Source organism: Cohnella cellulosilytica (assembly GCF_042431195.1).
GTDB classification, from domain to species: domain Bacteria; phylum Bacillota; class Bacilli; order Paenibacillales; family Paenibacillaceae; genus Cohnella; species Cohnella cellulosilytica.
In genome coordinates this window covers 1-57,671 of the sequence record NZ_JBHMDN010000012.1, presented here as the reverse complement: position 1 = coordinate 57,671, position 57,671 = coordinate 1, and the positions used below count along the sequence as shown (strand labels likewise).

Sequence of the window (57,671 nt, the reverse complement as noted above, 5' to 3'; positions counted from 1 at the left end):
GTGCTTGGACACGAGCTTGCGGGCATCGTCGAACAAGTCGGAGACAACGAGGCGGGTTTGGCCGTCGGAGACCGGGTCGGCATCATTCCTTACCTGCACTGCGGGCAATGCGTCGCCTGCCGCCGGGGCAAAACGAATTGCTGCGTCTCCATGAAGGTGCTCGGCGTCCACATCGACGGGGGGATGAGAGAGCGCATCGCCGTTCCGGTATCGCATCTGGTCCGCGCGAACGATTTGACGCTCGACCAGGCCGCCGTGCTGGAGCCGCTGAGCATCGGAGCGCACGCGGTAAGAAGATCCGGCTTGCAGGCGGGGGAGACGGCGCTCGTCATCGGAGGAGGCCCGATCGGCCTCGGCGCGATGGCGTTCGCCCGGCATGCCGGGGCGAAGGTGATCGCCATGGACGTGAACGAGGAGCGGCTGGCGTTCTGTCGGTCGTGGGCGGGCGTCGACGCGACGGTAAACGCGCTCGGGGACGCGCCCGCCGAGCTGGCGGCGCTGACCGGCGGCGAGCTGCCGACGGTCGTGTTCGACGCGACGGGCAACGCGAAGTCGATGGCCGGAGCGTTCGCCTTGACCGCACACGGCGGCACGCTTGTCTACGTCGGTCTGGTCAAGACGGACATCGCCTTCCACGACCCGCTCTTCCACAGCCGCGAGCTGACGCTGATGGGCAGCCGCAACGCCACGAAAGAGGATTTCGAGCGCGTCTATTCGGCGGTGAAGAGCGGCGCGATCGACGTCGGGCGGTACGTGACGCACCGGGCTTCCTTCGCGGACATGATCGACTCGTTCGGAAGCTGGCTGAATCCGGCGACAGGGGTCATTAAAGCGATGGTCGAGCTGTAATGCCGCGGCCGAATCTCCGATCCGCGCATTTTCTTCTTGAGGAACGGGCCGATAACCGATATAATGATTTGCATTGAGGAACAAAATAGCGCTGTGCCTGGAGGAGCCTGTCAAAGCGGGCTTCTTTTTGTCTTTTTTGGGCATCTCAAATAGAGAGGGAGGTCGACCGTTTGGATTTTATTTTTGAACTGATGTTGATCGTATTGTGTACGAAGCTGGCCGGCGACCTGTCCGTCCGTCTGGGGCAGCCGGCCGTTCTGGGCAAGCTGATCGCCGGAATCGTCCTTGGACCCGCCGTGCTCGGCTGGGTCGGTCAAGGCGCCTTTATCGACGAGGTCGCGGAGATCGGGGTGCTGCTGCTCATGTTTATCGCGGGGCTGGAGACCGATCTGGACCAGATGAGACGCAGCTGGCAGTCGGCTTTCGCGGTCGCGGTCGCCGGCATTATTCTTCCCTTCGTCGGAGGGTACGGCACCGGCATCGCTTTCGGATTAAGCGGGAATTTCTCGCTGTTCCTCGGGGTGGTGCTGTCGGCCACGTCGGTGAGCATCTCGGTGCAGGTGCTTAAGGATATGAACAAGCTGAACTCGCGCGAAGGGACGACGATTCTCGGGGCGGCCGTCCTCGACGACATACTCGTCGTCATTCTGCTGGCGTTCATGATGAGCATGCTCGGCGCGGGCGCGGAGGTTTCGATCGGCGCGCTGCTCGGCAAGAAGGCGCTGTTCTTCGCCGTGACGATCGCCGGCGGCTGGCTTGTCGTGCCGCGGGTCATGAAATGGCTCGCGCCGCTGAAGGTGACGGAGGCGGTCGTCAGCGCCGCCCTGGTCGTCTGCTTCGCCTTCGCTTATTTCGCGGAGTCGCTGCAAATGGCCGGCATTATCGGGGCGTTCGCCGCGGGCATTGCCATCGGCCAAACCGGGTTTAAGGCGACGGTGGAGGAGAAAATCGAGCCGATCGCCTACTCGCTGTTCGTGCCGGTGTTTTTCGTCAGCATCGGACTGAACGTCTCTTTTGCCGGCTTGGGCGAGCACTGGCTCCTGACGCTCGCGGTCACGGCTGTCGCCTGCGCGACGAAGCTGGCCGGCGGCTGGCTCGGCGCTCGCGCGACCGGCTTCGACAGCCGATCCTCGCTGATCGTCGGAGCGGGCATGGTGTCCCGGGGAGAAGTCGCGCTGATCATCGCTTCGACGGGCTTGCAGGCGGGACTTCTGATTCCCGAATATTTTACGCCGATCGTCATCGCGGTTATTTTCACCACGCTCGCCACGCCGCCGCTGCTCAAGCTGTTCATCAAGGACGAGCCTCGGCGGCAGCCGAACGCCTAGCTACAGGCCGAACAGCCGGTAGACGAGGAAGGTGATGCCCGCGGCCAGAGCCGCTCCCGCGAGCGCCTGCGAAGGCGTATGCGCGCCGACGCGCCATCTCGCCCATCCGACGAGAACGATGAGCGGGACAAGCCAATAGGCTAGCGGAGTAATGAGCAGCGCGAGCGTCAGCACGGTTCCGGTCATGCCGATCAGATGCAGGCTGATCTTCCAGCGTGCAAGCTGCGTGACGAGCAGCGCGGCGGCGACCGCGCAGACCATGCCGGCGAACGTCGCCAGCAGCTCGAGCGGCGCAGCCAGCAGGAGCAGGAACGCGAAGACGCAGACCATGCATCCGATCGTATACAGGAACGGAACGAGGCGCTGCTCGCGGCGGCTGATGTCGTGATCGCTCCAGCGTCCGCGCGCGACGCCGCGCCGAATCAGCGCGAACGGCGCGCCCGCGGATCCGGCGCTGACGACGGCGCCCAGCAGGACGCCCCGGGGGATGGTCGGCGCAAAGCGAAGCGAGACGATCATGAACAGCGCCACGATCAGCACGAAAGGATGCAGCAGGAAAGAGACGAGGGACGCGGTGCGATATGCGGCGGAAGATTGGGTTTTCATCCCTTGATTATAACATGCCGCCCGGGTGCTCCGCACAGCGAAAATCCGCCTCCGGAAACGCTCCGGAAGCGGATTTCAACACACCTGCGCGAGAAGGTTAGCGAACGTTGCGGCCGAAGAAAGACGAGGGATGCCGGTCCGTGAAACGGTCGCCTCGATCGCCGCCGTTATCGGACCAGCGGCCGTTGCCGGACTGGCCGCCGCTCTCATTGGACGTTTCCGTTCCGCCCGCCGAGCTGCCGTTATCGGTCTGAGACTGACCGCCTGTCTGAGATTGATCGCCCGTCCGGGATGGATTGTCCGTTTGGGATTGACCGCCGCCCGTCGAAGCGTTCGTCGGAATGACGCGGCGCGCCGTTACGTAGGTTTTGTCCCAGGTGCTGCCCTCGAAGTCGGAAATGGTGACGCCGATTCCGACCCTGTACGTGTGCAGAAGTTTGCCGTCTCCGATATAAAGGCTGACGTGATTAATTTCGCCGTCCCTGTTCGTGTCGGAGAAAATAAGGTCCCCGGGCTGGAGCTGGCTCCTCGCAACGTAAACGCCGGCTTGCGATTGCTGCTTCGAGGAACGGGGAAGCTCGATTCCGCTCTGCTTGAATATATACTGCGTAAACGAGGAGCAGTCGAACGCGTCGGTGCGATTCGATTCGGCTCCGTACAAATAGCGGACGCCCATAAATTTCTTCCCTGCGGCAATGACCTCGTCGGCAATCGAGCTCGCCGAGCTGTCCGCGGCTTGCGCCTGCACGACGCCGGCTGCGGCGTGCGCGCTGTGGCCTCCCGCGAGCAGCGTCCCCGCCGACAAGGCGATCGTCAGGCTGAGCGCCGCGCCCAGCACGGCTTTGTTCATTTTATACAGCGGATATTTCATGATGAAATGCCTCCTTATGCAAATAGGAATGAGAACCGTTCGGAGCACTGCGTTCGCCCCTTCTGAAATCCACTTTACCACATCGTTTATGCCCATCATTTTCTAATAATAGGAGATAAATAGGCTGTTCAAGGCTCTGACGGTTATTCTTATAAAAACATGAGAGATTTCACATGCGGAAGCGCTTGACAAGCGCGGAAAAAAGAATCCGACGGCAGAGGGCGCGCCGCGATCGGAAATCGAGGCAAAAGGGCGAGATAAGCCCGCGAAACCCGGTTTCCCTATTCGGGCTTTGCATTTGCGGAGCGGAAGTGTGATAATGTCTCGACAACGTTTGTAGTGGAGGCCTCATCCTTTGAATCGGTATCCTTTTATAGTAGAGCCCGGCAAGCCTTATGTGCAGCAGGTCGGCGAGTGGGTCGCGGACGTGTTTTACGACGCGCTGCCGGAAGCGGGCTTCGAAATTCGCGACGAGCAGATTTATATGGCGTTCCAACTGGAGAAGGCGTTCGCGGAGAAACAGACGATATTCGCCGAAGCGGGCGTCGGAACCGGCAAGACGCTGGCTTATTTGCTGTACGCCGTCAGCTATGCCCGCTATCATCGCAAGCCTGCGATTATCGCCTGCGCCGACGAATCGCTGATCGAGCAGCTCGTCAAGCCGGAAGGCGACATCGCCAAGCTGACCAAGCATCTGGGCCTGTCGATCGACGCCAGATTGGCCAAATCGCAGGATCGCTACCTCTGTCTGAACAAGCTCGATCAGGCGAGAACGGAGTACGAAGAGACGGAGCTGTACCGGGGAGTGTACGAAGCGCTTCCGGCGTTCGTAAGCAAGAGCGAGGGACTGCAGGCGTTCCATGCTTACGGGGACCGCAAGATGTACCCGCAGCTGAGCGATCGTCAATGGGACAGAATCAACTGGGACCCGTTCCAGGATTGCTTTGTCTGCGAGAAGCGGCATCGCTGCGGGCAGACGCTGTCCCGCGAGTTTTACCGCAAGTCGGCCGATCTGATTATCTGCTCCCACGATTTTTACATGGAGCACGTCTGGACGTACGACGGGAGAAGAAGAGAGGGACAGCTGCCGCTGCTGCCCGATCATTGCGCCGTCGTCTTCGACGAGGGCCATCTGCTGGAATCGGCGGCGCAGAAGGCGCTCACTTATCGCATCAAGCACGAGAATTTCGAGCAGCTCGTCACCCGACTGCTGAAGAACGATATTCGCGAGTCGCTGGCCGTGGGAATCGACGAAGCGATCGCAAGAAGCGAAGCGCTGTTCGAGCTGCTCGAACGTCACAGTCGCGTCATTCCCGGCTCGGATCGCCGCGAGGTTCGGCTGAACGGCGAGCTGTACGGGGCGGTCGCCCGGCTGCGCGGGACGTTGGACGCTATAGAAGAAGCGCTTGTGTTCGAGAGCGAACTATACAATCTCGACGGCTATCAGCTGCGAATCGTCGAGGAGCACCTCGAGATGATGCAGAAGGCGCTCGGATTGTTCCAGAGCTCGGGCTCGCTCATCTGCTGGGCGACCGACAGCCCGACGGGGCTGACGCTTGTCGTGATGCCCAAGGCGGTCAAGGAGGTGCTGCGCGAAGGCGTCTTCTCCCGCGCGATGCCGGTCGTCTTCTCCTCCGCGACGCTGTCCGTTAACGGCAGCTTCGACTACTTGGCCGACGCGCTCGGAATAGACCGCTACTTGTCGTTCAGCGTAGCTTCTCCTTATGAATACGAAGACAAGATGGAGGCGCTCTGTCCGCTCCGCGCCGGCGAAGCGGGGTTTTCCGGCAAGCTGGAGGCCGCCGCGCGCATGCTGCTCCGGACCGGGGGAAGGGCGCTGATGCTGTTTCCGTCCCGGGAGGAGTTGGCCGAGTTCCAGGCGGCCGTTCCTCAATGCGAAGCGATCTCGCATCTCGAGTTCGCTTTCGAGGGGGAAGGAGAGATCAGCCGGCTGATCGCCGAATTCGAGGCGAACGAGACCCGGGTGCTGTGCGCCGTCACGCTCTGGGAAGGGCTGGACGTCCCCGGACCGGCGTTGTCCAACGTTATCGTCTGGTCGCTGCCTTTTCCTCCGAACGATCCGGTATTTGCCGCCAAGCGCCAGGACGCTCTGTCGCCCTACGACGAGGTGGATCTGCCCTATATGCTGCTGCGTCTCAAGCAGGGCATCGGCAGGCTGATCCGCTCGCGGGACGATTCGGGCCTGGTCGCGATCGTCGACGAACGTCTGCGCGCAAACTCCGGACTGACCGCCCTCGTGAACGGATTGCTGCCCCCCGGCGTCGAGCTCGGTTTCGAGGAAGAGGAAGCGGAGTTCGGCGAAAATTAAGTTGTCTTTCGTGCCAGCGGTGCTAATATAAGGAAAGAGGAAGCAAAAATCCTAATTATGGGGGTGCGATCGGATGTTGAAAATTGCCGCACTAATCGGAAGTCTAAGACAGGGTTCCTACAACATGCAGTTGGCGCTCACGATGAAGGAACGCTACATTAACAAGTTGGATCTGGAAATCGCGGACATTCGGTCTCTTCCGTTTTTCGATCAGGACATCGAGTTGAATCCGCCGCAAGCGGTGCGCCCGTTCCTCCGGACAATCGCGGCCGCGGACGGCGTGCTGATCGTGACGCCGGAATACAACTGGTCCGTTCCCGGCGTGCTCAAGAACGCGATCGATTGGCTGTCGCGCGTCGACAAGGTGCTGATCGGCAAGCCGCTCATGATCGCCGGCGTCTCTCCCGGGATGATGGGAACGATTCGCGCCCAGCTCCATCTGCGCGAAATATTGGCCAGCCCCGGCCTGCAGGCCAAGCTGCTGCCGCCGGCGGGCAGCGAGATCATTATCAGCTCCGCCGCGCTGAAGTTCGATGAGACGACGAACCGGCTGGTCGACGAATCGACGCTGCGTCATATCGACCGCGTCGTGGACAAGTTTATCGAATTTGTCGGGTGAACCGAATTCAGGAATTCAAAAATTTAAGAAGCCTCTTCCGCATTGGCGGAGGCGGCTTTTTTGTTGTTTTCCGGCCGAAGCAGGGAATATTTTATGATCATTTTTACATATGTAAACATTGACATAGAGGCAAAAAGAGCGTATTTTATTTCGTATGCGAAATATTCCTTTGCGAACATTAACGGGGAAAGGAGCAGGCAGCGAGAGAAAGGAGTGGTTCCTTTGCATGAAGCCGAGAGGCTGCAAACGATCTTCAAATCGTTTCGCGAGGTCAACCAGGCGTTTCACCAATCGATGACGTTGGCGACGCAGCAGATGGGCGTCACCGCCATTCAATATTTCGTCATGAAAATCGTCGTCGAAAATCCGGGCATTGGACTGAACGAGCTCGCCGAGAAAATTTTCTCGGTCACGAGTACGACAAGCGGCATCGTGGAGAGAATGGTGCGGGCCGGCTGGCTGTCCCGCGAGCGTCCGCCCACGAATCGGCGATCGATTCGGCTTACGCTCACGCCCGAGGGAGAACGACTATGGGGCAAGGTCAGCAAGCTTCGCCAATCGCAGATGACGGCGGCGTTCTCGCAGCTTTCCGTCGAAGACGTCGCGCAGCTGCAGCGCATACACAAGCGAATTGTGAACATCATACAGAGACAGAGAGAAGGAGAGAATCATGAGTACAAGTAGTTTAAGGAGAGGTCCGATCGTTGCCGCGCTCATTATCGCCGCGTTCGTTGCGATTTTGTCGCAGACGCTGTTGAACGTAGCCTTGCCGGTTATGATGGAGGACCTCGGAATCAGCGCGAACACCGTTCAATGGCTGTCGACGGGGTATTTGCTCGTGAACGGGGTGCTCGTGCCCGTCAGCGCCTATTTGATCGAGCGGTTTACGACCAGGAAATTGTTTATGGCCGCCGTCGGATTGTTCACGCTGGGCACGATTATTTGCGCGGTAGCGCCAACCTTTGAATTCGTGCTTTCCGGTCGTCTGATCCAAGCCGCAGGAGCGGGCATTCTGATGCCGCTCATGACCGTTATCTTCCTGACGATCTTCCCGATCCAGGAACGCGGCAAAGCGATGGGGATGATGGGGCTGGCGATGATCTTCGCCCCTGCGGTCGGCCCGACGCTGTCCGGCTGGGTCGTCGAGCACTACGACTGGCGGGTGCTGTTCTACATCGTTCTGCCGATTTCGATCTTCTCGCTCATCTTCGGAGCGTTCTCGATGAAGAACGTCACCAAAAATTCGATGCCCAAGCTCGATATGCTGGGAATTATTTTCTCGACGCTTGGCTTCGGCGGCCTTCTGTACGGCTTCAGCGACGCGGGTCAAGACGGATGGGACAGCCCGCGGGTTATCGGCAGCCTGATCGTCGGCGCCGTCTCGCTCGCGCTGTTCTTCTGGAGAGAGTGGACGATCGACAAGCCGATTCTCGAATTCCGCGTATTCAAGTACAATATGTTTTCCTTGACGACGGTCATTAACGTGATTATTACGATGTCGATGTTTTCCGGCATGATTCTGCTTCCGATCTATTTGCAGACGATTCGCGGCTTCTCGCCGATGGACGCGGGCCTGCTGCTGCTTCCCGGCGCTATCCTGATGGGCATCATGTCCCCGATTACCGGCATTATTTTCGATAAAATCGGAGCCCGCTGGCTGGCCGTCGTCGGACTGCTCATTACAACGTTCACGACTTACGAATTCAGCCAGCTGACGGCGGATACAACCTATACGCATCTGATCGTCATGTACTCGCTGCGGATGTTCGGCATGTCGATGCTCATGATGCCGATCCAGACCGCCGGCTTGAACCAGCTGCCGCAAAGACTGAACGCGCACGGCTCGGCGATGTCGCAGACGCTGCGGAACGTCGCGGGCGCGCTCGGAACGGCGTTCCTCGTCACGGTCATGTCGAATTCCGCCTCCAGCCGCGTCAAGGAGCTGATCGTCCAGAACAACATCGATCCGGCGAACCAGGCGGCCATGCTCGAGGCGACCCAGCAAGGAACGATCTACGGCATCAATTACTCGTTCGTCATTGCGACCTGGATGACCGTAGCGGCGCTGGCGCTGGCCTTCTTCATCAAGAAGGTGAAGCCGCACCAGGAGCCGATCGCTTCGGCCCAGCTTCAGAAGCAAGCGAACTAATCCGGCGGCCCGTAAGCGGCAGTCGTCTTGTCAGGGCCGATTCCCGCGGGAATTGGCCCTGATCTCTTTTCAGCCGGCGGTTAAAAATGGTAGTATCAAGGGATACCGGACTTCGCAAGGACATCTCAGGGAGGCCTATATGGTCAAGAAGCCGCAGGAGCCTTTAACCATTCCCAAATGGTATTTTTACACGCTGCATTTGATGCTGTTAAGCGCTCTTGGCGGACTGGCTTATCTGCTGTCGGCCATCCCGCTCGACTTTCCGGGATTATTCCTGTCCGACGAGAAAATCGTTACGGTGGCCCATCGGGGAGCTTCCGGTTACGCGCCGGAAAGCACGCTCTCCTCGTATCGGCTCGGCGTCAAGATGAAGGCGGATTACATCGAGATCGACGTTCAGATGACGGCGGACGGGGAATTGATCGCGATGCACGACAAGACGGTCGATCGCACGACGAACGGCACGGGCTCCGTGAAGAAAATGACGCTGGCCCAGATCAAGGCGCTCGACGCGGGCTCCTGGTTTAACGAGAAGCATCCGATCTATGCCCGGGACGACTATGTGAATGAGCGGGTTCCGACGCTTCGCGAAATTTTCGAGGCGTTCGGCAAGGACACCCGCTACATGCTGGAGACGAAAGATCCGGAAGAGCACCCCGGCATGGAGGAGAAAATGTGGGCGCTCGTCGAGGAGTTCGATTTGCGCAAGCACGTGGCGGTTCAATCGTTCAGCCGGGACAGCCTGATGAAGATCAGAGAGTGGGACAAGGACGTTCCGCTGTTTCAGCTGCTGTGGTACAATCGGCCCGCGCGCATTTCCGAGCGGGCGTTGGACGAGATCGCGGCTTACGCGAACGGCATCGGAGCGAACTATTTGCGAATCGACGAAGGCTACGTGGATAGGGTCAAGCAGGCCGGCCTGCTGATCTATCCCTATACGGTCAATTATCAAGTCAATATGGAGAACGCGGTAAAATGGGGAGTCGACGGCGTCCATACGGACTTCCCCGACCGTTTTCTCGAGGTGATCGAAGAGTTGGACGACCCGGAGGTTTGACGAGGAGGGCGGTACGAATGAGCAAGCAGGAGGAGGCCCGCGTGGCGGTCGTGACGGGAGCGGGCTCCGGCATCGGGCGGGCCGTCGCGCTCGGGTATGCGGGCGTCGGCATCCGTACGGCGCTGATCGACCGCAATGAAGCGGCGCTGCGCGAGACGGGGGCGCTGATCCGGGAAGCCGGCGGCAGCTCCGGAGAATACGTGCTGGATTTAAGCGACGGCGGGGCGATCCCCGCCGTGATCGAACGAATCGCCGCAGATTTCGGACGCATCGACATTCTCGTCAACAACGCGGGGCTCGGCATCGGCAAATCCCCGTACGAGCTGGAGCTCGACGAGTGGGATTACGTGCTGAACACGAACCTGCGGGGCACCTTTCTCTGCTCGCGCGAATGCGCGAAAGCGATGAGAGCCGTCGGCGGAGGGGCGATCGTGAACATCGCCTCGACCCGCGCGTTCATGTCCGAGCCTCATTCGGAGGCGTACGCGGCTTCCAAGGGCGGCATCGTGTCGCTGACCCATGCGCTGGCCGCTTCGCTCGGTCCGGACGGGATTACGGTTAACGCGATCAGCCCGGGCTGGATCGAAACCGGCGATTACGGGAAGCTGACGGCGGCCGATCATGCCCAGCATTGGTCGGGAAGGGTCGGAAGGCCGGCGGATATTGTGCGGGCTTGCCTGTATTTGACCGAGCGCGGCAACGATTTTATAACGGGCACGAATATGACGATCGACGGCGGCATGACGAGGAAGATGATTTACGTCGAGTGACGGGCAAGGAGGAATGACGGATGGCGAAAGGGAAGAAGCGGCAGCCCGGACCTCAGGCTTCAAGGGCGCAGAGTTCGTCCCTGGAGCGGGAGCAGGGCGAGAAGCCGGTGACCCTGAAGGACATGCTCGGCGCGGATACGCTGGCCAAGCTGAAGCTGCAGGCGGAGACGCTGAAGCAGGAGGAAGTCCGGCAGAAGGAAGCAAAGCGGCAAGAGGCGGAGGCGGCCAGGGAGGCCGAGCGGAAAAGGCGCGAGCAGGATTTCGAATATTTGCTGAACGAGTCCTCTCTCGATTGGAAGAAATATAAATAGAAGAGCTAGCGGGGGTACGTCAAGCAAAAGTGACGAAGCAGGGGGCGAAAAGGCGGTGAAAGACGCCCTTGAGCGGGTTTGCATACACGCGCTAGGGACGGGTCTTGCCCGGCTTCGCCTCGAAGCTCATGCAGGGCTTGCCCGAAGAGGACTGAACGGCGAGGCTGGGCATCGCGGAGGTTTTGAAGCCGAACGAGCGGCAGCCTCGCGGGAAGTTCGGGTCCCAGGTAATATAGTAATGACGGCATTTCGTGCAATCGATGCGACGGGATTCGGACAACGGACTCCCTCCGTTTCTCTAGTTCTGCTTCGATTATAACCGCGATAGCGGCCGTCGGTCGAGAGAGGAGGGCCAGCTATGACGATTCGTTGGCTTCGCCGGAGCGGATGGATTGCCGTTCTCTGCCTGGCGATGGCGCTTGTCGCCGCCTGCGGCCGGGAGGAAGGCCAGGGCGGCGGGGAGAACGTGTCGGCTCTGTCTCCTTTGGCCGATATCCCCGCGGCTCAGGAGCCGGAGGGCTCTGGCGGTATCCCTGCGGATCAGGGAGAGGACGGGAGCTCTGACGGTATCCCGGTGGGTCAGGGAGAGTCGGGGAGCTTTGGCGGTATCCCCGCGGGTCAGGGAGAGCCGGAGGGCTCTGGTGGTATCCCTGTGGGTCAGGGAGAGTCGGGGAGCTCTGGCGGTATCCCCGCGGGTCAGGGAGAGTCGGGAGACTTTGCCGATATCCCCGCGGGTCAGGGAGAGGACGGAGGCTCTGGCGGTATCCCGAACGGTCAGGAGGCGGCAAGGGGAGAGACGTCCGGAGAGACTGGGGAGAACGGCGCGGTCGGGAGCGGCAATGGCAATGGAAGCGGGACTCCGCGGCCGACGTCTGTTTCCAAGCTGAGAAATTTGCCGGAAGGTTTCGTCTACCTCGACGAGGCGATTCCCGGAGCGCTGTTCGAGATTCGGTACGCGACGGAATACAATTTTGTCGGGGCGGTAATTGACGGTTACAACGCTCCGCTCGCGATCATGGCCGAACCGGCGGCCAAAGCGTTGAAGGCGGTGAACGAGGAGTTGGAGCAGTCCGGGTACGTTCTCCTGATCTACGACGCCTATCGGCCGGCGAAAGCGGTCGCGCATTTTAAGCGCTGGGCGCAGCAGCCGGAAGTGCCGGAAGAGCAAGCGATGAAAGACGTCTTTTATCCGGACGTCGACAAGTCGCAGCTGTTCAAGCTTGGATATATCGCTTCGAAGTCGGGCCATTCCCGCGGAAGCACCGTCGATCTGACCCTCGCGGACAGGGAGACCGGCATTCCCGCGGACATGGGGAGCCCGTTCGATTTTCTCGGGGACATATCCAGTCATGGAACAAAGAAGATCACGGCAGAGCAGACGGCCAATCGCGAGCTTCTCAAGAAGGCTATGGTGAAGCACGGCTTTAAGCCGTATAATAAAGAGTGGTGGCACTATACGTTGAAGGACGAGCCTTATCCCCAGAAGTATTTCGATTTTGACGTCGAATAAGGGAGTGCGGGTTTATCCTTCGGTAACGCGGGTATTCTAATTTTAGTTCAAGACGATCGGAGGCACGCTATGTCTTTTTTTACAAGCATTGAACGGGCGGAACCGGAAGATACTACCGATATTATGCGATTGCTGGTGAATACGGCGGAATGGCTGCTGCGCAAAGGCTCGACGCAGTGGAGCGCCCTGCTTCGGGGCGAAGATACCTATAATACGCCGGAAGCGGTCAACCGCGGCGAGGTGTACATTTTCAGAAACGACAGAGATATCGCGGGCATGGTGATTTTGATGGAGGAGCCCAACGCCTGGGACCGTCATCTATGGGCCGGGAAGGCCGAGGACGGCTCGGCGGTCTATTTGCACCGGCTTGCGGTTAACCGCAAATATGCGGGGCGCGACGTCGGCAAACAGATTATGCTGTGGGCCGAAAACGCCGCTCCGGAGCAGCTGGGCAAGAGACTCATCCGGCTGGACTGCATGGCGAGCATTCCGGCGCTTAACGAGTTTTATCGCAAATTAAACTACGATTACGTGGGCGACGGCGTCAACTCCACGGGAACCTACAGCATGTACGAGAAAAGAGTATAGAATTGAACCTCCCGACCGCGCCCGCAACGAAGCGCGGTCGGGACGTTTTTATAAGGAGGACGGGACGGGTGGCGAACAGTAATCCGAAGATTCCGTTTCACCCCGTGCTTTCCGGGTGGTTTGCCGAGACGTTCGGCGAGCCGACGGACGTGCAGAAGCAGGCGTGGCAGGCGATTGCGGAAGGCCGGCATACGCTGATCGCGGCGCCGACCGGGTCCGGGAAGACGCTGGCCGCGCTGCTGCCCTGCCTCGACCGGGTTGTGCGAGCCAAGTCGGATCCGTCGCGGCGCGAGGCGGCGGGCGTGCGCATTTTGTACATTACGCCGCTTAAGGCGCTGAACAACGACATTCATCATCACGCGCTCGGGTTTGTCGAACAGCTTCAGGCACGGGCGGAGGCGAGCGGCGCGGCGTGGCCCGGCATTCGCAGCGAGGTGCGCACGGGCGATACGAGCGCGAGCAAGCGGGCCGCGATTTTGCGGCGTCCGCCCGAGCTGCTCGTAACGACACCCGAATCTCTCTATCTGCTGCTCACGTCGGAGAAAGGCCGGGCGATTTTGGCCGCGGTCGAGCAGGTGATCGTCGACGAGATTCACGACGTCGCCGCGGACAAGCGCGGCGCCCATCTGTCGCTGTCGCTGGAACGGCTCGAGCGGCTTGGCGGGCGGCCCGTGCAGCGGATCGGCGTATCCGCCACGCAGAATCCGCTTGAACGGGTAGCGAGGTTTCTCGGGGGCTGGGAGCCCGGCAGCCGGGAGGAAGCAGGGGCCGGACACGGCACGAAGGCAACAGAAACCCAGCGTGATACGGTGGCAACTAAAACCGGGCGCAGTACGGAGGAAGCAGGAGCCGGGCGCGGAATGGAGACTGCGGGGCAACCGGAGATGAAGCCTCGTCCCGTTGCGATTGTGGAAAGCCGGATGAGCAAGAGCATGAGCGTGTCGATTACGATGCCCGATCAGAGCCAGCCCGCCGCGACGCGGGAGGCGGTATGGCTGCCCTTGCTCGATCGGATCATGAAGGAGATGGAGGGCTGCCGCTCGGTGCTGCTGTTCGTGAACAGCCGCAGGCTGTGCGAGCGGCTGTGCCTGCGGCTTAACGACCACGTCGGCTACGAGATGGCCCGCTCGCATCACGGCAGCATCTCGCGGGAGCGCCGGCTTGAGGTTGAGCGGATGCTCAAGGAAGGAAGCCTGTGCTGCATCGTCGCCACGTCTTCACTGGAGCTGGGCATCGACGTCGGCCACATCGACCTGGTCATCCAGCTCGATTCTCCGCTGGAGGCGTCCAGAGGCATTCAACGCATCGGACGGGCCGGGCATGCCGTCGGGGAGGCGAGCCGCGGCCTGCTGTTGGCGAGGCAGAAAGCGGTGCTGCCGGAGCTGGCCGTGCTCGGAAGATTGATCGCCCGCCGCGAGATCGAAGAGATTCGCATTCCCGAAGCTCCGCTTGACGTGCTCACGCAGCACATCGTCGCGATGGTCGCGGTGGAGGATTGGGAGCTTGGCGACCTGCTCCGGCTCGTTCGGCAGAGCGACAGCTACCGGGATTATCCGCAGCGCCGGCTGGAGAGCGCGCTGCAGGTGCTGTCCGGCTATTATCCGTTCGCCCGGCCGCTGCTCGACTGGGACCGCGCTGCGAATCGGCTGACGAAGAGAAGCAATACGGCCATGGCCGCGGTGACCGGCGTCGGAACGATCCCCCAGAGCGGCAACTATCCGGTGCACCATCTGGAGAGCCGGGCCCATCTCGGCGAGCTGGACGAGGAGTTTATTCAGGAAAGCCAGGTCGGCGACGTTTTTCAGCTCGGGACAAGCTCGTGGATGATCCGGGAAATTCGCAACGACCGCGTGTACGTGGCCGAAGCCGGCAATCGCTTCAGCGAAATCCCGTTCTGGCGCAACGAGGCGGGAAGCCGGCCCTACGAGCTGGGACTGAAGGTCGGCGTCTTCGTGCGGGAGCTGGCGGACGGACTGGGGCTGGAGGACGAGACGGACGAGCGGGAGAAGAAGGAGCGGGAGCTGGCGGACGAGCGGGAACAGGAGGAGGAGAAGAGGGAACGGGAGCTGACGGATGAGCGGGAACAGGGGCAGAAGAAGAAGGAGCGGGAGCAGGCGGACGAGCGGGAGCAGGAGAAGAAGGAGCGGGAGCTGGTGGACGCGGCGTGCGAATGGCTCGGCGGGCATTACGGGATGGATCGTATCGCCTCGGAGCAGCTGATCGAGCTTATCCGCTCGCAGAGCCGTGCCTGCGCGCTGCCTACCGACCGGCAGATCGTCATCGAGCATTACCGCGACGTCATGAACCAGACGCATGTTATCGTGCACAATCTGTGCGGAAGGACGGTCAACCGGGCTTGGCTGCTGGCGATCAAGCGGCAGTTCGAGCAGCTGCTGCCCTACCGTCTGTACGGCAACGCCAAGGACAACGGCATCGAATTCGTGCTGCCGGAATGGGACGCCTCCTGGCTGCAGGCGATTCGCCAGGTGACGCCGGGCAACCTGGAACTGCTGCTGACCGAAGCGATCTCCGATTCGCCGCTGCTCGGCATCGCCTTTCGCCGCATCGCCGAGAACAGCCTGCTGCTGTCCCGCAGTTTTACCCGCACGCCGCTATGGCAGAAGCGTCTGCGCAGCGAAGAGCTGCTCAGAAGCGCCCTCCCCTATGCGGAGAGCTTCCCGTACCTGCGCGAGGCGATGTCGGAATGCCTGCGCGACTATCTGGGCATCGATCAGCTCCGGGAATGGCTGACGAAGCTGGTTTCCGGCGAAGTTGCCGTCGTCGTGAAGGAGACGGCTTATCCGTCTCCGCTGGCCGCCCAGTTTATCGCCGACTACGTGAATATGCAGGTTTACGAAGGGGACGGATTCGACGAGTCGACGCGGCTTCGGCTGCTGGGCATCAGCAAAGAGATGGCGGCGCAAATTTTCGGCGGAGCCGACCTCGGACAAGCCGTCAGCCCGGAGGTCGTCGAATCCGAGAGCCGCAGAATGAGCGATCCGGAGCAGGTGCCGGCCAATGCGGCGGATCTCGCGTCCCTGCTTAAGCGGAGGGGGGACTTGACCTCGGCGGAAATCGTCCGCTTGGCGGGCGAACCCGGTCTTGTCTGGCTGGGACAATTGCAGGAGCAGGGCCGCGCATCGGCGATCGACTTGGCCGGAGACGGGGAGTTCCGCTGGATCGCGGCCGACGAAGCGGAGACGTACGCGGCATTCCCGGAGACGCCGGAATCGGTTTTGTTCGTGCTGGGAAGATACGCCGAGCACGTCGTTTCGTTCACCGAAGCGGAGCTGTGCGAGCGTTATCCCGCGCTGTCGCTCCCCAAGGCCAGGGAGGCCGTCGAGGAGCTGCTCGACAAGGGTGTGATCGAGCGCGCGCCGCATGCCGTCAGCGACGAGGAGCGGCTGTGGACGAGCGCGAAGGTCGCTTCCCTGCTCGTCCGGCTGTCGATCCGTCAGGCGCGGAGCAAGGCCGAGCCGATCGATCCGGCCAGATGGTGCGGCCAGATCGCGCTGCGGCAGCATGCGTGGCAGGGGGCGCAGCTGCAGGGCAGCGAAGGGCTGCTGACGGTGCTGGAGCGGCTGCAGGGCCTGTTCCTCCCGCTGTCGCACTGGGAGACGATCGTGCTGCCGACGCGGGTAACCGGTTACCGCAAGGAATATCTCGACCAGCTGTGCGCCTCGGGCGAGCTGGTCTGGATCGGCCGCAAGGAGGAAGGGGACAAGGAAGGGAAGGTCGCCTTCTTCCTGACGGAGTCGCGGCCGCTCTACGCCGCTTTTCTGGAGGAGGCGGCCGGCAAGCCGTCCAGGCATCCCGAGCTGCTGGGGCGCATCGAGGACGGCGGGGCGAGTTTCCTGACCCGGCTGAGCAGGGAGGAGGGCAAGACGCCTTCCGAATTGCTGCCCGATCTGCTGGACCTGGCATGGGAAGGACGCGTGTCCAACGACCAATTCGCTCCGCTGCGGCTGCAAGTCGGCGCGGCCAAGCCGAAGCAATGGGAGCGGGCCGGGTCCGGACAAGGCCGCTGGTACGCGACGAGCTCGCTGCTCGAGGGCGGCGGTCAAGCTGCCGAAGAAGGGCCCGGTCGTCCGGCCCCGCAGAAAGACTCGCCCGTGCTCGTATGGACGCATCATTTGCTTAACGTGTACGGATTGATCAACAAGGAGCTGGTCGCCAAGACGGCCCCGTATTCCTGGGAGCACTTTTACCCGACGCTCAAGAAGCTGGAGGAGTGGGGCGCGCTGACGCGCGGATCGTTCGTCAAGGGCGTATCGTCGCTGCAGTTCACGACGCGCGAGCTGAGCGAGTCGATTCGTCAGCCGCTGCCGGATACGGCGGAGCCTTCGCTGGCCGTGCTGGCCTCGGCCGATCCGGCGATTCCGTTCGGACTGCTGATGGATTGGCCGCGGGAGGAAGGGGGAGCGAGCTATGCGCGCAAGCCGGGCAACTTCCTCGTGATGCAGGGAGAACGGTGGCTGTTCTGGCTCGAGAACAACGGGAAGCGGGCGTTCGGGGCTCCGGGAGCGAGCGAGGGGCAGGAGGAGCCGGCGACCGAGCGGCAGGCGGCGATGCTGCTGCAGGCGTTCCAGGCAATTATCCGCAGCCGCAAGCTGGTGAAGATCAAGGTCGACAGCTGGAACGGCCGGCCGATTCTGGAGACCGATCTGGGCCGGAGGCTGCACGAGCTCGGAGGGGAGCGGGACATGCGCTCGCTCGTCTTCTGGTCGAAATAGGGGAAGCCAAGACGATCCGGATCGTGTACAATAAAATGAGCGTTCATCCAATTTCATGGGAGAGATGGCCTTGTTGAACGAGAACGTGCTTTGGGAAGGGAAGCCCTTTAACTTCGGGTTCCCCAGCTTTACGCATTACCGCATTACGGAGCGCAGGATCATTGTGGAGAAGGGGATTTTCACGAAGCGCCGCGAAGAAATCCAGCTGTATCGCATTCGCGACATTACCTTGAAGCGCAACCTGCTCGAGAGAATGCTGAAAATCGGGGATATCACCGTCCTCTCCACCGATTCGACGGCGCCCAGCTATTTGCTGCGCAATGTGCGGGACAGCGTCAACGTATCCGACCTGCTGGGCCAGGCTGCCGAGAGCGCCCGCTTGAAATACAGAGCGCAAGAGCTGACGGAAATTCAAATCCAGTAATACGAGCAGGGGCCGCGCCCAACGTCGTCGCAAGACGACGGGCGCGGCCCCTGCCGGTTGATTAGCGAAGCTTGAACGGTTTCTTGTACAGCGGATACAGCCATTTCACCCCGCTTGGGGTCATCGTATCCGCAAGCAAGTGCGAGGCGTACCCCGCGACCGCAACGGCGGCGACGCCCACAATCCCGGATTGCCGCTCGAGTCCCCACCCGATCGCTCCCCACCCGATCAAAGCCCACAAAGTATGCGTCATTCCCCGATGCTTCAACCACGGAGCCCAGACGACGAATCCGCCGAGCCCGCCGAGCCAGTCGTATCCGTGCAGCCAGCCGAAGGCGAGCAGACCGCCGCCGGTCAGGCTGACGATCGCGTTGCGGATGACGCCCCGCTTGGCGACAAGGCCGAGCAGGAAGACGGAGATTGCGCAGCCGGCGTATACCGGGTCGAATCGGCCGGGAACGAACAGCAGGCAGACGAGACCGGCCATAAGCGTCAGTCCCACCGCCAGCGTCGCGTTCCTCAGCCATTTCGACAGCTTGGCGGCCTTGCGGCTGAGAATGCTCGGTCCGTCGAGATCCGCGCTCAGGGCGGACAGCCCGGCGACGGAGAAGTACAGCGCGGCGTGGCTTGGGCTAAACGGATAATAAGCGCAGGCCAGCGCGCCGATCGCGCAGCCGATAGCCAGATGTGTCGTTCCTTTCATTCATTCCTCCGCTGACTGGTCTTGTAGTAAGGTATGCCGCGTTAGCCGGCCATACGCTCGGGCAAACATATGTTTGCCTGACTATTATACAAGCAGATCAAGCGCGAGGGCAAGCCGAAGAGGCGGCTGCGACCGAAGTCGAGCGCCGCCTCTCGCATTTGGCATATTCCCCGATTATCGGAACCTTCCCTTGTATTTGCCCGTGTTGCGGATATCGATCTTCACGACGATTTTGCGAATGCACTCGTCGCTCAGCAGCTCCTGGTTCGTTTTGCGGAGCGCATGCCACTGTTTTGGATAGTTCCGATAGAGCGTCTCTCCCAGCATCAGCACATCGACTTTTTTGGCCAGGCCGTTGCGGAAGCTCTTCATAATCTCGTCCCTTACGACTTCTTCGGCGAGGCGCTCCAGTTCATCAAGGCTTACGTTTTCATTCAATTCTTCTACGGTCGCATCCAGCTTCAGACTCAGATCGAATACGGCATGGCCGTTTCGTACCCCGCTTTTGACGTTGTAGATCGGCTTGATGAGCACGAGAGCCGCCTTCGGTTTGCCTTCCGCGGGCACCCGGATGAGAGAACGCTGCAATTTCCGCTGCGTCCACCTCGTGCCGGCGAGCTCGTCCTCCGACAGCCAGGCGATCGCTTTCTGCCCTTTGAAGAAGAACGCCCCGTCGATCATCAGCATGGACGACGGCTTCTTATCCTCGCTCCACGCCTTTCGATTGATCGAGATCGACGGAAGCATGCCGGCTTCGGCGGGCTCGGTAATATTCGCGATAATCCGGTTCCCCGTCTTGGGAACGATAAACGAGCGCTGCGAGTACGTCTGCTCCGGCGAGAACATGATCGTATCGAGCGGAGACAGATTGAAAATGGACTTCTGGACGAACAGATCGGGCAAGCTCTCCTTCGTGCCGAAGACGAGAATATTGTAGCGGATTTCTCCGAAGCGATTGGCCGCGTTATACACCTCTTCGATCCCTCTGCGCAGCAGCCTCTCCGTACAGACGATCGTTTTCACATGTCCCCAGAAAATCCGCATTTGCGAGGTGGCATAGATGGAGGACAGCGATTCGCTTAACGTCGCGCCCTCGCCTCTGCTGACCCACACCGGCAAACTTTTGCCGATCTCCATCGATTCATTCCGGCCGACATTGCCGAAATTCAGAAATTGCACGTAGGTGATGTATTTTCCGTTGTCGTAATCCAAGCCGATCGCGGTGGCGTAGTCCATCGTCTGGATGTCCTTGGAGTTCCAGCAGGCGGTCAGCGTCAGAAGCAAACAGGCTGCGACGGCGGACTTGCCCCATCTGCCGATCATTTCCGCTCACCGTGGTGGTCGGGATCGACCGGGTCGATGATTCCGGGGCGCGTGGAGATACGGCTCCAGGGCGGACGCAGGTAAGAGGTGAACCAATCCTTCAGATTAAGCGGCGACATCGGCGACAGATACGGCACGCCGAACGAATGCAGCCGGGACAAATAAGCGACGAACAGAATCAGGGACAAAATCAAGCCGTACATGCCGATGAACGACGACACGAGGAAGATGGCGAATCGGACGACGCTTACGATCGTGCTGAGCGACTGGTTGACGAGCGTGACCGACGTCACCGCGGTAATCGCGCCGACGACGACGACCGAAGGAGACACGAGTCCGGCCCGGATCGAAGCGTCCCCGATAATGAGCCCGCCGACGACCGTCAGCGTCTGTCCGATCGTGCTCGGAAGCCGAACTCCCGCTTCGCGGAAAATTTCGATCAGGGACAGCAGGATGAACATCTCGATCTGGGCCGACATCGGCAGCCCGAGCCGCGCGCCGGCAATCGTCGCCATCATGCGGAAGGGAATCTGATCCTGATGGAACGCAACGAGCGCGACCCATAAGCCGGGCAGCGAAATGGAAAGGAACAAGCTGATATACCGGACGATGCGCGCGAACGAAATATAGGTGTAATTGAAATGGACGTCCTCGGGCGATTTCATCAGCAGAGACAAGCCCGCAGGACCGATCATCACCATCGGAATGCCGTCCACGATCAGAACGAACCGTCCGGCCAGCAGGCTGCTGACGACGTAGTCCGGCCTGCCGGTTATTGCGAAGGAAGGGAACACCGAATATTTGGAATCGGCCATCGCCTCCTCCAATTGGTTGATGCTGTACAACCCGTCGATGTCGATTCTGCTTATTCTTTTGCGCACTTCCATCAATATTTTCGGAGACAAAATGTCGTTGAAATAAATCAGCCCGACCTTCGTCTTCGTTCTTCTGCCGATCGTATACGTCTCGTAGTTCAAGCTGGTGCTGCGGATGCGCTTGCGGATCAGCGCTACGTTGACGACCAGCTCTTCCGTGAATCCGTCCTTGGGCCCTTTGATGGAAATTTCGGTATTGGATTCCTCCGGCGTGCGCTGCGGGCGATTGCAGATGTTCATCTTGTACAAGCGTCCGCTGGCGATAAACAGCAGCAGCACGTCGCCCTGGAACAAATATTCGGCCATGCGGTCGGCCGATTCGTCGGACTTCACCTCGATCAGCGGCAGCGCGCCGGCATAGCCTTGCGACTGCATGGCCGAAGCGTCTCCCTGCGCGTAAAACTGCTTCAGGTCGGGAAGCACGACTTTCCCGAACTGCTCGGTATCGCACAGGCCTTCGGCATAAACGAGCAGCACTTCGGAATCCGGCCTCTCCGTAAGCTTGCAGGGCATTATCTGCACGTCCGCGGAATCCGCGAACAGATCCCGCAATTTGGCTTGATCCCACCCGGCGGGAGGGTTCGTCGATCTCCGTCTCATGCCGCTCCTCCTTTGACCGGTTTGGCGAACCAGGATATAGACATCCAACAGAAAGATACGGCAAACGCCGCGGCAAGCGAAATCGGGAAGTAAAGGCGGTACATCCACAAATAAAAGGCGTACGCGTCGATCGGAAAGACGGACAGCGCGACGTAACTGAGCGCAATCAGCATAATGATCCGATTCCGCATAGCGTTCCTGCGGATTCGCAGCAGATCCAGCACGAGGAAAATCGACAGACTGATCCGCACGCACGCGCCGGCCAGCCACTGGTAGATGGAGAAAAAGTCGACGTGCTCCACATAGGAGCCCAGCTTGACCAGCCGCCACTGCTCGTAAGGGGAGACCATCTGCTTCGCCGCTTCGCTGGGGCCGAATTCCGTAATCGCTCCGATTAACGGTCCCAGCATGATGTAGACCATCAATGACGCATAGAGTATGACGTGCCAGGGCTTGATCCTGGTCTTGATATGCTGCTGCATCGCAATCAGAACGACAATCTCGATGAAACCGCCGCCCGCGTAGACCATGCCCTGCACGACCGGGTCCAAGCCGAACTCCAAATAAGGCTGGAGCAGATGGAAATCCTTCTGCGGATAATTCGACACTCCCGCGAACGTACCGAGCAGGATGACGAGCGGCAGCAGCACGCCGGACATGATCGCAATGACGCGGATGCCCCAGCTTGCATAGAGGGCGCACAACCCGGTTAAGACGATGGCCAGAACCGTTTTCGGCGTTCCCGGCAAGTAGTTGGTGATCGTCCAGGTCGCCGAATGAATCACGGTCATCGCGCCGATCAGATAGATCTGAATGCACAGCGGAATCGCCAGCGCCCACGCGACATACCGGTTCGTCTTGGCGGCGAGCCACGACCGCAGCTCCATCTGATCCGTTTTCCTTATGAACAAGGCCAACAAAAAGCACCATGGCACGAACAGCAGCCCGGCGGCGATAACAGCGATCCAGGAATCTCGCCCGGAGGCATCCAGCAGCATCGGGTTGACGATGACATGGTTGGTGAGTCCGTTGGTCAGCATAAGGATCGTGCAGGCCTGGAAAAAGTTGATCGTTCCGTTCGAAGCTCTCAATTCGAGACCACCTATGCCGTTGGTAATGTTTGCAACAACGCTATTATGCGCGAAACGGCCTCTTTCTATGTTCGGGCGGAGAACGCTGCCGGCACGGCTTTTGCGCCCCAATTATGAAAATTTTTTAATCGACAAATTAACAATTAATCTTCGCTTAAAGAATGACAAGCTTTGCGCTTGCATATATGTACAATCAAACCAACAACTGCGGACAGCTATCCCCAACATTAACGGAAGAGGTGTATCCTGATGCGTAAGATAACCATTCGCAAGTGGGTCGCGTGTATCGTCAGCGCGGCGCTAACGTTGACTTTGGGAATCAGTTACCTAACCACGAACGCCTATAGCGCAAGCGAGAATACCGGCATAACGTCGCAGGCCCCGATATGGCCGATCGGCGGGAGCTCCGCGCTGGCGCTTCTCGCCGATGCGGAGCCGGATTCCTCCGATCCGGCGAGCGATCAGGCCGAGAGGGAGCGGTCGTCCGCTTCCGAGCCGCGATTATACGAATACGAGGCGGCTGCGGACATGGAGCGATTCCATTCCGCGGCGGCATCCGCCGCTCCCGTCGCCATCGCCAAAGATCCCGACAGGGAAGTACATATTGCAGCATCCGCCAAACCGCAAACGCAGTTCTACGAGGTGACCGCTTATTTTCTGAACGTCAGGGCGAACGCTTATTCCAAGTCGAAAATCATTGACGTGGTGGAGAAGGGCACTCGGCTGGAGATCGTCTCGAAGACGGAAGGAGGCTGGCTGAGAATCAAAGGCGGCGGTTACGTGCACGGGGATTATGCGGAGCCGGCGGAAGGAACGTCGGAAGGCCCGGCGCAGGGGCGCGCGGAGGAACCGGCGGACGGAACGGTTTTACGGGGAGGAATCGCCATGCTGCCGCAGCTGACGGGTCCGGCGAAAACTGGGGACGAGGCGGCGGAAGATAAACCGGCTGCGGAGAAGCGGGTGGAAGCGGAGCAGGAGAAGGCGCCGGTATCGCCGACGTCGGCGGTAGAGACGGACTCCGGACTGACGGAGGAGGACATCGCCGTCATGTTCAAAGGCACGGAGCTGGCCGGTCACGGACTGGAGGAGGCGGTGCTGGAGGTCGAAGAGACTTACGGCATCAACGCCTTGTTCACGATTGCCGTCATGAAGCTGGAGAGCGGCAACGGCAGCAGCAGATTGGCCAAAAACAAAAACAATCTGTTCGGCTTGAACGCAACGGGCTCCGATCCTCATCGCCAAGCGTTCTCGTTCGAGACGAAAGGGGACAGCGTGAAAAAATTCGGTCAGCTTCTGGCCGACAAATATGTGGATAAAGGCTATACGACGATCGAAAAAATCGCCACCAAATACTGTCCGGCCAACTCGAAATGGCCGAGTCTGGTGAAAAACATTATGAAAAAGGACTACAAGAAGCTGCACATTATTTGAACCAGCCTTTTTCGTTAAACCTTTTGATCGCCTCGACCCGGTTGCTGACGTTCAGCTTGTCGAGGATGACGGAAATATAGTTGCGGATCGTACCGGTCGTCAGATAAAGCTGCGTCGCGATTTCCTTCGTATTTTTGCCGTCGGCGATCAGCTCGAGCACTTCCTTCTCGCGATCGGTGAGCGGGCTGCCTTGATCCTCCCGGTAGGCTTCGTCGACCAGCTCGGGCGCGTAGACGCGCCGGCCGGCCAGTACGCTGCGAATCGTGCTCGCCAGTTCTTCGCTCGGGCTGTCCTTGAGCAGGTAGCCGCTTACGCCGGCTTTAATGGCGCGCTCGAAATAACCGGTTCGCGCGAACGTCGTCAGAATGATGACCTTGCAGCCCGATTCCTTCAACCGCTCGGCCGCTTCGAGTCCGCTGATGCCGGGCATCTCGATATCCATAATGCAGACGTCGGGGCCGAGCTGACGAACGAGCTCGACGGCCGTCGCGCCGTTGGACGCCTTGCCGACGACCTGCATGTCTTCCTCCAGATCGAGCAGGGAGCCGAGGGCGCCGAGCAGCATCCGTTGATCTTCCGCAATGACGATGCGAATCATGACGATTCCTCCTTCGTGGGGCGCTGCAAAATTTGCGGGATCGTCGCGACCAGGGTCGTGCCTTCGCCCGTGGAGATGTCCAGCGTTCCGTTAATGAATTCGAGCCTTTCCTTCATGCCCTGGAGCCCGTGTCCTTGCCGGAAGTTCAGCCGCTCGGGCCGGCTTGCGCCATTATCGCGAACCTTCATGACGATCGCGGTGTCGCTCTGGCTCAAGGTGACCGTGCAGGCGGTCGCGCCGCTGTGCCTGACTACATTATTCACGGCTTCCTTCAGACACATGCTCATCACGTTCTCGGTCAACAGGGAAACTCTGCGCAGCGCGGGACTGCCTTCCAGCGTGAACTCGATCTGCGCCGCCAGCAGAATTTGCTTGATATGCCCGAGCTCGTCTTCCAATCGCGTTCCCCTCATCTCGGAGACGAGCAGCCGGACTTCCTGCAGCGCGGTTCGGGCCGTATGCTGCACGTCCTTGATCTCCGCGCGGGCGCGTTCGGGATTGGCGGCGATCAGCTTATGGGCCAGATCGCTCTTGAGCCCGATTAGCGACAGCTTCTGCCCGAGCGTGTCGTGCAGGTCGCGGGCGATGCGCTGGCGCTCTTCCAGCTTGACCAGCTCGGCAATGCGCTGGTTGGCGTCCTTGAGCTGCTCCTGCAGCGCGCCTTGCTTGTTGCGGTTATAGCTGCCGAGCGGCAGCAGGATGACGCCGAGCAGGCTGATCAGAATAAACGGAGTCTGCGTGATGAAGAACTTGTCCTGCATAATGAAGCCGACGTTCACGGCGATCAGGCTGGTGGCGATGTGAATCGTGTACAGCGTGATGAAGCCGGCTTTATTTTGCACGTTGCCGATGAAGAACGCCAGGAAGAAGGCGAAATAGGCGTAGCTGAACAGCAGCGTCATCGCGATCGAGACGGCGATCTGGACGCCCGTGCCGACGTACACCGGCCAGCCTTTGGCGTTCAAGGTCAACCGGTAGCAGATGAAGAACAGCACGATCATCAGGATGCCCGAGGCGATCTCGACGTTCGACGAGGAGCGGAAAATAAAATAGAAGGGCAGGATGCAGAACATCAGCCATACATAAGGGCTGATGCCGGTCGTCTTGGGGAAAATCTGAAATCGCTTGAGTCTTTTGTACATCGTAACGCTCCCCGTTAAGATCAATGGCCTTCCTATGGTTATATTACCATAAGAAGGCCGCAGGCTGACGGTCGGTTATGCGACCTCGTCGTTCGGCGCGGCTTCCGCCTTCCGCTCCGCGGAGCGGGCGCGCCCGTTCGCAGAGGTCTTCTTGAGCAGAGGCTTGATCTGTCCGAATGTAACGAAATCTTTTTTGTGTTCGTCCCACAGCTTGAACTTCAGCGAGGCGAAGCTCGAGCGCAGCGTGACGGTTGTCGCGTGCTGCAGCGGAGGCACGGAATTGTGCGCTTCCTCCAGCATGTAATTCGGCACTCGCGGGCTGAGATGATGCACGTGATGGAACCCGATGTTGCCGGTCAACCACTGCAGCGCCTTGGGGAGCTTGTAGTACGAGCTGCCTTCGACGGCGGCTTTCACGTAGCTCCATTCCGAATCGTGCTCGTAGTAGGTTTCCTCGAACTGATGCTGCACGTAAAACAGCCAGATGCCGGCGGCTCCGGACAGCCAGAAGATCGGGAGCTGCACGAGCAGGAAGGCCTCCCAGCCGAGCGCCCAGATAAGCGCTCCGTACAGAACGACGATGCCGACGTTCGTGATCCGGGTATTCCAGCGTTCGGCGCGTCTTGCGCCCTTGCGGTTGAAACGATATTCGAACAGGAAAACCGCGAACGGACCGATGCCGAACATGACGAGCGGATTGCGATAGACGCGGTAGCGGATTTTCGTCCACAGGGACGCAGCGACGTATTCGTCGACCGTCATCAGCCACATGTCGCCGACTCCGCGCTTGTCCAGGTTGCCGCTTGTGGAGTGATGAATGGAATGGCTGTGTTTCCATTGATGGTACGGAAACATCGTCAATATTCCCGTGAACGTGCCCAGAAGTTCGTTCGCTTTGCGATTTTTGAAGAACGATTGGTGGCAGCAGTCGTGAAACACGATAAAGATGCGGATCAGGAAGCCGGCCGCCAGAACGATAAAAGGCAGCGCCAGCCAATAGGAAACGGACAGGCTCCAATAAGCCGCCGCCCAGAGAAGGATAAACGGAGGAATCGTGTTCAACAGCTGCGCGAGGCTCGCTTTGGCATTCGACTTTTCATAGGGAGAGACGCTCTTTTTTAAACGCAGGGTGTTCGGATCGGCCATGGGTTCCTCCTTAAATATGAGCTTGATAGCTTTATTGTAGGGGATGCCGCGGCCCGCCGTTAGTCATAAGTGTCAGTAGACGCATATGACAAATGTCATATCGGAGCCCGATTTTTTGCCGGGAGAAAGAGGAATCTGCCGAACGATGTCTAATAGGGTATAGCATCACCCAGAGCCGGAGGCAAGGTTCGTGTCCATTAAAGTCAAGCTGTCGTTGATGATTTCGCTTATCGCGACGACGATTTTGTCGCTTAACCTGTCGCTTTACTATTATTCGACCAAGAACGAGCTGGAGAACAGCCTGCGGCAGGAGATGCTGGCGATCGCCAAGCAGATCGGCGTCAACCTGGACGCCGCCGACAAGTCGAAGCGGCTGATGGAGGAGGCGATCGGCGAGAAGCTGCGGGCGGTCGCGATCGCAGCCGAGAACGAGCTCGATCCGCGGATCGAACGCGTGCGCAACGAGCAGCTGGCGGAGCTGAGCCGCAAGCTGGGCGTGGACCATATTTCGCTGTGGAAGCGGACGGAAGGCGACATCAAGGTGCTGCGCTCGTCCGATCCGCTGGAGCTGAACATGGGCTCCAATACGATGGATTACTGGTACAAGGCGTTTAATCAGCTGCTGGACGAGCGGCAGGTGACTATTCCCCAGGGGCAGAAGCTGGACCACTACTGGTCGGGACCGTACCAATACGCCACTTCGGATCCGGACCAGATCCACAAGTGGGGCTACTATTACGACGGGACGACCGACTACATCATTAACCCTTACGTGAACGCGCAGATGTTTCTGGATTACGAGAATAAGGTCGGGACGAACGCGCTCATCGGCAGCGTAATGGCGGGCAATCCCGATATTTTGGCGATTGCGGGATTCGATCCGGAATTTTTCGGCAAACCGCAGATTATCAAGGTGAAAAAGGGCAAGTCGGTCCGCAATCTCGACGTGCGGGACGTTTCCTTCGGCGTGTACGCTTATGCGGACGAGCAGGACGTCGCTTATGTTCAGCGCGCCGCGGAGACCGGGGAGGTGGCCACCGCGAGGTTTAAGACGGGCGGACGGGAAGTGTTCAAGAGCTTTATTCCGCTCATGAACGAGAAGCCCTGCGTCGTCAGCGTCATTTTCGATTACGGCTCGGTCCGGGAAGTGCTGAGCCATCGGCTGCTGCAGCTATCTCTGATCTCCGCGGGTTTGCTGGCGCTCGCGGCAGGGGCCAGCTATTTTCTCGCGGGAGCGATGATTCGTCCTTTTCGGTTGATCGTCGCTTACGTCAACGAAATCGCGGTCGGCCGGTTCGGCAGGAGGCTCGAGACGCGCAGCCAGGACGAGCTCGGCACGCTGATTATGCGCGTGAACGCGATGGCGGACAATCTGCAGACGTATATGGGCAGACTCCGGGATTCGGCGGAGGAGCTCAGAAGCACGAAGGAATATTTGGAATCCTTCGTCAACCATACTTCGGACGCCATTCACGTCTCCGATTTGCAGGGCGCGGTTACGCAGGCGAACAGAGCGTTCGGCACGATCTACGGCTGGCGGCCGGAGGAAGTGCTGGGACGGGAAGCGCCGATCGTTCCGGCCGAGCTGAAGCGGGAAGGCGAGGCGATTCGCGCGCGCGTGGCGGCCGGAGAATCGGTGACCGATTACGAGACGGTCCGTCTGACGAAGGACGGCGGCCGGATCGACGTCAGCATTACGGTGTCGCCGATTCGCGACGGACGCGAGGACGTTGTGGCGATCGCGGAAATCTCGCGGAACATTACGGCGAGGAAGCAGTCCGAGGAAGTGATCCGCCGCACCGAGAAGCTGTCGGTTATCGGCCAGCTGGCCGCCGGCGTGGCCCATGAAATCCGCAATCCGCTGACGACGCTGCGCGGCTTCGTCCAATTGGGGCGGAAGCAGGGGACGCTGTCCGCCGCTTACCTGGACATCATGCTTCCCGAGCTGGACCGGATCAACCTGATCGTCAGCGAGTTTCTCGTGCTGGCCAAGCCGCAGCTCAGCCAGTTCAGGCCGACCGATATCGCCGAGCTGCTGCGGGACATTCTCTCGCTTCTGGAATCGCAGGCGAGTCTCGTGAACGTCAAGTTCAACGCTCAGCTGTCGCAGGATATCCCCCCGGTGCCCTGCGACGGCAATCAATTAAAGCAGGTGTTCGTCAACGTCGTCAAAAACAGCCTGGAGGCGATGGAGGACGACGGCGGGGAAATCCGCGTCGAGCTGTTCCACGACAAGGGCGAGGGGGACGTCGTCGTCCGGGTTACCGACCAGGGCAGAGGCATCGCGGAGGAGCATATGGCCAAGCTCGGCGAGCCGTTCTTCACCAGCAAGCCTGCCGGCAACGGACTCGGCCTGATGGTCAGCCAGCGCATCATCGCCAACCATCGCGGCGCGATCGGCTTCAGCAGCAAGCCGGGCATCGGCACCCGCGTGGAGATCAGGCTTCCATTGTCCTGATCTCCGGGAGGTTCAACGCGTTGTGTTGCTCGGGGAAGGAGCGGTCGGATACAATAAGGGATAAAAACTGATCACGGGGGAGATTCGGGCATGCATACCGCGGGCGTTGCGCCGCTGCAATATTTAGGCTCCGCAGAGCTGCCGCTTGCGGGAGGGGAGAGGCTGGCTCTGCCGGCGGAATCCTGCGACCGCTTCGGCATCTGCCTGCATTCCGATCTGCGGGTGTCGCGCGGCGATTCCGGGGACCGCGGAATTCGCGTGCCGGCGGGAGAACTGTTCCATCTGCCGGCCGGCTGCGTGGTCTCGATCGTACCGCTCGCCTCGAGCCGCGTCTCGCTGCTGACCGTGTCTTTCAGCGGGCCTGGATTCTCGGTGGAGCAGGGCGGTTCGGCGGTTCGGGGCGGTCTGCAAAAGTTTCGGATGCCGCTGATGAAAAACTGGGTGTCCGAATTTGCCGAGAAGCCGGCGGAGGAGCTGCTCTTGCCGGACTATTATCTTGCGCAGGCCCGCTTGTACGCGCTTGCGGCCGCTTACGAGAACGCCCGCCGGAATCCGGTCCGCGACGAAGCGGATCTAAGCGATTATTTGGAACAGACGAGACAGCGAATCCGGGACAATTACGACGCCGCGCTGGATATGGAGGAGCTGGCCCGCAATTCGGGCGTGAGCGCCAGCCGCTTCTACAAGGCGTTCCGCCAAATGACGGGGTTAAGCCCGCTTAAATATTTGATTACGAGGAGGCTGGCGGCCTCGCTGCGGCTGCTGGCCGATCCCGGCGTCAGCGTGACGGAAGCGGCCCATTCGGTCGGCTATACGGACGAATATTATTTCAGCCGTCTGTTCAAGAAGCAGATGGGAATCGCGCCGACGGATTACGCCGCCCGGGCGCAGGCCTCGATCGCCGCGCTCTGCCCGATTTTCCGCGGCGACCTGGCCGTGCTCGGCATTACGCCGCGCGTCGTGCTGAAACGGGACTGGGATCTGGACGAGGCCAATCGGGAGAGCTATTTGCGAGAAGTCCGGGAGGCCAAGCCCGACCAGATTTTGTCCGGCCCGCTGGCCGACGATCTGATTGCCGAGCTGCGGACGATTGCGCCGCTGACCGTATATCCCTGGCACGACCGCCCGTGGAAAACGCGGCTGGCCGATTTCTCCCGCCTGCTCGGGCTGGAGACCGTCGCGCGGCGCTGGCTGACCGATTTCGACAGCAAGACGGACAACGCCAGGCAGCACGTCGAGGAGCAGCTGTCCGGGACGCCTTATCTGATCGTCGGCGTGCGCAGGGGCAACTTCCGGGCGTATGGCAAGCTGAAGCGCAAATTTACCGACCTGCTCTACGACGAGCTGCATTTTCGGGCTCCGCCGGCCGCCGACGCCATCGGATTTCTGGACATGCCGGACGTGCGGGACGTGATCGGGCTGGACAGCGACCATGTGCTGTTCCTGGTCGAGTTTCCGGCGGACGACGCTTTCTGCGACGAGTTGGAGCGGCGGTGGAAGACGGGGGCCGAACGCGGGGGAGAAGGGCGGCGCTGCTTGTTTATACGGCTGGGGGAGCCGTTCCTGTACAATGCCGAGATGCACGAGCGGCTCGTCGACCAGATCGTCGACTACCTGCTATCCGACGACAGAACCAAATAGAAATGTCCATGGAGAAATCGAAATATCCATTCCGGTTTCTTTTTTTTTATGTAAAATAATTAAGGTGCATGCAAATGAGAATCATTATCACGAAGAGAGAATCGCAATGAAAATCGGTTATTTGTGGGTCGCGCTTATCGTATTATCGTTCACCTCCTTGTTCGTCGGCGTATCCAGCCTGTCTCCGCTCGACTTGTTCCGCATGACGGAGTATCAGTGGGAGATTATGTGGATCAGCCGGATTCCGCGCTTGATCAGCATTCTGATCGCCGGGGTGGGAATGAGCGTCATCGGCTTGATCATGCAGCAGCTCGCGAGGAACAAGTTCGTCTCGCCGACGACGGCCGGGACGACGGACTCCGCCAGCCTGGGCGTGCTCGTCGCGATCTTGCTCGTGCCCGCGGCTTCTCCGCTGATCAAGATCGTCGTCGCATTCGCGTTCGCGCTGGGCGGCACGCTGCTGTTCATGCGGATTTTGAACCGGATTCAATTCCGCGATCCGATCCTGATCGCGCTCGTCGGCCTGATGTTCGGCGGCATCGTCGGCTCGGTCACGACTTTCCTGGCGCTGAAGTACAACCTGCTGCAGAGCGTGAACAGCTGGCTGTTCGGAGACTTCTCTTCGATTCTGAAAGGGAAATACGAGATGCTGTACGTCAGTCTGCCGTTGATCGCGCTCGCTTATTTGTACGCCAACCGCTTTACGATCGCCGGCATGGGCGAGGAATTCGCCGTGAATCTGGGGCTGAAATACCGTCAGGTCGTTCATCTCGGCCTTGGCATCGTTGCGCTCGTGGCCGCGGTCATTCTGCTGACGGTCGGCTCCCTGCCGTTCCTCGGGCTGATCATTCCGAACATCGTCTCGCTGTACAAGGGCGACAATCTGCGGAGCAGCCTTCCGCATACGGCGCTGCTCGGCGCGGTGTTCGTGCTTGCCTGCGACATTCTCGGAAGAATCATCATCTATCCGTACGAAATTTCGATCGGACTGATGGTCGGCGTCATCGGCAGCGGGATCTTCCTCTACTTGCTGTTAAGGAGGAAGAGCCATGCGTGATTCATGGAAGCTGATTGCGCTGGGCGCATTGGCGCTTGGGCTCATCGCCCTGTTCATGACGATAGACGGCAGCGGCAATTGGGATTACATCCTGCCTCGCCGTTCCAGGAAAATAGTGGCCATTCTGCTGACGGGAGCGGCCATCTCGCTCTCGACCGTCGTGTTCCAGACGCTGACGAACAACAAGATTTTGACGCCGACCTTGATCGGTCTCGTTTCGATGTACCTGCTGCTGCAGACGGGAATCGTGTTCCTGTTCGGCTCCACGGTGCTTACGTCGATGGCGAAAAACATGCAGTTCGCGTTGGCCGTCGGTCTGATGGTGCTGTTCGCGGGCGTGCTGTACAAGCTGCTATTCAAGCGGGAAGGCAATCATCTTTACTTCCTGCTGCTGGTCGGCATCATCTGCGGAACGTTCTTCTCGAGCATCGCCAGCTTTATGCAGATGCTGCTCGATCCGAACGATTTCCTGATCGTGCAGGACAAAATGTTCGCCAGCTTCAACAATATGAATACCGACGTTCTGATGATCGCCGTCGCGCTCGTGCTGCTGGTGCTGTCGTACTTTTACCGCGACTTCAAGTATTTGGACGTCATGGCTCTGGGCAAGGAGCACGCGGTGAATCTGGGCGTTCCGCACGAGCGCATCACGAAGCGGCTGCTCGTCGCGGTCGCGCTGCTCGTCGCGGTATCGACGGCGCTGGTCGGCCCGGTCACCTTCCTGGGGCTGCTCGTCTCCAACGTCGCTTACCGGATGCTCGGCACGTTCCGTCATGCGGTCGTCATTCCCGGCACCATCCTGATCAGTATCGTCGCCTTGGTGGGCGGACAGCTGATCGTCGAGCGGGTGTTTACGTTCTCGACGACGCTTAGCGTCATCCTCAATTTCATCGGAGGCATCTACTTCCTATATTTGTTGTTGAAGGAGAGCAAGACAACGTGATCGAAGCAAGAGGCATTACGAAACGCTACGGAGACAAACACGGCGTTCACGGGGTAACGACCTCGATCGCCAAGGGCAAAATCACGTCCTTCATCGGGCCGAACGGCGCGGGCAAGAGCACGCTGCTCTCGGTGATCAGCCGGCTGCTGGCGGCGGACGAAGGGGAAGTGCTGATCGACGGTCTGGACGTCAGGAAGACGGACAGCGGGGAGCTGGCGCAGAAAATCTCGATTCTGAAGCAGGCGAACTCGATCAACGTCCGGCTGACCGTGCTAGATCTCGTGCAGTTCGGCCGCTTCCCTTACAGCAAAGGCCGGCTCGGCGCCGAAGACCGCAAGCATGTCGAAGCCTCGATCCGTTACATGGAGCTGGAGGAGCTGCAGGACAAATTTCTGGATCAGCTCAGCGGCGGACAGAAGCAGCGGGCGTTCATCGCCATGGTGCTGGCCCAGGACACCGAGTATATTTTGCTCGACGAGCCGCTGAACAATCTGGATATGAAGCATTCCGTCCAGATCATGAAGGTGCTGCGCCGCCTGACCGACGAGCTCGGCAAGACGATTGTGCTTGTGCTTCACGACATCAACTTCGCCTCGGCTTATTCCGACTATATCGTCGCGATGAGGGAGGGCCGGATCGTCAGGGAGGGCCCGACCGACGAAATGATCGATACGGCGGTGCTGCGGGACATTTACGAGATGCACATTCCGATCCACGTCGTGGACGGGAAAAAGGTATGCGTCTATTTCTCTTGAGTTATGTTGATGCGCGAAAGCGGGTCAACTGACGATATAAAAAAATACTTAGGAGTGGTCTATTGTGAAGAAAGCATTATCCCTTATTCTGATGTCTGTCATGGCGCTTGCGCTGCTGGCCGCTTGCGGCTCCAAAAACAATAACGAAGGCGCTGCAAGCCCGTCGTCCAGCCCTTCGGCGTCCCCGAGCCCATCCGCGGCTCCGTCGGAGTCGCCGAGCTCGTCCGAGTCCGCGGCGCCGGCCGAAGTGACGATTACGCATGCGCTCGGCACGGCCGTCGTCAAGACGAACCCGGAGAAGGTCGTCGTATTCGACTACGGCACGCTCGATACGCTCGGCAAGCTGGGCATCGAAGTGCTGGCGCTGCCCAAAGCTTCGATCCCGGGCAACCTGTCCCAATACGAGGACGCGAAATACGAGGACGCGGGCACGCTGTTCGAGCCGGACTTCGAGAAGCTGAACAAGCTGAAGCCGGACGTCATCTTCATCGGCGGCAGAACGGGCGAAGCCTATGAGGAGCTGAACAAAATCGCGCCGACGATCCAAATGTCGGTCGATTCCGCCAATTACCTGGAGTCCTTCAAAAACAACGCCAATGTGATCGGCCAGGTTTTCGGCAAGGAAGCGGACGTTGCGGCGGCGCTCGCGGAGTACGACGCGGCGGTCGCGGATCTGAAGGCCAAGGCGGAGGGCGCAGGCAAGGCGCTGATCGTGCTGACGACCGGCGGCAAAATCAGCGCTTACGGACCGGGCTCGCGCTTCGGCAGCATTCACGATATTTTCGGTTTCGCGCCCGTTGATCCCGACATCAAGGTCGATACGCACGGCAACAGCATCTCCAACGAATTTATCGCGGAGAAGAACCCGGACGTTCTGTTCGTCGTCGACCGCGACGCGGTCGTCAGCGGAGACGGCGCGGCGCCGGCCAAGGAAGTGATCGAGAACGATCTGGTCAAGAAAACGAACGCCTATAAGAACGGCAAAATCGTCTATCTTAACCCGAACTTCTGGTATTTGTCCGGCGGCGGTCTGAACACCGAGCTGGAGATGGTTAAAGAGGCGGCGCAGGCCGTACAATAAAAAGGATCGAGGAGGAGCCGCCGATGCTTATTCAGACGAGGACGATTGTCGTGCAAAAGGGCAACGCCGACAAAGTCGTCGAGAGGTTCAGCCGGGAAGGCGTTCTCGACGAGCGGGAGGGCTTGATCGACATTACCGTCATGACGAACAAGCGGAGCAAGGAAACGGACGAAGTCGTCGTTGTCATCCGCTGGGAGTCCGAAGAGGCCTGGAAAAACTGGGAGAAGAGTCCCGAGCACATTCAGGGCCACCGCAACAGCAGAGGCCAGACTCCTCCCGAATATGTCGTCAGCACGACCGTTAACATGTACGATGTGAATAAGGTTAGAAAAGGGAAGTCCGGCTCCTGATACCGGACGTCCCTCGGGCAAGATCACCTTCTCCCGCGAGCGATCGGCGGGAGGGGGTGATCTTTCATTTGGGGGTTGACGTTCGCCACAGGTTCGTATACATTTGTATACATAGTGTGCGGTATACATTTGTATACGAGGAGGGATGCGGGAAGAATGAGACACGGAGACGGACGCGGACACGGGCGCGGCTCGAGAGGGGAAGCCCAAGATCGGCAGCGCGGACAGCGGGGAGATCCTCAGGCGCAGCACGGAGAACCGCAAGGGCATCGCGGCTCGAGGGGCGCTCACGGCGGGCACGAGGCCAGAGGAGCCCAGACGTTCCGAAGGGGCCGCGTTCTGATGTTTCTGGAGCAGCTGAGGGTGAAGCGCGCGACGCTGGCCCAGCAGCTCGTCCAGCCGGAATTCGAAGCGATTCGCCCGATGCTGTCCGGCGAATTGAAGGCGTTGGATCAAGTCATCGAAGATTACGTTCATCTGTTCGATCTTCAAGGGATCGGAGAGGAGCCGCGGCCCCAAGGTCCGGCTGACGAAGGAGAGGGGAACACTTAACGATGCTTCGCAGGTTTTTCTCGTATTACCGCCCTTACAAAGGCTTATTCATTCTCGATTTTACTTGCGCGGTGATCGCGGGATTGCTCGAGCTCGGCTTTCCGCTCGCGGTCAGCGAATTCATCGACGATCTGCTGCCGAGCGGCAACTGGAAGATGATCGTGCTGGCCAGCATCGGGCTGCTCGGGATTTACGCCCTCAACACCGTGCTGAACTACGTCGTCACCTATTGGGGACATATGCTGGGCATCAATATCGAAACCGACATGCGCCGCAAAATGTTCGACCATATTCAGAAGCTGTCGTTCCGCTTCTTCGACAACCATAAAACCGGTCATCTCGTCGGCCGGGTGACGAACGATTTGAACGACATCGGGGAGATCGCGCACCACGGGCCGGAGGATATTTTCATCGCGATTATGACGCTTGCGGGCTCCTTTACGCTGATGGCCTACATCAACCTGGAGCTGGCTCTGCTGACGTTCGTGATCATTCCGTTCATGGCTTGGCTGATCATCCTGTTCGGAGGCCGCATGACGAATACGTACCGGCGGCTGTTCGGCAACGTAGGCAGCTTTAACGCCCGCATCGAGGAGAACGTCGGCGGCATTCGCGTCGTGCAGTCGTTCGCGAACGAGGAGCACGAGAAGAAGCTGTTCGCGGTCGACAACAGCAATTTCCGCGAGACGAAGCTGCTCGCCTACAAGACGATGGCGAAGAGCTTCTCGGTCAGTTATATGCTGATGCGTCTTATTACGATATTCGTAATGGTGTGCGGCGCGTGGTTTTTCATCGACGGCAGAATCGAGCTGGGGGAATTTATGGCGTTCCTGCTGCTGTCGAACATTTTCTTCCGGCCGATCGAGAAGATCAACGCCGTCATCGAGAGCTATCCGAAGGGGATCGCCGGATTCAAGCGCTACGTCGAGATCATTGACACGGAGCCGGACATTCGGGACGCCAAGGACGCCGTGGAGGCCGATACGCTGCGCGGAGACATCCGCTTCGAGAACGTCTCGTTCGGCTACGAGGAAGGCCGAGACGTGCTGAAGGGCGTGAATCTGTCCGTTCGGGCGGGCGAGACGGTCGCCTTCGTCGGCCCTTCGGGCGCCGGGAAGACGACGATCTGCAGCCTGCTGCCGCGGTTCTACGATGTCACCGGCGGACGCATTACCGTCGACGGCAAGGATATCCGCAACCTGACGCTGAAGTCGCTGCGCAGAAATATCGGCATCGTACAGCAGGACGTCTTCCTGTTCTCCGGCTCGATCCGCGAGAACATCGCTTACGGCGATCTGAAGGCGACCGACGAGCAGGTGTGGGAGGCGGCGAGACGGGCTTCGCTGGAGGAGATGATCAAGCAGCTGCCGGAAGGCATGAACACGATCATCGGCGAACGCGGCGTCAAGCTGTCCGGCGGCCAGAAGCAGCGGATGGCGATCGCGCGGATGTTCCTGAAGAACCCGCCGATCCTTATTTTGGACGAAGCGACGTCGGCGCTGGACACCGAGACCGAAGCGGCGATCCAGCAGTCGCTGGCCGAGCTGTCCGTCGGCCGCACGACGCTTGTCATCGCGCACCGATTGGCGACGATCAAGAACGCGGACCGCATTATCGTCGTCGACGAGAACGGCATCGCCGAGCAGGGCAGCCACCAGGACCTGATCGCGTCCGGCGGCATCTACAGCAGGCTGCACCAAGCGCAGTACCAGCACGCTTAAAGCTTTCGGTTTCGCTCGCGGCATCATTTATCGCCATGGAAAGAGCGCATCTATCTCCCGGGGAAAACCGGAAGGTAGATGCGCTATTTTTGGCTTTTGCAGTCGGAAATCCACTATGTGACATGAGATGTTCTAAAGAATCGGTCATCGTCGCACGAATCTCCGCAAATTGGCTTGAGATGTTCTAAGGAATCGGTCATCGCCCCACGAAACTCCGCAAATTGGCTTGGGATGTTCTAAGGAATCGGTCATCGCCCCACGAAACTCCGGAAATTGGCTCGAGATGTTCTAAAGAATCGGTTATCGTCGCACGAAACTCCGCAAATTGGCCCGAGATGTTCTAAGGAATCGGTCATCGTCGCACGAAACTCCGCAATCTGGCTTGAGATGTTCCAAAGAATCGGTTATCGTCGCACGAATCTCCGCAAATTGGCTTGAGATGTTCTAAGGAATCGGTCATCGCACCCTCGCCAAATCCGTCGTCGTTGCTTGCGGGGCAGACTTGGCAGGCGCCCGGACGCCGAAACCAACCCTTTCTCCGAAACCGGCTCTTCCGTCAGAATCAACCCATCCTCCGAACCCAGCTATTCCGCCGGATTTATCGAGTCGACCGAATCCGCCGGGTCCGCCGTCCCCTGCGGAGGCGATGCGGCGGGCGCGGGAGAAGCTTCCTCATACAGCCTCGTACGCTGCTTGAACCAGCGGAACAGATGCGTGCAGATGACTTTCAGAATGGCGTATCCCGGAACGGCCAGAATGATGCCGAGCATGCCGAACAGATTGCCGGCCGTAATAATGACGAAGATGATCGTAATCGGATGAACGTGCATCGACTTGCCCATAATTTGCGGCGAAATGAATTTGCCTTCGACCAATTGAACGATCGTCCAGATGACGATCATCTTGAGCAGCATGATCGGGGAGGTCATCATGGCGACGATCAGCGCGGGGGTGATGGCGATCGCCGGCCCAAGATACGGCACGATGCTCGTACAGGCGGCGATGACCGCGAGCACGAGAGAGTAGTCCAGTCCGATGATCAGGTAGCCGATATAGAGAAGCACACCGATGCAGGCGCTCACGATAATTTGCCCGCGAATGTACGAGCTGACCTGGTGGTTCATCTCGAGCATGACTCCGAAGGAACGGTTTCTCAGCCGCGATGGCACGAAGCCGAGCACGAACGGGGCCAGCTTTTTCCGGTCCTTGAGCAGATAGAACAGAATGAACGGCACCGTAATGATCGCGAGCACCGTCTCCGTTATTTTGCCGACCAGGCTGCCGATTCCCGACCAGGCGTTGCTCAGAATCGCCGAAGCCCGCTCCGAGAAGTCGTCGACGACCTTCGCCGTGTCGATGCCAAGCATGTTCTGCAATTGGTTGAAATATTCGTTGCCGATCAGCTCTTCGAATTTCAGCTGCGCGTCCTGACTGTAGGTCGGGAATTGCACGATCAGGCTGGAGATTTGCTGGCTGAGCAGCGGCACGACTTTCATAACGATCAGCGTAAGCACCGTGAGAATGACCAGATAGAGGCCGACGATGGAGTAGACGCGCTTGATCTTGAGCCGCTCCAAGTAATCGACGATCGGGTTAAGCAGATAATAGACGACTCCGGTCAGCATGAACGGGAGAAAGACGGTTTCGAGGACGACGATAAACGGATGGAAGACGTACGAGATTTTGTCCAATACGAGAATGTTGAGCCCGATCAGCAAAATGACGACCAGGAACAGGACGAATTTGCGGTCGATCAGCCCTTTGAGACCGTCCGATAGTTTGCGAGCGCTCTGCATGAGTGTTCCCCCTTCTTTCTTCCATTGTAACCGACGCGAATCCCGTCGGACAAATCGGTCCGAACCGGGCTTTTCCGACGGTTGACAGGGCGGGAGGAATTCATTTATAGTTAGATTATGCTTAGTTTCCGGAAACTTCCGGAAAGCGGGGGAACCATTCAATTGGGGCGAATCGTTCATGCGAACGTAGGGAACCATCTATCCCGAGCCCGTCAGCTAACCTCGTTTGCACTGGATGGGTCGGATTGTCTATGCGCAGATAAACTGCTCATTCTTTTGACCCGTTGAGGGTCTTTTTGCGTCTTTATGGACCCTAGTTCGCCGGCAGGGATGGTCTGCCGCGCGCGGGGTCTATTTTTTATCTATGGAAGGAAGGGGGCCGGCGGGGGGCTTGGAACGGATTCGTTCTCGAATTCGACTGAATATACGCGGAGGAGGAAGGCCGAATGGCGCAACCAAAGTATATCACCGATATCGGAAAAATCTCTCACATCCCCGAGGAACAACGTGAGAAGCTGAAGCGGATTACCGATAAGTTCGTGTTTCGGGTAAATGAGTATTATTTGAATCTGATCGATTGGAACGATCCGCACGATCCGATCCGCAAGCTGGTCATTCCCAACGAAGGAGAGCTGGCGGAATACGGGCGCTGGGACGCCTCCGACGAGGATACGAACTACGTCGTCAAAGGCTGCCAGCACAAATATTCGTCGACCGCGCTGCTGATCGTCTCGGAGGTGTGCGGGGCCTACTGCCGCTACTGCTTCCGCAAACGGCTGTTCCGCAACGACGTCAAGGAAGCGACCTCGGACATCGAGCCGGGCCTGCAGTACATCGCCAATCATCCGGAGATCAGCAACGTGCTGCTGACCGGCGGCGACAGCCTTATTTTGGCGACCCCTAAACTGCGCGCGATTTTGCATAGATTGCGCGAGATCGACCATGTGAAGATTATTCGGCTCGGCTCGAAGATCCCCGTCTTTAATCCGATGCGGATTTACGAGGACGAAGAGCTGCTGGAGACGATCCGCGAATTTTCCGACGCCAACAAGCGAATCTACGTAATGGCGCATATCAACCATCCGCGCGAAATTACGCCGGAAGCGGTGCGGGGATTCCAGGCGCTGCACGACGCCGGGGCGATCGTCGTCAACCAGACGCCGGTGCTGCGGGGCATCAACGACGATCCGGAGGTGCTTGGCGAGCTGCTCGACCGTCTGAGCTGGGCGGGCGTAACGCCCTACTATTTCTTCGTGAATCGCCCGGTTGCAGGCAACGGCGACTTCGTGCTGCCGCTGGCCAGAGTGTACGAGATCGTCGAGCAGGCGAAAGCGCGCACGTCCGGGCTCGGCAAGCGCGTCCGCCTGTCGATGAGCCATACGTCCGGCAAAATCGAAATCCTGGCAATCGAGGATGGCAAAGCCTATCTCAAGTACCATCAATCCCGCGACGGAAATTACGGCAAGTTCATGACGCTGGACTGTCCCGACGACGCGGCCTGGTTCGACGATCTTCCGGGAAGCGAGCGCTACTGGAAGAAGCCGGCGAAGCGGACGAAGGACGTCGTGTCCGTGAACGAGCTGCCGGACGTTCCGCGCAAGCGGGAGAGAAGGGCGGAAGTGCCGAGCTGACGTTCCCGAGCGGCCGGCAAAGCCGAAGCCGAAGCGTCTATTTTGCGGCGGACGCCCCGGCCGAAAAAATCGCGTATTCCCAGCCCCGACCCCTTGAAGGACCGACCCGCGCCCGCCGGAGATTAACCTCTCCGGAAGCGCCGGAGTCGGTCCTTTCGCGTATTCCGCTCGGTTGCAACCGAATGCGACAAAGGTCCCGCGGTTTCCCGACGAGCGTTTGACAAGCTTTTCGTCCGCGTGCGGGTACAATCTATTCATTCCAACGGATGGGGGAATGAATAGGGATGGCATGGGGGAGAAAAACGGTCGTATTCCTGCTGGCGATCGGGCTTGCGGCGCAGAGCAGCGCGGAGGCGGGCGCCCTTCGCTCCGGGCAATGGAGCGGCAAGCCGGCGGGCTCTCAAGCTTTTCCCGAAGCGTATACAGAGATCGCGGGCGTGCTGGGCTTTCGCGGCGGGGGGGAGCGAAGCGCCCCGTCTTACGGCACCGCGGAGCTGCGGACGTATCGCCCGAAGATCGTCTGGGAGAAAAAGACGAAGAGCAGCTCATGGGGAGGAGGCGCCGGGTGGACGGGACAGCCGGCCATCGTCAGATGGTCGCCGGAGGTGCTGCGCGCGATGAACGTCAAGGAGAAGTTTCGCGCCAAGCCGGATTTTACGGAAGTGATCTACGCCTCGCTGGACGGCTGCGTCTATTTCCTGGAGCTGGAGACGGGGGAAGAGACGAGAAGCCCGATCAAGGTCGGCAATCCGATTAAAGGCAGCGTGTCCGTCGACGCGCGGGGATATCCGCTGCTCTACGTCGGCGAGGGCATTCCCGAGAACGGAACGATCGGCTTTAATTTGTACAGCCTGATCGATCAGAAGAGACTGCTGCGCGTGAACGGCATCGACTCGTTCGCCTATCGCGGGTGGGGAGCGTTCGACGGTTCCGCGCTGTTCAACCGGCTCGACGATACGCTTACCGTGGGCGGGGAGAACGGATTGTTCTACCGCGTGAAGCTGAACACTACATTCGATCCGCAGCGCAAGACGCTCTCGATCAAGCCGGTCGTCGGCAAATACCGCTACAAAATTTCCGGCAACGGTTATCAGGGCATCGAAAACTCCGTCGCCGCGTTCGGAGACCTGGCTTATTTCGCCGATAACGGAGGCAGCCTGCTGGCCATGAACGTGCGGACGAACGAGCCGGCGTGGGCGCTTCCGCCGCTGGACGATACCGACGCGACGATTGTCGTCGAGGCGGAGAACGGAGTTCCCTATTTGTACACGGGCACGGAGGTCGATAAGCAGGGGAAAAAAGGCTACGCTTACCTGCGCAAAATCGACGGCTTGACCGGCCGGGTCGTCTGGCAGGCGAAGTACGAGTGTCTGTCCATCGTCGGAGGGGCGCATCCGGTGAACGGGGGCGTGCTCGCGACGCCGGTCGTCGGCAAGGGGAATGTATCCGATCTTGCGATCTTCACGATTGCCCGTTACGGCTCGCTTGGCGCGGGACTGATGGTCGCGCTCGACAAGAAGACGGGCAAGGAAGCGTGGAGGCTGCCGATGAAACGCTACGCCTGGTCTTCTCCGACCGACGTCTACGATTCGTCGGGCAGCGGGTATTTGATTCAGGCCGATTCGGGGGGCGTCGTCTCGGTGATCTCGGCCAGAGACGGCCGGGTCCGGGGAAGCCTCGCGCTCGGCGCGAATATCGAAGCGTCCCCGGCGGTATTCGATCAGTACGCGGTCGTCGCTTCGCGCGGCGGCAAGCTCTACGGAATCAAGCTGGAATGATCGGAGCCCAGCCCGACGATGCGCCAGGGCGATTGGGGGGAGCTGCGCGCGAGCTCGAAACGCAGCTTGGCGCGCAGCGTTCCCCGTCCGTCGAGGCGGACGAGGACGGGCAGGTCGACCGAGGCCGACAGCTTGTCGCCGTCGTCGTCCTGCGCGAGCTTGCCGGCACGGGCGTAATAGATCGAATCAAGTCGTTCGAGCAGACGGCTCAGCATGGCCGTCTCCTCGGCGGACGCGCCCGTCCAGATCAGGCTCAGCATATCGCCGTCTTTCAGATTCAGCGCCTCGACGAAGCTGGAAGCCAGTGCGGCGGGCGAAGCGGAATCGAAATAGCGGCGCAGATCGCCGCCGGCCTTATGCACCATCAATTGATGCGCCGGGTCGGGCGTATCGGAGCGGTGGGACGTGCTGCCGAGAAAATGCACGCAGAAATGGCCTTTGAAGCCGTTGTCCGGAATGCCGTCCCCGCCATGGGGCATGCCGTTCATGGAGGCGGCTATTCGCGCGCCGTCTTTGGCGACGACGATCGCTCTGCGCTCCCAGCTCCACTTGTCCCCGTAAATCCGCTTCATCGTCGCCGAATCTTCCCGTGAGACGGGCTGCACGTCGGCATGGTCGCTTCCGGCGCGCCGCTGCACGCGGAAGGAAAGCCCGCTCTCGAGGTCGACAATCGTAAACAAGCTTTTCCTCCCGACGATGCTTCGGGCTTCGTTCCAATCCATCAGCTTGCCGTAATGCCGGCTTCGCAGCGCTTCCGCATAGCGCAGCAGGCGCTCGGACGCATCGGGCGGCAGCCATAAGAGCTTCGAGGCGGCCTCGTCCCACAGCCGGCCCGTCCGTTCCAGGCGGTAGACGGTTTTTCGATCGTCCGTCTCCCAGACCGAGACCTCCAGATCCGTATAGCAGTCGACCCGCTCCGCCGGCCGGCGCTCCGCCGCGGCGATCCGCGAAGCGAGCCGCGGGCTGCTGATCTTCAAGCTGCTGAACATGGCGGCCGTTCCGCTGGCGCGAACGGTCATCTCGAGCCGCTCCGGCCTGTCGGCCGGCCGCTTCGCGTTCGCCTGCTGCTCGCCCGCGCCCGCCAGACCGCAGGCGAGCAGAACGGTCAGGCTCCAACGCAGCGTTAGCCGTCGCATCGGTCGGATCATCCGGATCTCTTCCTTTCTTGTCGCTGTCGTTTGTTTGTTATTTTCGGCGAACAGGGGAGCGATTATGTGGCATAAGCCGGGCGAGTTTCGAGCAACGTAAGGTCAAGTGCGGGACGGCGCGGCCGAACGGCACGGAACCGCTATTTCATCGAATCGAGGGATCAGCTTGGCTTGGAAATGGATCGTTGGCGCGCTGCTGCTCGCGCATGCCGCCATATTGCCGGAGCGGCTTGCGATTATGTCGGACGGAGAAGAAATCGCCGTCGTACGGCGCACCGATTATGAATTCCCGCTGCCGGGATTGCCGATAGTTAACGACGTTAAGTTCTTGGAGCTCACGGGACGGATCGAGAAGCTGGTTCATCGGCCGCCCCTCAACGCGGCGCTGGACGCCTCGGGCGCGATCGTGCCGGAGAAGCCGGGCTACCGACTGGATCGCGCCGCTTGGGAGAAGAGCTTCTACCGCTTCATGGTGGAGGGGACGCCATCTTCTCTGCAGCCGCCGCTCAAAACGATATATCCCCGTGTAGACAGCGAGCTGTTGGCCTCGCTCAAGGAGAAGATGATCGGCCATTACACGACCTACTACAATTCGAACAACAAAAGCCGCTCCCACAACATCGATCTGGCCGCCAAAGCGCTGAACAATCGTTACGTGTTTCCGGGAGAATCGTTTTCGTTTAACGAGACGCTTGGGGAACGCACGGCGGGCAAGGGGTACAAGCGCGCTAAAATTATCGTCAGAGGGGAAGTGGCCGAGGGCATCGGGGGCGGCATCTGCCAGGTGTCGTCAACGCTGTTCAACGCGGTGGACCGCGCGGGAATGACGATTGTCCGGCGGTATTCGCACAGCCGCAACGTTCCCTACGTTCCGCCGGGCCGGGACGCGACGGTAAGCTGGTACGGACCGGATTTCGTGTTCAGCAACCCGTACGATCATCCGGTGCTCATCCGTTCGTTCGCCGGCGGCGGGCAGACGACCGTACTGATCTATTCCGCGGACGAGATTCATAACCGGCCTCGCGAAGTGCCCAGCGCGACGAAAAAGCTGCCGAAGGAAGTGCCGGCCGGCCGCGACGTCCATCTCTTCGTGCCGTAAACCGGGGCGCCTTCCGGAGCCGGCTTCGCCCGCCTCTTTCGCAGGAATGGCAAAATGGTTATACTCATCTGTACAAACCTATTTCCGGAAGGAAGAGCGGGATGAGTCGGGTAATTCGCGCGAACGAGCTGATCGCGTTGAAGGAAATCGCCGAGGCTTTGAATTCGAGCAACGAGCTCGAGGCGATGCTGAACGGCGTATTGAACAAGCTGCTGCAGGTGACCGGTCTGACGACCGGCTGGATTTTCCTGATGAACGACGACGAGAGGGGCTACGAGTGTCCGGCCTCCGAGAACGTGCCGCCGGCTCTGACCGCGGGCAATTACGCCCTGATGTGCGGTGAGGAATGCTTCTGCATCGAGAGCTACAGAAATCGCAAGCTGGAGCAGGCGGTCAATATTATCGAGTGCAAGCGAATCAACTATGCGATCAAGCACGGCATCGGCGATACGGAGAACCTGACGCATCACGCGACAGTGCCGCTGAAAGCGGGCAGCGAACGGTTCGGACTGCTGAACGTGGCCGAAGCCGGCAAGGAGCGGTTCAGCGAGGACGAGCTGGCTCTGCTGCACGCCGTCGCGCTCCAGATCGGCATGGCGATCAAGCGCATCCGTCTGTATCAGGCGCAGGAGCGCAACGCGCTGCTCTACGCCAAGCTGGGCGACGTCATTCAGCGCATGAATTCCGTACTCGAGCCGAGCCAGCTGCCGGTCAAGGCGGTGAGAATGATCGGGGACGCGTTCGAATGGCCCAACGTGGCTCTGTTCACGAGCAAAAACGAAGAGCTGTCGCTATGGGCCCAGTACAAGGACAACCGCATTCATGAGAAATGGCAGGACCTGGAGCTGGAGCAAGCCGGCATCGTCCGAACGGCTTACCGCGACAATCGGCTGGTCATCGAGGCTCACGACGGCGCGGCGTGCAAGGAAGTGCTGAATACGCTCGGCCTGCCGCCAAGCGGCTCCGCCGCCGCCATCCCGCTGCGCGCGCGAGGACGCCCTTTCGGCGTGCTGCTGCTCAGCAGTCCGCGCAACAAGCTGTTCGAAGACTATCCGGAGGATTTCATGTATTCGCTGGGCGACCATCTTACGCTGTGCTTCGAGAACATGCGCATCAACGAGCAGCGCAACGAGCTGGCCTTGGTCGAGGAGCGCAACCGGATGGCTCGCGATCTGCACGATTCGGTTATCCAGAAGGTGTTCTCCCTGTCCTTCCTGGCCAAGGGCGCGGAAGCGATGATCGCGGACAAGGAGCCGGCCGCCGCGGAATCGCTGCGGGAGATCGGGGCGCTGTCGCAGGAAGTGCTCAAGGAAATGCGCGCGCTGATCTGGCAGCTCAGGCCGGCGGGCCTGGAGAACGGGCTGCTTCCCGCGCTGAAGCAGTACGGGCAGCGCATCGGCCTGACCGTCTTCGAGCAGGCGGAAGGCGTCATGGATTTGCCGAGGGCGATCGAGGAGGCGCTGTGGCGAATCGGCCAGGAGGCGCTGAACAATGTGAAGAAGCATGCCGGCACAAACGTCGCCTACGTCCGGGTGACGAAGACCGAGACGGAGGCGGTACTCGAGATCGCCGATCGCGGCAGAGGATTCGAACGCGGCGGGAAGAGGAAGGGCCGGCGGTCGATGGGGCTGATGTCGATGCGGGAGCGGGCGGAGGCGCTCGGCGGAGAAATCGCGATCGCCAGCGGAAAAGGGATGCCTTCGACCATCAAGGTGAAAATACCGATTCATATTATAGAGAAGCAGTGCATGGAGGAGAAGGAACGGCTGTGAAAATCAAATTATTGCTAGCGGACGACCATCAGATCGTGTTAAAAGGCATTTCGTTTTTCCTGTCCATGCAGCCGGATTTCGAAATCGTAGGCGAGGCCCACAACGGGCGGGAAGCGGTGGAGATGACGGACAAGCTGAAGCCGGACATCGTGCTGATGGATTTGAATATGCCCGTCATGGACGGGATCGAAGCCAGCCGGCTGATCGCGGAGAGCCATCCCGAAGTGAAAGTGCTCGTGCTGACGAGCTTCGCGGACAGCAGCCACGTCGTTCCGGCGCTGCGCACGGGAGCGATCGGCTATATGCTGAAGGAGGTGGAGCCGGATCAGCTTGTGGAGGCGATTCGCAGCGCGTACAAAGGCAACATGCAGCTCCATCCCGACATTTCCGCGGTCATCCTGTCGCAGCTCTCGCCGGGCGGAAAGGAGCTTCGGGCCGCGCCTTCGAAGGAAGCGCTCGACCTGCTGACGCCGAGGGAGCTCGAGGTGCTGGAGCAGCTTACCAAAGGGCTCAGCAACAAGGAGATCGCGCAGGCGCTCGTCGTCGCGGAGAAGACGGTGAAGACGCACGTCAGCAGCATTCTGGGCAAGCTGAATTTGACCGATCGGACGCAGGCGGCGCTGTATGCGGTGTCCGCGTTTTCTCCCGTGGAATAATCCCTTGCCTTCTAAGACTATAGTCGTAAGACCGGTCCTCCGCCTCGGGAGGATTTTTTTCATGCGCGGAATTCGGTCTTAATGCCGATGTGCGCGATCGGGAATAAGATTATAGTTACTACAGTTACTTTAATAAATATAGTGGAGGGAACACCGATATGAGCAAGGTATTATTCGTCAAAGCCAACGACCGCGGAGAGCAAGCGGTCAGCGTAAAGCTGTACGACGCTTTCCTGGAAAGCTATAAGCGGAATCATCCGGAGGACGAGGTCGTCGAGCTCGACCTGTTCAAGGAAGACCTGCCTTATCTGAACGCCAATATGATCAACGGCAGCTTCAAGGCCGCGCGCGGCATCGAGCTGACGCCGGAAGAGCGGGAAGCGATCGCCGTCAAGCACAAATATCTGGATCAATTTCTGGCCGCGGACAAGGTCGTATTCGGCTTCCCGCTCTGGAACCTGACGATTCCGGCCGTGCTGCACACGTATATCGATTACATCTACGAAGCCGGCAAAACGTTCAAATATACGGAGCAAGGCCCGGTCGGCCTGATTCCGGACAAGAAGATCGCCCTGCTGAACGCGCGCGGCGGCATCTATTCCGACGGACCTGCCGCGGCCGCGGAAATGTCCTTTAACTACATTCGCAACATTATGGCGTTCTTCGGCGTCACCCAGTTCGAGAACATTATCGTCGAAGGCCATAACCAGCTGCCCCACAAAGCCGAGGAGCTGATTTCCGAAGGCGTGGAGAAGGCGGATAAAGCGGCTGTCGGCTTCTAAGCAGCGAGCCCGCACCGATAATCGCCCCGCAGGCCGGCGCCCAGCGCGTCCCGGTTCTGCGGGGCGATTTTTCGTCATTTGCCGGGTTTGCCATTTGTGCGCGGGCCGGAGTGTGTCTATAATGGGTTTGAATGGGTGCTTATCCAAGAGGGAGGAAGACGGACGATGAAGGTGCTTGTAACGGGCGTTACCGGCATGGTGGGCGAAGGCGTGCTGCTCGAATGCTTGAACGACCCCGGCATCGAACGGGCGCTTGTCGTGAACCGCAAGCCTTGCGGGCTGTCGCATCCGAAGCTGACGGAAATTATTCATGAGGATTTTTTCGATCTGTCGCCGATTGCCGATCGGCTCGCCGGACTGGACGCGTGCTTGTTTTGCCTGGGAGTGTCCTCGGTCGGCATGAGCGAAGAGGAGTACACGCGCAAAACCTATGACTTGACTCTGAATATGGCTGGCCTGCTGGCGAAGAACAATCCGGATATGGCGTTCTGTTATGTGTCCGGAGCCGGGACGGACGGCACGGAACGGGGCCGGAGCATGTGGGCCAGGGTAAAAGGAAGGACGGAGAACGATCTTCTTAAGCTGCCTTTCCGAGCGGCGTACATGTTCCGGCCGGGCTATCTGCACCCTACGCCGGGAGCGGCGAATACGCACCGTTATTATCGCCTGATGTCCTGGATCTACCCGGTCCTTCGGCGCTTGCTTCCGAACCAGGTCTCCACGCTTCGCGAGCTGGGAGTCGCGATGATTCGCGCGGCCGGGGCGGGTTACGACAAGCCGGTCCTCGAAGTGAAGGACATCGTTCGGTTGGCGGGAAGCTGATCGGGCGTCCTCCGCAATTCGACAAAGGAGAAGATGCGATTGGAACATAAGCTGTTTACGGCGGAAGAGGCGAACGAGCTGCTGCCGCAGATCCGACGGGAGCTGGCTGCGCTGCAGGAGCTGGCGGGGAAAATAGAGAGCCGGCACAGGGACCTGCTTAAGTTCAAGTCGATCCACAAGCATGCTTTTCCCGATCTGCCGCACGACAACGATCCGTTTTTCGAAATGGAGAGCAGCCTGGACTTTCTGCGAATCGAGATGGACATGATGATCCGCAACTTCTCGCGCAAAGGCGTGCTGCTGAAAATGATCGATCCCGGACTAATCGATTTTCCGACGATGATCGAAGGGGAGCCGGCGCTGCTCTGCTGGAAGGAAGGGGAGGAGCGGGTCGGGCATTACCATGGCTGGCACGACGGCTTCGTCGGCCGAAGAGCGCTGCCGGAAGACCGCGACCCCGGCGCCCGCGGCTAGCCAATTGCTGGAAGGAGCGCGGGGCGCCATGCCGCGCCGCCGCTGAACCGGACCGCCTGTCGGGCGGTTTTTTTGCGTTGGGCGGCAAAAAACTTGAATAACCGATCGAACTTTTTCGTAGGCTCAAACGTCTAGCCCATATCCGCGAAAAAACACCTGCAGAGAGAAGAAGGTATGAGAGCATGAAAGACGCCGCGAGCCGTTTTCCGCCCCCGAATCGACCATCCATTCCCGCGCGTGGAACGAAACCGCGCGGCAGACGTTATATGCCCGGCCTGGACGGATTGAGAGCGCTATCGGTCCTGGCCGTTATCGCCTACCATTTGGACCTGGGCTGGGCGCCCGGCGGACTTCTGGGGGTCGGTGTTTTTTTCGTCCTGTCCGGTTATTTGATTACGGACCAGCTGCTGTCGGAATGGCGGCGTTCGAGGCGCATCGATCTGGCCGGATTCTGGATCCGGCGAGCGCGAAGGCTGCTGCCCGCCATGCTCCTGATGCTCGCCTGCACGGCGCTCTGGCTGCTGCTGTTCGATCGGTCCCGACTGACGGAGCTTCAGGGCGATTTCGTGTCGGCGGCGCTGTATTTTCATAACTGGTGGCTGATTTTCCACGAGGTATCGTATTTCGAGAGCTTCGGCCCCCCGTCGCCGATCGGCCATCTGTGGTCGTTGGCGATCGAAGAGCAGTTTTATTTGCTCTGGCCGCCGCTGCTTATTCTCGGCGTGCGCGTCGCGCGAAGAAGAGGTGGGCTGATCGCGCTGCTTCTGGCCGGAGCGCTCGTCTCGGCCGCGGCGATGGCCTTGCTCTACGTTCCCGGACTGGACCCGAGCCGCGTCTATTACGGCACCGACACCCGGGTGTTTGCCCTGCTGATCGGCGCGGCGCTTGCGGCGGCTTGGCCGAGCGACGGAGCGGGCGAGCGAATTCCGCGGCGGTTCCGCACGTATCTGGACGCGGCGGGAGCGATCAGCCTGGCCGCGATCGTCTGGATGATCGCGACGACGGGCGAATACGACGGATTTCTGTACGAGGGCGGTCTGGCGCTGCTCTCCGTGCTGTCGGCGCTGACGATCGCGGCGCTTACGCTGCCGTCCGGCCTGCTGGCGTTCGCGTTCGGCAGCAAGCCGCTCAAGTGGATCGGCGTGCGCTCTTACAGTCTGTATATTTGGCATTATCCGGTTATCGCGCTGACAAGTCCGTCGATCGATACGGGAGGCCCGGAACCGGTTCGCGTCGTCCTGCAGCTGGCTGCCAGCTTCGTCCTGGCCTCGTTGTCATGGAAATACGTCGAGGAGCCGATCCGAAGAGGCGCGCTGCGCGAATGGCGAAAGCGGCTGCGGACGTCTCCCGAGAGCCGCCGGAAAGCTTCGGCGGGGATCGCGCTGTGCGCGGTATGCCTGCTGGCGGTGTCGTTTAACGGGGCGATTCTCAAGTCCGCCGCGACGATGCCGGTGTACGCCGACGGGGAAACCGCGAGCGAGCATCCGTCCCCGGAGCGGCCGCCGGAAGCGACCGGCGGGAAGACGCCGGCAGCGGAGAATACGGAAGCTTTCGAGACGTCGCGGCCGCTCGAACAGCCGAGAGCCTCGGAATCTGCGGAGCCATCCAATCAGCCGGATAGCGGGGAAGCGGAAGCAACCAAGCCGCCGAAGCCGACGGATAAGCCCGACGGATCAAAGCCGGGAGCCTCCGAGTCGTCGCAGACCCCCGAACAGTCGGGGGCTTTGGCGCCGCCGGAGTCACCGAATCAGCCGGATAGCGGGGAAACGGAGGCGACCAAGCCGCCGAAGCCGACGGATAAACCCGGCGGATCAAAGGCGGAAACCTCCGAGTCTCCGGAGCCGTCCAAGCAGCCGGACACGGGGAAAGGAGAGGCCTCCAAGCCGCCCAAACAGACGGATAAGCCCGACCGCGGCCAAACGCCGCCTCCTAAGCCGGTCCAGGGCGCCGGCAAAGGGATTACGGCCATCGGGGATTCCGTTCTGCTGGACGCGGCGCCGTATTTGGAGAAGCTTCTTCCCGGCATCTTCGTCGACGGCAAGATCGGACGCCAGATGACGCACGCGCAGGAAGTTGTCGAAGCGATGATCGCGTCAGGGTCGCTCGGAGATCGCATCGTCATCGAGCTCGGCACGAACGGCTCGTTTAACTCCAAGCAGCTCGTCAAGCTGATCGAGACGATCGGCGACGAGAGGGACATCTGGCTGGTGAACGTCCGGGTGCCGCGCAAATGGCAGGACAACGTCAATTCCGCGCTGAAGAAAGCTGCCGGGGAATACGACAACGTCAAGCTGGTCGACTGGTACTCCGCAAGCAAAGGACAGGACGACTTTTTCTATAAGGACGGCGTCCACCTGAAAAATCAGGGCGCGGAATTTTACGCTTCGCTGCTGGCGAAGGAGCTGAGCGCATAGCCCCGGGCACCCGCGAAGGTATCAACCGGGCTAATGGCGTCCTTGACTGTCTCGCCGACCTGTCGCCTATTGACATTTACGAGCTGCGGCGGTATTATTCATCCTGTTGCCTGGCATAATTACGATTGACTATATGTTCGTATAACCCCATAGAATAGGGTGGGGGTCTCTACAGGAAGCCTTAACTTCCTTGCTACGAATCGGTTCGCTCGCGCGAGCCGTATTCCGGGCAAGGAAGTTTTTTATTGCATCCGCACAAGGAGGAAGAGATAACGCCATGAAATATAAATTATCCGTTCTGCTCGGAGCCGTCTGCTACGGCATTCTGTCCACGATAGTCACGAAAGCCTACGCGCAGGGCTACTCGCTCGGCGAGGTCGTCGGCAGCCAACTGCTGACGGGATTTGTGCTGGCGTGGGCGTTAACGCTGCTCATGCGAGTGGGAGGAAGGAACGCGCGCAGGCGTCCCGAAACCGGCACGGCAACGATAGGGAAGGCGAAGCTGGGCTGGAAGCAGCGCCTGTTGCTGATGGCGGCGGGAACGCCGACGGCCGTCACAGGATTGCTGTACTATGAATCGCTGCACTACATTCCGAATTCGCTGGCGATTCTGCTGCTGTTCCAATTTACCTGGATCGGAGTGCTGATGCAGGCCGTCGCGCGCAGACAGCGCCCCGGGGGCGCTATGCTGCTGACGGTGGCCGTTCTCCTTGGCGGCACGATTATGGCGGCGGGCGTCATCGACCAGGGGATGGCCGGACTGGATTGGCGCGGTGTGGCGTTCGGATTGGCGTCCGCGCTCAGCTACTCGCTGTTTATTTTGTTTAGCGGCAAGGCTGTCCCATCCGTTCATCCGGCGGCGCGCAGCGCGTGGATGATTACCGGAGGCATGCTGCTCGTATTCGTCCTGTTCCCGCCTGCATTTCTGTTCAACGGCGTGCTGTGGAGCGGCCTGCTTCCGTTCGGGCTGCTGCTCGGGCTGTTCGGCGCATTCCTGCCGCCCGTGCTGTACGCGATCGGAGTGCCGCGCATCGGAGAAGCCTTGACCGGCATCCTCGGCGCTTCGGAGCTGCCGGTCGCCGTGCTGCTGGCGGCCGTCGTGCTGCGGGAGCATGTGAGCGTGCTGCAGTGGGCGGGCGTCGCGGTCGTACTGCTCGGAGTCGCGCTGCCGGAGCTGCTGGCCAGATTATCGCGCAAATCGGTTTCTATACTTGAATAAGAATCGGCAAAATCATCGGCCGGCGCTTCGTCTTGGTCCACAGAAACTTGCCGACCTCTTCCTTGATCGTCTGCTTGTACGTGCTCCACTGGTTCACGCGTTCCTCCAGCAGCTTGCCGAGAGCGACGGCGGCGATTCGGCTGACTTCCTCCAACAATCCCTCGGACTCGCGCACGTACACGAAGCCGCGCGAGATCGCGTCCGGACCGGATACGAGCTTGTTGTCGGAGCGGCTTAGCGTAATGACGAGAATGAGAATGCCGTCCTCGGACATATGCTTGCGGTCGCGCAGCACGACATGGCCGACGTCGCCGATGCCGAGACCGTCCACCAGCGTGTTGCCGGTCGGGATTCGGCGGCGCTGGCCGGCGATTCCTCCTTCGATGTCGACGACGTCCCCGTTTTTGACAATGAAGATATTTTCCCGCTCGACGCCTACGGACTCCGCCAGATTACGATGCTGGCACAGCATCCGGTATTCGCCGTGAATCGGGACAAAGTATTTCGGCTTCATCAGCGTGAGCATCAGCTTGAGCTCTTCCTGGCTCGCGTGTCCGGAGACGTGCATGCCGGTCACCGAACCGGAGCCGTAGATGACTTTGGCGCCGATCTCGTACAGATTGTCGACGATGCGCGCGACGTTGCGTTCGTTGCCGGGGATCGGCGTCGCGGCGAGTATGACCGTATCGCCCCGCAGCACTTCCACCTGGCGGTGGGTGGAGCTCGCCAGCCGGGAGAGCGCGGCCATCGGTTCGCCCTGGGAGCCCGTGCACAGCACGACGATCTCGTTCGGGGAATAGCGGCTTACCTCGGACGGATCGATCATCAGCCCTTCCGGCAGACGAAGATAGCCAAGCTCCGCGGCAACGTTAACGACGTTAATCATACTTCTGCCAAGCAGCGCGAGCTTGCGGTTAAGCCGATGGGCGGCGTCGACGATCTGCTGCAGCCGGTGCACGTTGGAGGCGAACGTGGAGATGAAAATTTTTTGCTCCGCCTTGGAGAACGCCTCCTCGATATGCTCGCCGACAAGCCGTTCCGAAGGCGTGAAGCCGGGACGCTCCGCGTTCGTGCTTTCCGAGAGCAGCAGCAGTACGCCCTTATGGCCGAGGGCGGCCATCTTGTGGATGTCCGGGTAATAGGCGTTAACCGGCGTAAGATCGAATTTGAAATCCCCGGTATGCACGATGACGCCCTCCGGCGTATTCAAGGCGATGCCCAGGCAGTCCGGGATGCTGTGGTTCGTGGCGAAAAAGCTTACTTTGAAGCTGCCGAAGCGGAGCACAGAATCGGCGGTGATCGTCTTCAGCCGGGAAGTGCCGAGCAATCCGTGCTCGCGCAGCTTGATCTCGATCAGTCCCAGCGTCAGACGGGTGGCATAGATCGGCATGTTGAGCTGCTTCAGCACATAGGGAATGCCGCCGATATGGTCTTCGTGGCCGTGCGTGACGACAAGCGCTCTGATTTTATCCCGGTTTTCAAGCAAGTATGTAATGTCCGGCACGATGACGTCGATGCCCAGCAGGCTTTCGTCCGGAAACTTGGAGCCGCAATCGATGACGAGAATGTCGTCCGCGTAGCGGATTACGTACATGTTTTTGCCGATTTCGTTGACGCCGCCGAGCGCTACGACCGACAGCGCGTTCTCCTCCGAGCTCAAGAATCGGTCCCTCCGTTCACGATAGGAATAAGTGCAGTATTGCCTTGAACGACGCCGTTCATCCCATGAGCCGGGCGTTGGGGGGCCGGAACAGGACGCCGCGCCGGACGGCTTGATCGCGGTTCGGGGACCGTGCGCAATTCCAGGCCGCGGTTTTGCCCGTTTCTTTTTGTAGTTGCATTTTAACCGGGCTGTGCGTATAATAAATTTCAACTTAATAGGTTTGCCAAAAGTCAATGAAGAGAAAGAGTACGTTATTCGTCGGTTCCGCAGAGAGTTGGGTCGGGTGAAAGCCAACGTTCGGGCGATAACGGAAAGCCATCTCCGAGACGCAGACTGAAATTAAAGTAAGCTCTGCCGCATTTCCAGCGTTAACGGGAACACGTATTGATGGATACGTTGCGGAGCGCCGCTGTATTTCGTGCAAACGAAAGGCGGAACCAGGGTGGTAACACGGGTGCAAACTCGTCCCTTGCGGACGGGTTTTTTTGTTTTTAAATTTTGTTCTATTCGAAGGGGGAGCTATTGAAGATGTCGCACCAAACGATGACGCCGATCGAACGGCTGCTGTCTCCGCAAGTCCGGGAAATGCCGCCGTCGGGCATACGCAAATTTTTCGACTATACGTCGGGCATGAAGGACGTTATCTCGCTCGGAGTGGGGGAGCCGGACTTCGTCACGCCGCAGATCGTTCGCGACGCTTGCGTCGCCGCGTTGGACAAAGGAAGGACGTCGTACACCTCCAATGCGGGCATGCCCGAGCTGCGCGAGGCGATCGCGGAATACTTGCCGGACGCCTGCGGCGTAAGCTACGAGCCTTCCAGCGAAGTGCTGGTCACGGTCGGCAGCAGCGAAGCGATCGATCTCGCGCTTCGCGCGCTCATCAGCGAGGGGGACGAGATCGTTATTCCGGAGCCGTGTTATATTTCCTATTCGCCGATCGTGTTTCTCGGCGGGGGCAGGCCGATCGGCGTCGAGACGCATGCCGAGTATCAGTTCAAGCTGCAGGCGGAGGCGTTGAGAGAGAAGCTGACTCCGCGTTCCAAGGTGCTTGTGCTCTGCTATCCGAACAATCCGACCGGCGGCGTGATGACTTACGAGGATTGGCTGCCGATCGCCCGGCTGGCGGAGGAGCGCAATCTGGTCGTCATTTCGGACGAAATTTATTCCGAGCTGAGCTACGGGGATAAGCACGTCAGCTTTGCGTCGCTGCCGGGCATGAAGGAGCGGACCTTGGTCGTGAACGGCTTCTCCAAGGCGTTCGCGATGACCGGCTGGCGCGTCGGCTATGCGTGCGGACCGCGCGAGCTGATCGCTGCCATGCTGAAGATCCATCAATATACGGTCATGTGCGCGCCGATCATGGGGCAGGTGGCGGCTTTGGCGTCGCTGCGGGTCGGCATGGAGGAGAAGGACCGGATGATCGAATCCTACAATCAGCGGCGCAGGTTATTCGTCCAGGGGCTGCGGCAGATCGGGCTGCCGTGCCACGAGCCGCAAGGCGCGTTTTATGCCTTCCCCTCGATCGCGCATACGGGGCTGACCTCGGAGCAGTTCGCGCACCGCTTGCTGCAGGAGGAGAAGGTGGTTACCGTTCCCGGCCACGTATTCGGTTCGGGCGGCGAAGGATTTATCCGTTGTTCTTACGCCTCGTCCCAGGTACAATTAGAAGAAGCGTTGGAGAGAATCCGCAAATTTCTAAGCTTGATATAGAAGGGATGGCGAAATGATAATGGAAGCTGCCAAAGGGAGCAATCTGAAGCTGTATCCGCCGCTGGAGGATTATATCGCTTTCGACAACGAGGATGATTATGCGGACAAGGGACGCGGCTGGGGCCTGTTCGCCAAGACGCCGAAGACGAATTTCTGGTACAAAAGCGCATCCGCGCAGCATCAGGTCTCGATCAAGGGTTATATGGAATACGGGAACATGTGCGTGCTGATCGTAGAGTTCGAGGATGGCCGGCAGACCAGCATTCATCCCGCCTATCTGAAGGAAATGCAGAGCGGCACGTTCGGACGGGAGTCGGTTATTGCAGAGACGGAGGAGGCCGAGGGCGGCGAATCGTCCGCTTCGGCTTCCGCCGCCGGAGCGGAGATCGGGGAAGATGGCGAGGACAAGCCGGCGAAAGCGGCGAAGACCGCCAAAGCCCAGAAAAAGCCGAAGGAGAAGAAGGAAAAGCTGGAGCTGCCCGCCGACAAGGTGAAATTCACCGCCAAGGTCAAGGAGTTCACGACAAAGCCGAATCCGTTCTCCGAGCGGGACGACGAGATCCTGCTGCTGGAGGAGGTCGCCATCGTAGGCGACAATCCGCTGGACATCGGCGACGCCTGGTGCGGCTACAGCAACACGCTGAAGGGCTTCGGCCTCGAGGTGGGCAACGTGATCTCCTTCGAGGGCAAAGTCGTGGACAAAAAGTTTAATAAGGAAATACTGTACAAGGTCAACAATCCTTCGAAGCTTGTTGTTCAGTGATTGTCGGGTACCGCCGCCGGGGCATTCGCCTCGGCGATTCTATTTTGCTTAGCTCCGGAGGACCGTATTAGCCCGCCTAGCGTACCTATTGGCTCATCAATAGCCCCGGCGGATCGTATAAGCCCGCCCCGCGTGCCTATTCGCTCATCACCGGCTCCGGCAGATCGTTTAAGCCCGTCGCACATACTTATTCGCCCATTACCGGCTCTGGAGGACCATATTAGCTCGCCTCACGTGCCTATTGGCTCATCAATAGCTCCGGCGGATCGTATAAGCCCGCCTAGCGTGCCTATTGGCTCATCAATAGCTCCGGCGGATCGTATAAGCCCGCCT

Annotated in this window: 48 protein-coding genes, 2 riboswitches and 1 other annotated feature (1 of these 51 running past the window's edge); of the genes, 35 read left to right on the top strand and 13 right to left on the bottom strand. The window is 59.8% G+C overall.

The features are described from left to right. Both ACFFT4_RS08635 and ACFFT4_RS08630 read left to right on the top strand, forming a co-directional pair. On the top strand, positions 1 to 849 hold the 3' portion of the coding sequence (locus ACFFT4_RS08635; RefSeq protein WP_378046779.1) for a zinc-binding alcohol dehydrogenase family protein. Its footprint begins 165 nt before the window's first position; 849 of the gene's 1,014 nt are visible here — the last part of the coding sequence; its start codon lies off the left edge, out of view; the stop codon is at positions 847 to 849. Positions 850 to 1,019: 170 nt separating this feature from the next. Then, entirely contained in the window at positions 1,020 to 2,177 is a 1,158-nt protein-coding gene (locus ACFFT4_RS08630; RefSeq protein WP_378046778.1) for a cation:proton antiporter, read from the top strand. Here the strand turns inward: ACFFT4_RS08630 and ACFFT4_RS08625 are convergent, their stop codons facing one another. Together ACFFT4_RS08625 and ACFFT4_RS08620 are read right to left on the bottom strand one after the other, a co-directional pair. Next, positions 2,178 to 2,819, bottom strand: a complete 642-nt coding sequence (locus ACFFT4_RS08625; RefSeq protein ID WP_378046776.1) for a hypothetical protein — start codon at positions 2,817 to 2,819, stop codon at positions 2,178 to 2,180. A gap of 61 nt (positions 2,820 to 2,880) precedes the next feature. Further along, positions 2,881 to 3,654, bottom strand: a complete 774-nt coding sequence (locus ACFFT4_RS08620; protein WP_378046775.1) for a C40 family peptidase — start codon at positions 3,652 to 3,654, stop codon at positions 2,881 to 2,883. A gap of 355 nt (positions 3,655 to 4,009) precedes the next feature. Between ACFFT4_RS08620 and ACFFT4_RS08615 the strand changes: the two genes are divergently transcribed. The 7 genes from ACFFT4_RS08615 to ACFFT4_RS08585 all read left to right on the top strand — a co-directional run bounded on the left by ACFFT4_RS08615 (position 4,010) and on the right by ACFFT4_RS08585 (position 10,889). Next, positions 4,010 to 5,983, top strand: a complete 1,974-nt coding sequence (locus ACFFT4_RS08615) for an ATP-dependent DNA helicase (protein WP_378046773.1) — start codon at positions 4,010 to 4,012, stop codon at positions 5,981 to 5,983. A gap of 76 nt (positions 5,984 to 6,059) precedes the next feature. Further along, positions 6,060 to 6,602, top strand: coding sequence for an NADPH-dependent FMN reductase (locus ACFFT4_RS08610; RefSeq protein ID WP_378047179.1), 543 nt, complete (start codon positions 6,060 to 6,062; stop codon positions 6,600 to 6,602). Positions 6,603 to 6,824: 222 nt separating this feature from the next. Then, positions 6,825 to 7,286, top strand: a complete 462-nt coding sequence (locus ACFFT4_RS08605) for a MarR family winged helix-turn-helix transcriptional regulator (RefSeq protein ID WP_378046771.1) — start codon at positions 6,825 to 6,827, stop codon at positions 7,284 to 7,286. Continuing rightward, positions 7,273 to 8,751, top strand: a complete 1,479-nt coding sequence (locus ACFFT4_RS08600; RefSeq protein WP_378046769.1) for a DHA2 family efflux MFS transporter permease subunit — start codon at positions 7,273 to 7,275, stop codon at positions 8,749 to 8,751. Before ACFFT4_RS08605 ends, ACFFT4_RS08600 begins: the two co-directional genes overlap by 14 nt. Before the next feature lie 139 nt (positions 8,752 to 8,890). After that, positions 8,891 to 9,808, top strand: a complete 918-nt coding sequence (locus tag ACFFT4_RS08595; protein WP_378046768.1) for a glycerophosphodiester phosphodiesterase — start codon at positions 8,891 to 8,893, stop codon at positions 9,806 to 9,808. A 17-nt stretch (positions 9,809 to 9,825) separates the two neighbouring features. Beyond that, a complete protein-coding gene (locus ACFFT4_RS08590) occupies positions 9,826 to 10,578 on the top strand; it encodes an SDR family NAD(P)-dependent oxidoreductase (protein ID WP_378046766.1) in 753 nt (250 codons plus the stop codon). 20 nt (positions 10,579 to 10,598) lie between these two features. After that, entirely contained in the window at positions 10,599 to 10,889 is a 291-nt protein-coding gene (locus ACFFT4_RS08585; RefSeq protein ID WP_378046764.1) for a YqkE family protein, read from the top strand. Between the two features lie 91 nt (positions 10,890 to 10,980). Here the strand turns inward: ACFFT4_RS08585 and ACFFT4_RS08580 are convergent, their stop codons facing one another. Next, positions 10,981 to 11,169 carry a uracil-DNA glycosylase gene (locus ACFFT4_RS08580; RefSeq protein WP_378046762.1) on the bottom strand — a complete coding sequence of 63 codons (189 nt, stop codon included), beginning with the start codon at positions 11,167 to 11,169 and terminating at the stop codon, positions 10,981 to 10,983. 78 nt (positions 11,170 to 11,247) lie between these two features. On the opposite strand from ACFFT4_RS08580, the gene ACFFT4_RS08575 reads away from it, so the two are divergent. From ACFFT4_RS08575 to ACFFT4_RS08560, 4 genes are all read left to right on the top strand, one after another. Further along, positions 11,248 to 12,399 carry a M15 family metallopeptidase gene (locus tag ACFFT4_RS08575; RefSeq protein ID WP_378046761.1) on the top strand — a complete coding sequence of 384 codons (1,152 nt, stop codon included), beginning with the start codon at positions 11,248 to 11,250 and terminating at the stop codon, positions 12,397 to 12,399. A gap of 69 nt (positions 12,400 to 12,468) precedes the next feature. Further along, a complete protein-coding gene (locus ACFFT4_RS08570) occupies positions 12,469 to 12,987 on the top strand; it encodes a GNAT family N-acetyltransferase (protein ID WP_378046760.1) in 519 nt (172 codons plus the stop codon). Positions 12,988 to 13,055: 68 nt separating this feature from the next. Beyond that, a complete protein-coding gene (locus tag ACFFT4_RS08565; RefSeq protein WP_378046759.1) occupies positions 13,056 to 17,720 on the top strand; it encodes a DEAD/DEAH box helicase in 4,665 nt (1,554 codons plus the stop codon). A 70-nt stretch (positions 17,721 to 17,790) separates the two neighbouring features. Beyond that, complete coding sequence (locus ACFFT4_RS08560) at positions 17,791 to 18,144, top strand: PH domain-containing protein (protein ID WP_378046758.1); 354 nt, start codon at positions 17,791 to 17,793, stop codon at positions 18,142 to 18,144. A 61-nt stretch (positions 18,145 to 18,205) separates the two neighbouring features. Here the strand turns inward: ACFFT4_RS08560 and ACFFT4_RS08555 are convergent, their stop codons facing one another. The 4 genes from ACFFT4_RS08555 to ACFFT4_RS08540 all read right to left on the bottom strand — a co-directional run bounded on the left by ACFFT4_RS08555 (position 18,206) and on the right by ACFFT4_RS08540 (position 22,736). Next, positions 18,206 to 18,847: a metal-dependent hydrolase gene (locus ACFFT4_RS08555; protein WP_378046756.1), complete on the bottom strand. Its 642-nt coding sequence runs from the start codon at positions 18,845 to 18,847 to the stop codon at positions 18,206 to 18,208. 174 nt (positions 18,848 to 19,021) lie between these two features. Next, positions 19,022 to 20,170 carry a Ger(x)C family spore germination protein gene (locus ACFFT4_RS08550; RefSeq protein ID WP_378046754.1) on the bottom strand — a complete coding sequence of 383 codons (1,149 nt, stop codon included), beginning with the start codon at positions 20,168 to 20,170 and terminating at the stop codon, positions 19,022 to 19,024. After that, complete coding sequence (locus ACFFT4_RS08545; RefSeq protein ID WP_378046752.1) at positions 20,167 to 21,645, bottom strand: spore germination protein; 1,479 nt, start codon at positions 21,643 to 21,645, stop codon at positions 20,167 to 20,169. Before ACFFT4_RS08545 ends, ACFFT4_RS08550 begins: the two co-directional genes overlap by 4 nt. Beyond that, entirely contained in the window at positions 21,642 to 22,736 is a 1,095-nt protein-coding gene (locus tag ACFFT4_RS08540; RefSeq protein WP_378046750.1) for an endospore germination permease, read from the bottom strand. The genes ACFFT4_RS08545 and ACFFT4_RS08540 overlap by 4 nt, the downstream gene beginning before the upstream one ends. A gap of 249 nt (positions 22,737 to 22,985) precedes the next feature. On the opposite strand from ACFFT4_RS08540, the gene ACFFT4_RS08535 reads away from it, so the two are divergent. Next, positions 22,986 to 24,167 carry a glucosaminidase domain-containing protein gene (locus ACFFT4_RS08535; RefSeq protein ID WP_378046748.1) on the top strand — a complete coding sequence of 394 codons (1,182 nt, stop codon included), beginning with the start codon at positions 22,986 to 22,988 and terminating at the stop codon, positions 24,165 to 24,167. Here the strand turns inward: ACFFT4_RS08535 and ACFFT4_RS08530 are convergent. The 3 genes from ACFFT4_RS08530 to desA form a co-directional block, all read right to left on the bottom strand. Then, a complete protein-coding gene (locus ACFFT4_RS08530; RefSeq protein WP_378046746.1) occupies positions 24,160 to 24,765 on the bottom strand; it encodes a response regulator in 606 nt (201 codons plus the stop codon). The genes ACFFT4_RS08535 and ACFFT4_RS08530 overlap by 8 nt on opposite strands. Continuing rightward, complete coding sequence (locus ACFFT4_RS08525) at positions 24,762 to 25,907, bottom strand: sensor histidine kinase (protein WP_378046744.1); 1,146 nt, start codon at positions 25,905 to 25,907, stop codon at positions 24,762 to 24,764. The genes ACFFT4_RS08530 and ACFFT4_RS08525 overlap by 4 nt, the downstream gene beginning before the upstream one ends. Before the next feature lie 75 nt (positions 25,908 to 25,982). After that, entirely contained in the window at positions 25,983 to 27,053 is a 1,071-nt protein-coding gene (gene desA / locus ACFFT4_RS08520) for a Delta(5) desaturase DesA (protein ID WP_378046743.1), read from the bottom strand. 190 nt (positions 27,054 to 27,243) lie between these two features. Between desA and ACFFT4_RS08515 the strand changes: the two genes are divergently transcribed. The 9 genes from ACFFT4_RS08515 to ACFFT4_RS08475 all read left to right on the top strand — a co-directional run bounded on the left by ACFFT4_RS08515 (position 27,244) and on the right by ACFFT4_RS08475 (position 37,611). After that, positions 27,244 to 29,511, top strand: a complete 2,268-nt coding sequence (locus tag ACFFT4_RS08515; protein WP_378046742.1) for an ATP-binding protein — start codon at positions 27,244 to 27,246, stop codon at positions 29,509 to 29,511. A gap of 90 nt (positions 29,512 to 29,601) precedes the next feature. Beyond that, on the top strand, positions 29,602 to 31,152 hold the full coding sequence (locus ACFFT4_RS08510) for a helix-turn-helix domain-containing protein (protein ID WP_378046741.1): 1,551 nt from the start codon (positions 29,602 to 29,604) through the stop codon (positions 31,150 to 31,152). A 106-nt stretch (positions 31,153 to 31,258) separates the two neighbouring features. Beyond that, entirely contained in the window at positions 31,259 to 32,209 is a 951-nt protein-coding gene (locus ACFFT4_RS08505) for an ABC transporter permease (protein WP_378046739.1), read from the top strand. Next, complete coding sequence (locus tag ACFFT4_RS08500) at positions 32,202 to 33,152, top strand: iron chelate uptake ABC transporter family permease subunit (RefSeq protein WP_378046737.1); 951 nt, start codon at positions 32,202 to 32,204, stop codon at positions 33,150 to 33,152. Before ACFFT4_RS08505 ends, ACFFT4_RS08500 begins: the two co-directional genes overlap by 8 nt. Then, complete coding sequence (locus ACFFT4_RS08495; protein ID WP_378046735.1) at positions 33,149 to 33,907, top strand: iron ABC transporter ATP-binding protein; 759 nt, start codon at positions 33,149 to 33,151, stop codon at positions 33,905 to 33,907. Before ACFFT4_RS08500 ends, ACFFT4_RS08495 begins: the two co-directional genes overlap by 4 nt. 64 nt (positions 33,908 to 33,971) lie before the next feature. Next, positions 33,972 to 34,988, top strand: a complete 1,017-nt coding sequence (locus ACFFT4_RS08490; protein WP_378046733.1) for a siderophore ABC transporter substrate-binding protein — start codon at positions 33,972 to 33,974, stop codon at positions 34,986 to 34,988. A 23-nt stretch (positions 34,989 to 35,011) separates the two neighbouring features. Further along, positions 35,012 to 35,338 carry an antibiotic biosynthesis monooxygenase gene (locus ACFFT4_RS08485; RefSeq protein WP_378046732.1) on the top strand — a complete coding sequence of 109 codons (327 nt, stop codon included), beginning with the start codon at positions 35,012 to 35,014 and terminating at the stop codon, positions 35,336 to 35,338. Positions 35,339 to 35,494: 156 nt separating this feature from the next. Continuing rightward, positions 35,495 to 35,890 carry a hypothetical protein gene (locus ACFFT4_RS08480; RefSeq protein WP_378046731.1) on the top strand — a complete coding sequence of 132 codons (396 nt, stop codon included), beginning with the start codon at positions 35,495 to 35,497 and terminating at the stop codon, positions 35,888 to 35,890. A gap of 2 nt (positions 35,891 to 35,892) precedes the next feature. Next, positions 35,893 to 37,611, top strand: a complete 1,719-nt coding sequence (locus ACFFT4_RS08475; RefSeq protein ID WP_378046729.1) for an ABC transporter ATP-binding protein — start codon at positions 35,893 to 35,895, stop codon at positions 37,609 to 37,611. Between the two features lie 584 nt (positions 37,612 to 38,195). Here the strand turns inward: ACFFT4_RS08475 and ACFFT4_RS08470 are convergent. Then, positions 38,196 to 39,407 (bottom strand): AI-2E family transporter, encoded by a 1,212-nt coding sequence (locus ACFFT4_RS08470; RefSeq protein WP_378046728.1) that lies wholly within the window; start codon positions 39,405 to 39,407, stop codon positions 38,196 to 38,198. 108 nt (positions 39,408 to 39,515) lie between these two features. Next, positions 39,516 to 39,654, top strand: a riboswitch (cyclic di-AMP (ydaO/yuaA leader). Positions 39,655 to 39,853: 199 nt separating this feature from the next. On the opposite strand from ACFFT4_RS08470, the gene ACFFT4_RS08465 reads away from it, so the two are divergent. Together ACFFT4_RS08465 and ACFFT4_RS08460 are read left to right on the top strand one after the other, a co-directional pair. Next, positions 39,854 to 41,038, top strand: a complete 1,185-nt coding sequence (locus tag ACFFT4_RS08465) for a KamA family radical SAM protein (RefSeq protein WP_378046726.1) — start codon at positions 39,854 to 39,856, stop codon at positions 41,036 to 41,038. A gap of 284 nt (positions 41,039 to 41,322) precedes the next feature. Beyond that, positions 41,323 to 42,816, top strand: a complete 1,494-nt coding sequence (locus ACFFT4_RS08460; RefSeq protein ID WP_378046724.1) for an outer membrane protein assembly factor BamB family protein — start codon at positions 41,323 to 41,325, stop codon at positions 42,814 to 42,816. On the opposite strand, the gene ACFFT4_RS08455 is transcribed toward ACFFT4_RS08460, so the two are convergent. Beyond that, entirely contained in the window at positions 42,795 to 43,964 is a 1,170-nt protein-coding gene (locus tag ACFFT4_RS08455) for a hypothetical protein (protein WP_378046722.1), read from the bottom strand. The two genes, ACFFT4_RS08460 and ACFFT4_RS08455, sit on opposite strands and share 22 nt — an antisense overlap. Positions 43,965 to 44,130: 166 nt before the next feature. Between ACFFT4_RS08455 and ACFFT4_RS08450 the strand changes: the two genes are divergently transcribed. The 8 genes from ACFFT4_RS08450 (at position 44,131) to ACFFT4_RS08415 (ending at position 53,202) form a co-directional block, all read left to right on the top strand. Beyond that, a complete protein-coding gene (locus tag ACFFT4_RS08450) occupies positions 44,131 to 45,063 on the top strand; it encodes a VanW family protein (protein ID WP_378046720.1) in 933 nt (310 codons plus the stop codon). A gap of 101 nt (positions 45,064 to 45,164) precedes the next feature. Beyond that, positions 45,165 to 46,835 (top strand): GAF domain-containing sensor histidine kinase, encoded by a 1,671-nt coding sequence (locus ACFFT4_RS08445; protein ID WP_378046718.1) that lies wholly within the window; start codon positions 45,165 to 45,167, stop codon positions 46,833 to 46,835. Continuing rightward, the gene (locus ACFFT4_RS08440; protein ID WP_378046716.1) at positions 46,832 to 47,491 is read left to right on the top strand and encodes a response regulator; all 660 of its coding nucleotides are present in this window, start codon (positions 46,832 to 46,834) and stop codon (positions 47,489 to 47,491) included. Before ACFFT4_RS08445 ends, ACFFT4_RS08440 begins: the two co-directional genes overlap by 4 nt. 158 nt (positions 47,492 to 47,649) lie before the next feature. Next, positions 47,650 to 48,273: an FMN-dependent NADH-azoreductase gene (locus ACFFT4_RS08435; protein WP_378046715.1), complete on the top strand. Its 624-nt coding sequence runs from the start codon at positions 47,650 to 47,652 to the stop codon at positions 48,271 to 48,273. A 165-nt stretch (positions 48,274 to 48,438) separates the two neighbouring features. Then, on the top strand, positions 48,439 to 49,095 hold the full coding sequence (locus ACFFT4_RS08430) for an NAD-dependent epimerase/dehydratase family protein (RefSeq protein ID WP_378046713.1): 657 nt from the start codon (positions 48,439 to 48,441) through the stop codon (positions 49,093 to 49,095). A gap of 39 nt (positions 49,096 to 49,134) precedes the next feature. Beyond that, a complete protein-coding gene (locus ACFFT4_RS08425; protein WP_378046711.1) occupies positions 49,135 to 49,569 on the top strand; it encodes a DUF2203 domain-containing protein in 435 nt (144 codons plus the stop codon). A gap of 182 nt (positions 49,570 to 49,751) precedes the next feature. Then, the gene (locus tag ACFFT4_RS08420; RefSeq protein WP_378046709.1) at positions 49,752 to 51,983 is read left to right on the top strand and encodes an acyltransferase family protein; all 2,232 of its coding nucleotides are present in this window, start codon (positions 49,752 to 49,754) and stop codon (positions 51,981 to 51,983) included. Positions 51,984 to 52,100: 117 nt separating this feature from the next. After that, positions 52,101 to 52,199: riboswitch (purine riboswitch) on the top strand. 61 nt (positions 52,200 to 52,260) lie between these two features. Next, positions 52,261 to 53,202, top strand: coding sequence for an EamA family transporter (locus ACFFT4_RS08415; RefSeq protein WP_378046707.1), 942 nt, complete (start codon positions 52,261 to 52,263; stop codon positions 53,200 to 53,202). On the opposite strand, the gene ACFFT4_RS08410 is transcribed toward ACFFT4_RS08415, so the two are convergent. Then, the gene (locus ACFFT4_RS08410; protein ID WP_378046705.1) at positions 53,189 to 54,862 is read right to left on the bottom strand and encodes a ribonuclease J; all 1,674 of its coding nucleotides are present in this window, start codon (positions 54,860 to 54,862) and stop codon (positions 53,189 to 53,191) included. The two genes, ACFFT4_RS08415 and ACFFT4_RS08410, sit on opposite strands and share 14 nt — an antisense overlap. Positions 54,863 to 55,089: 227 nt before the next feature. Further along, positions 55,090 to 55,338, top strand: a binding site (T-box leader). A 55-nt stretch (positions 55,339 to 55,393) separates the two neighbouring features. On the opposite strand from ACFFT4_RS08410, the gene ACFFT4_RS08405 reads away from it, so the two are divergent. Next, positions 55,394 to 56,575 carry an aminotransferase class I/II-fold pyridoxal phosphate-dependent enzyme gene (locus tag ACFFT4_RS08405; RefSeq protein ID WP_378046703.1) on the top strand — a complete coding sequence of 394 codons (1,182 nt, stop codon included), beginning with the start codon at positions 55,394 to 55,396 and terminating at the stop codon, positions 56,573 to 56,575. 13 nt (positions 56,576 to 56,588) lie between these two features. Continuing rightward, on the top strand, positions 56,589 to 57,338 hold the full coding sequence (locus ACFFT4_RS08400) for a hypothetical protein (protein WP_378046702.1): 750 nt from the start codon (positions 56,589 to 56,591) through the stop codon (positions 57,336 to 57,338). Positions 57,339 to 57,671: the final 333 nt, after the last annotated feature.

Bases quoted from the DNA above. Each gene is read 5' to 3' on its own strand.
- ACFFT4_RS08620 (WP_378046775.1), bottom strand. From the start codon at position 3,654: ATGAAATATCCGCTGTATAAAATGAACAAAGCCGTGCTGGGCGCGGCG.
- ACFFT4_RS08600 (WP_378046769.1), top strand. From the start codon at position 7,273: ATGAGTACAAGTAGTTTAAGGAGAGGTCCGATCGTTGCCGCGCTCATT.
- ACFFT4_RS08595 (WP_378046768.1), top strand. From the start codon at position 8,891: ATGGTCAAGAAGCCGCAGGAGCCTTTAACCATTCCCAAATGGTATTTT.
- ACFFT4_RS08590 (WP_378046766.1), top strand. From the start codon at position 9,826: ATGAGCAAGCAGGAGGAGGCCCGCGTGGCGGTCGTGACGGGAGCGGGC.
- ACFFT4_RS08585 (WP_378046764.1), top strand. From the start codon at position 10,599: ATGGCGAAAGGGAAGAAGCGGCAGCCCGGACCTCAGGCTTCAAGGGCG.
- ACFFT4_RS08575 (WP_378046761.1), top strand. From the start codon at position 11,248: ATGACGATTCGTTGGCTTCGCCGGAGCGGATGGATTGCCGTTCTCTGC.
- ACFFT4_RS08570 (WP_378046760.1), top strand. From the start codon at position 12,469: ATGTCTTTTTTTACAAGCATTGAACGGGCGGAACCGGAAGATACTACC.
- ACFFT4_RS08555 (WP_378046756.1), bottom strand. From the start codon at position 18,847: ATGAAAGGAACGACACATCTGGCTATCGGCTGCGCGATCGGCGCGCTG.
- ACFFT4_RS08550 (WP_378046754.1), bottom strand. From the start codon at position 20,170: ATGATCGGCAGATGGGGCAAGTCCGCCGTCGCAGCCTGTTTGCTTCTG.
- ACFFT4_RS08545 (WP_378046752.1), bottom strand. From the start codon at position 21,645: ATGAGACGGAGATCGACGAACCCTCCCGCCGGGTGGGATCAAGCCAAA.
- ACFFT4_RS08535 (WP_378046748.1), top strand. From the start codon at position 22,986: ATGCGTAAGATAACCATTCGCAAGTGGGTCGCGTGTATCGTCAGCGCG.
- ACFFT4_RS08530 (WP_378046746.1), bottom strand. From the start codon at position 24,765: ATGATTCGCATCGTCATTGCGGAAGATCAACGGATGCTGCTCGGCGCC.
- ACFFT4_RS08525 (WP_378046744.1), bottom strand. From the start codon at position 25,907: ATGTACAAAAGACTCAAGCGATTTCAGATTTTCCCCAAGACGACCGGC.
- desA (WP_378046743.1), bottom strand. From the start codon at position 27,053: ATGGCCGATCCGAACACCCTGCGTTTAAAAAAGAGCGTCTCTCCCTAT.
- ACFFT4_RS08510 (WP_378046741.1), top strand. From the start codon at position 29,602: ATGCATACCGCGGGCGTTGCGCCGCTGCAATATTTAGGCTCCGCAGAG.
- ACFFT4_RS08505 (WP_378046739.1), top strand. From the start codon at position 31,259: ATGAAAATCGGTTATTTGTGGGTCGCGCTTATCGTATTATCGTTCACC.
- ACFFT4_RS08500 (WP_378046737.1), top strand. From the start codon at position 32,202: ATGCGTGATTCATGGAAGCTGATTGCGCTGGGCGCATTGGCGCTTGGG.
- ACFFT4_RS08485 (WP_378046732.1), top strand. From the start codon at position 35,012: ATGCTTATTCAGACGAGGACGATTGTCGTGCAAAAGGGCAACGCCGAC.
- ACFFT4_RS08480 (WP_378046731.1), top strand. From the start codon at position 35,495: ATGAGACACGGAGACGGACGCGGACACGGGCGCGGCTCGAGAGGGGAA.
- ACFFT4_RS08475 (WP_378046729.1), top strand. From the start codon at position 35,893: ATGCTTCGCAGGTTTTTCTCGTATTACCGCCCTTACAAAGGCTTATTC.
- ACFFT4_RS08470 (WP_378046728.1), bottom strand. From the start codon at position 39,407: ATGCAGAGCGCTCGCAAACTATCGGACGGTCTCAAAGGGCTGATCGAC.
- ACFFT4_RS08465 (WP_378046726.1), top strand. From the start codon at position 39,854: ATGGCGCAACCAAAGTATATCACCGATATCGGAAAAATCTCTCACATC.
- ACFFT4_RS08460 (WP_378046724.1), top strand. From the start codon at position 41,323: ATGGCATGGGGGAGAAAAACGGTCGTATTCCTGCTGGCGATCGGGCTT.
- ACFFT4_RS08455 (WP_378046722.1), bottom strand. From the start codon at position 43,964: ATGATCCGACCGATGCGACGGCTAACGCTGCGTTGGAGCCTGACCGTT.
- ACFFT4_RS08445 (WP_378046718.1), top strand. From the start codon at position 45,165: ATGAGTCGGGTAATTCGCGCGAACGAGCTGATCGCGTTGAAGGAAATC.
- ACFFT4_RS08435 (WP_378046715.1), top strand. From the start codon at position 47,650: ATGAGCAAGGTATTATTCGTCAAAGCCAACGACCGCGGAGAGCAAGCG.
- ACFFT4_RS08430 (WP_378046713.1), top strand. From the start codon at position 48,439: ATGAAGGTGCTTGTAACGGGCGTTACCGGCATGGTGGGCGAAGGCGTG.
- ACFFT4_RS08420 (WP_378046709.1), top strand. From the start codon at position 49,752: ATGAAAGACGCCGCGAGCCGTTTTCCGCCCCCGAATCGACCATCCATT.
- ACFFT4_RS08415 (WP_378046707.1), top strand. From the start codon at position 52,261: ATGAAATATAAATTATCCGTTCTGCTCGGAGCCGTCTGCTACGGCATT.
- ACFFT4_RS08405 (WP_378046703.1), top strand. From the start codon at position 55,394: ATGTCGCACCAAACGATGACGCCGATCGAACGGCTGCTGTCTCCGCAA.
- ACFFT4_RS08400 (WP_378046702.1), top strand. From the start codon at position 56,589: ATGATAATGGAAGCTGCCAAAGGGAGCAATCTGAAGCTGTATCCGCCG.